Below are 55,797 nucleotides of genomic sequence, written 5' to 3' on the forward strand. Positions count from 1 at the left end.
AGCGCTGTTCGCGCGGCCGGGCCGCTGCGCCGCTTCGCGGCGGACCCTCCTCGAGGTCGGGTCGTGCGGGGCTGGGAATGCGGTCATGGCGGACTCGAGTGGTGCCGGGTGGCTGGGGGGTGCGGTAGGTGGCCGCTCCGAGTAGTACCGAGCAAGCTGAAGATGTGCAGGTCGGTGGCAAGTCCCTCAGCGGGCGGACAGGTCGTGGAGCAGTGTTCTGAGGTCGTGGCCTTCGGGTGTTTCGTACCAGCGCAGGTGTCCTAGAAGCCAGTCGTGGTAGGCGATTTCGGCGTTGCGGGGGTCCTGGGGAATCGTGAGGAAGTAATCGATCTCGGAGAGTTCGTAGCCGATGTGTGCCAGTGGGAGGAGATCCGGTAACAGCCGGCTCTCCGCCTGGCTCAACGGGCGGACGGAGTGGTAGCCCTCGAACAGGGCCGTGATCTGGTCTGTACGAACGTTGGCGGGGCCGCCGTCTCGGAGGGAGATCCAGTCCACGGCGGTACGTTCCACGGCGGTGGCGAGGTCGAAGACGGCGGTGGTGCGGTCGGACAGGCCGAAATCGATCACCGAGGTCACCTCGTGGTTGCGCCAGAGGAGATTGGTCGGGTGCCAATCACCGTGCGTCCACACGGGTTCGACGGTGGTGAGGTCGGCGCGGAGGTCGGGGACTTCCGTGCGCCAGTCGCGGGCGGCGAGGAAGGCTGCGAGGGCGGGCCGACGGGCGGTGTGCCATTCGAAGGCGCTGATGACGTCGCTGTGCATGGTGGCGAGCAACGGGCGGGCGGGGCGGGCGGGGGCATCGAAACCCTCGGCCGCCGAATGCAATCGGGCCAGCATCGTGCCTGCTCCGGCGGCATCCTCGATGTCGCGGAACGGTGTCCAGGAAAAGTCTGCGCGATACCGATCCTCTCCCTCCCCCACCCGATGAACCTCATAGACGAACTCACCCGAACCACCGCGTACAGGCCTGGAGCCATCAAGCTCCCCGCCGAACCGGCGCTCTCCGGCCTCGTCGCGCCGACCAGCCACCCGCAACGCGGACCCGGCGACGGCGTGAACCTCCGGTACCGGAATCCCGCGTGCTCGCAGGTGCGCCATGAACCGGTGCTCCTCGGCCAGAGCACCCAGGTCGCGCAGCGCGCTCGGCAACCGTTTGACGACGAATCGCTCGCCACTGCCGGTACGCACCCCGACGGTTGCGGAAAGCGGTCGCGCACTGCGCCATTCGATCGACGCCCCACCGAAGCCCCAGGTAGCTGCTACGGCCGAGGAGGCTTCGTCTTCGGTGAGCGCGGGCCAGGTCGGCGCGGCAAGGGGCTCGTCGCCCATTCCGAAAACGCGCTCATCATCCATCGCTCGGGCTCCGTCCGGTCGGCCGAAACCTCGGGGAAACGCTCGGGCGACGGGTTCGACATCGCGGGATGGCCGCCAGGTAGCCGAAGGCGAAAGCGTCACCGGCGCCGACACGCTGGGGCCGTCGCTGCCGGAGCACCCCGCCGCGCCGCCGAATCACCGTCGCCGACCGACGACCACGACGACACCGGTGGCGGCACCGGCCGCGAGGAACGAGAACAGCGATGCCGACGTCCACCAGGTCGGATGCACGCCGAGCGCGTCCTGGATCCCGGTCCACCGGTCGGCCCACCAAGACACCGAGCCGGGGTTGCACAGCTGGTACACCACGAAGCCGATCGCCCAGGGCAGCAGCATGATCGGGCGGGCGGGCGAGTTGTCGGACAGGTCCCAGCCGGTTCGGCCGCGCCCGAAGAAGTAGTCGACCACGAGTACGGCGGTGAGTGGCACGAACACCGAGCCGATGAGCAGTAGGAAGTTCGCGTAAGAGCTGAAATCGCGTACGTTCAGGGCGAATACGGTGGCGAGCACGCCGACGACGGCGGCCAGGATGCGGCGATCCACGCGCGGCAGCAGGTTCTGCAACGACATGGCCGTGGAATACACGTTGGCGAAGGACTGGTCGGTCTCGCGCAGTACGAGCACCGCGAAGAACACCCAGCCCGCGGTGATCCCGAGGAACGAGTCGAACAGCTGGTTCGGGTCGCCGCCCACGTGCAGCAGGGCGACGATACCCAGCAGGTAGCACCAGATCTGGGCCACCGAATACCCGATCACGGTGGCACCGCCCGCCACCTTCACCGACCGGGAATGCCGGGTGTAGTCGGCGGCCAAGGGCACGAACGAGACGGCGACGGCGAGCGCGGTGTCGACGGCGGGGAAGAACCCGGCCCACGAGGTCTGCCCCAGGTCGGGCAGCGGCTGACGCAGCATCTGCACGGTGAAATACAGCATGGCGATACCGACCGCCACCGTCACGTACCGGCGCAGGATGCCGACCACGTGCATCGGCCAGATCGCCATCACCGTGCTCAGTACACCGGCCGCGATCACCGCCACCGCGTGCGGCACCCGGTCGCTGGTGAGTGCCGCGATGCCCGCCGCGATCACCGTGAGCTCGTACACACCCCAGCCGATGCACTGCACCACATTGGCCACCGTCGGCAGCCCGGACAGTTTGGTGCCGAACAGCCCACGGAAATTGGCCATCGCGGGCGCACCGGTTCCGGCGCCGACCGCACCGGCGGCGGCCACCATCGACGTGCCGACGATCGTGCCGACCACGGTCGCCAGCACCGCCCCGAGCAGCGGCAACCGGTCGTACCCGGGCGGTTGCAGCACATAGATGGCGCCGGTGAACCCGATCAGGCTCACCCCGAGATTGGTCCAGAAGGCGGCCTGGTCGGTGAACCCGAACGTGCGCGGCGGCTCGGTGGTGAGCAGCAGCGGCGCCTCCTGGGCGCGGGGCGAGGAGTCAGTAGTCATAGCAAGAGCCATGCTATGGCCGGGCGGGCGATCCCCTAAGCTTCGCCGTGTGAGCCTGCCCTCCCCCACTGCTGACAATCGTGCCGTCGTCACCGGCGCGTCCTCCGGTATCGGCACCGCCCTGGCCGCCGAGCTGGCCGGGCGCGGCTATTCGCTGATCCTGGTCGCCCGGCGCGGAGAGATCCTGACCGAACTGGCGCAGCGGCTGACGCTGGCGCACGGCATCACCGCCGAGGTCCGCGCCGTCGACCTCGCCGACCGCACCCAGCGCGCGAGCCTGGTCGACGAGTTGTCGGTGCGCGATATCGCCATCCTGTGCAACAACGCGGGCATCGCCACCTTCGGCCCTGTCGCCGAACTCGACTTCGCCTACGAACGCGCGCAGATGGAACTCAACGCCACCGCCGTGCACGACCTGACCCTGGCTGTGCTGCCGGGCATGATCGAGCGCAAGGCGGGCGGCATCCTGATCAGCGGCTCGGCGGCGGGCAATATGCCCATCCCGAACAACGCCACCTACGCCGCGTCGAAGGCGTTCGCCAACACGTTCTCCGAGTCGTTGCGCGGCGAGCTCAAGGGCAGCGGCGTCAATGTCACTCTGCTGGCGCCCGGTCCCGTGCGCACGGAAACGCCTGCGCCGGAAGAGGAGTCGATCGTCGACAAGATGGTCCCCGACTTCCTGTGGGTGTCGAGCGAATACACGGCCAAGGTGTCGATCGACGCCTTGGCCCGCAACAAGATGCGTATCGTCCCCGGCCTCATCAGCAAGGGCATGAGCGTGGCGGGCAACTATGGTCCGCGCGCGATGACGGCCCCGATCGCGGGCGCGTTCTACAAGAAGCTCGGCGGCTGACGGGTCACTTGACGGGCAGCAGGGCCTTCGCGGCGGCCGTGATGATGGCGTCGGCGACCGCGTTCAGGGCGGGCGAATCCAGTTTCCACTGCTGCCAGTAGAGCGGCACATCGATGCGGGCCTGGCCGTTGATGTTCACCAAAGTGCCTTCGGCCCGGTCGGTTTCGGTCTGCAGGTCGGGCAGCATGCCCCAGCCCATGCCGAGCCGGACCGCCTCACGGAACGCGGTCGAGGACGGCACGAAATGCGTCGGCGGATCGGCGGGTCGCTGATTGGCGCCGCGCAGGTGCCGGGCTTGCAGGTCGTCGTTGCGGTCGAACTGGATCATCGGCACGTGGGTGTAGGAGCCGGGTCGCGCGCCGTCGGGGAACCAGTACTGCCCGAAGTCCGGCGTGGCTAGCGCCTGATAGCGCATGGCACCGAGCGGTTGCACCCGGCAGCCCTGCACCGGGGTGGCCGTGGCGGTGATCGCCGCCATCACCGTGCCGTCGCGCAGCAACCGGGTGGTGTGTTCCTCGTCCTCTCGGTGCAGTTCGAGACAGGCGATGCCGGAGATCCGCGACACGGCAGGCAACACCCACGTCTCGAGCGAGTCGGCGTTCACCGCGATCGGAATGCGGGCGGGTCGCCCGGCCGGCCGGTCCGGTTCGCCGAGTTCGCGCGCGGTATCGGCGGCGAGCACGTGCACCTGCCTGGCCAGTCGCAGCACGGCGAGCCCCGATTCGGTGGCCCGCACCGGTTTCGACCGCTGCACGAGAATGCGGCCCGCCGCGTCCTCCAGTGCCTTTATCCGCTGGCTGACGGCCGACGGCGTGAGGTTCAATCGGCGGGCCGCCGCGTCGAAGGTGCCTTCGGTGAGCACGGCGTCGAGCGCGCGTAGCTGGTCCAGCTGCAGATCCACATCAGCGATTCTAATGGTTCTGCAGAATTATTAGCTGGACTGAATATGCAGAGCTTTCTAGCGTCAGGGATATGACGACATCGTCGGCCGCAGTGGCCGCACTCTCCGGGTTGGGTTTCGGGCTCTCGCTCATCGTCGCGATCGGCGCGCAGAACGCGTTCGTCCTGCGACAGGGCGTGCGCGGCCGACACATCCTCCCGGTGGTCGCGGTGTGCGCGCTCTCGGATGTGGTGCTGATCGCGGCCGGGGTGGCCGGGTTCGGCACCGTCGTCGAGTCGTTTCCGGCGGTCGTCACCATCGCGCGGTGGGCAGGGGCAGCCTTCCTGGTCTGCTATGCCCTGTTCGCCGCCCGGCGCGCGTTCGGGTCGTCGGCACTGCAGGCCGACCTCACGGGCACCTCGGCGGCACTGGGCGCCTCGGTGCTCACCTGTCTCGCGCTCACCTGGCTCAACCCGCACGTCTACCTGGACACGCTCGTCCTGTTCGGCTCGTTCGCCAGCACCTGGGCGCCCTCGGAGCGCTGGTTCCTCGCGGCCGGAGCCATGCTGGCCAGCGTGCTGTGGTTCTTCGGCCTCGGCTACGGCGCGAGTCGACTCGGCCCGCTGTTCGCGAAACCCCTCGCCTGGCGCATCCTCGACTCACTGATCGCGGTGGTGATGCTCGCACTCGCGATCGGTCTCGTCCTCGGCTGACTCAGGACTGCGACGACCAGGGCGTCACCGGCGGCTTGACCCACAGCAGCTTCTCGTCGGCGTGGGCGCGGCGTGCGGCCTCGTGATCGGGGTTGCGCGCGGCCCAGCCGTCCTTCTGATCGAGCAGTTCCCCGACCACCCGCCACGTCTCGCCGGTGCTGGGTGGGTTGGTCTCGGCGGCACGGGCGAGCTTGCGCAGCGTCGGCGCGGGCAGGGCGCGCAGTTCGGCGCTGCTGATGTCGCGAGCCCAAAGGTAGGCCGCCAAGCGGCGGGCCTTGGCGACGCGGCTCGCTGTCGCCGCGTCGGAATGCGCGTGATCGGGTGCCTGATCGGCGCTGTCTGGCACGAGGGCATTCTAACGGCGAACGCCCGCGCCCCGGTCTTCCCCAACCGGTGCGCGGGCGTTGCTGTGTTCGCAGTGCGTATCAGTACGCGCTGTTGACGTTGTCCATCGAGCCGTAGCGGTCGGCGGCGTAGTTGCAGGCCGCGACGATGTTGGCCACGGGGTGCCACACGTCGAAGGGGGTGCCCTCCACGTGGTAAGCGGCGAAGGTCGGGTCGATCACCTGGAGCAGGCCCTTGGAGGGGATGCCCGCGGCGGCGTTGGAGTCCCACAGGTTGATGGCCTGGGGGTTACCGGTCGACTCGCGCATGATGTTGCGCATGATGCCCTCGTAGCTGCCGGGGATGCCCTTGGCGGCCATGATGTCGAGGGCCTCACGGATCCAGCCGTCGAGGTTGTTCGGGTACACCGGCGCCGCGGGGGCGGGCGCGGGCATCGGGGCGGGCGCCGGCTCGGGAGCCGGGGCCGGGGCGGGCAGCACCTCGGGGGCCGGGGCGGGCACGGCCTCCACGGCGGGGGCGGGGGCGGCACCGACGGCCGGGATGGCCTCGGCCTGCTCGACGACCATGGCGGCACGCTGCGGGACGCTGTCGTCGGCGAAGGACACCGCCGAGGACGCGGCAACGGCCACCAGACCGACCGCGGCGACTGCCACGGTGAACGCCTCGCGGCGGTGGCCGATCATGGAGTTGAGTTTGTCTTTGACGATCATGTTCTTCTCTGTTCCTTCATCTCTGTCTGGCGACCGCAGGGCCCCGGTGGGGCGCGGTGGACCGCGCAGCGCGCGCAGCGGCGCACGCCGGTCAGGCGATGTGTTGTTTCTGTCGGTATGGGAATGTGCGACGCTGTGGTGACGGAGACGCTCGATGGCTGTCCCGCTCGTCGCACGGTGCTCCACAGCTGGCTGCGGGGAGACCACGCGCTGTTCGGTATCCGGGTTCCCGGTGGCTAACCAAACCGCAGGTCTGTTTGTGACCTGATGACAGAATGGTCACGGTAGGTTAACGCGAGATGAACGAAATCTGAACGGCAGGTGCTGGCGATCTTGGTCGCTTCTACCGGTGGTTGCAGAATCGTTATGTATGCAGGGGGTTTAGAACCACGACGACCGTGGTAAGGGTCACAGAAAAAGTTTGCCCGAATCAGGTTTCCTGGCTGTTCGCGGTGGCAAAACGGACGCGCGAGGCCCCGAAGGTAACGATCGATGACGGGGCTGGCAGACCGCAAAAAGACCGCATCCCGGCAGTGGTAACTGCCGGGATGCGGTCTACTGTGCGCCATCAGGGACTCGAACCCCGAACCCGCTGATTAAGAGTCAGCTGCTCTGCCAATTGAGCTAATGGCGCTTGGCTTTGCCCCGCTGCGCGGTGCGTTTGCTCCGCTCTGCGGTGCGGAAGAAACATTAACAGGCCCGAGGGCGAAAAGTGAAATCGGGCGCTGACCAGCACCGATGCCGGACGGTTCGCAGTGTTAACAGATCGGGCCCCGGCACGTATCTAACGATTGCCCACTCGGGTCGTGTCGCCGCGCTTTCGACGTTGGTGGCGACCGGGCGGGCTGGCAGAATGGCGGGGCGTCGGTATGGAAACGGGGTTGGACATGGGTAAGAAGCGGGGGAAACCTCGGTCATTGCGGATGATCGTTCCGGTGGCACTGTTGGCGGTTTTCGCCCTCGGTGCTTCCGCGTGCTCGTCGGCCGAGGGTGCCGGGGTCGAGGTGGCGATCGACCGTAACCCGATCACCGAACTCATCAAGCCGAAACTGGTCTCCGAGATCAAGGACGGCCAGGTCGGCGTCTCGCCGGGGATGCCGCTGAAGTTCCAGGTGCAGGACGGCAAGTTCACCGAGGTGAAGCTGACCAACCAGCAGGGCACGCAGGTGTCGGGTCAGCTCGCGCCCGACGGGCGTTCGTGGGCCACCACCGAGGTGCTCGGTTACGGCAAGACCTATCAGCTCTCGGCCGCCGCGATCGGCCTGGGCGGAACGAACTCCTCCACCCTGAGCTTCACCACGAGCTCGCCGAACAACCAGACCAAGCCGTACCTGATGCCCGGCGAGGGCGAGGTGGTCGGTATCGGCCAGCCGGTGGCGATCCAGTTCGACGAGAACATCCCGGACCGCCGCGCCGCACAGGACGCCATCAAGATCACCACCGAACCGCCCGTCGAAGGCGCGTTCTACTGGGTGAACAACCGCGAAGTCCGTTGGCGCCCAGAGCATTTCTGGAAGCCGGGTACGCGGGTGAACGTGGAGGTGAACGTCTACGGCAAGGACCTGGGCAAGGGTCTGTACGGCCAGGACAACCTCACCTCGCACTTCACCATCGGTGACGCGGTGATCTTCACCGCCGACGACAACACCCATCAGGTGACGGTCGAGCGCAACGGCGAGGTCATCATGACCATGCCTACCTCGATGGGCAAGGATTCCACGCCCACCGACAACGGCATCTACATCGTCGCCGACAAGCACGAGAAGATCATCATGGACTCGTCCACCTACGGTGTCGCGGTGAACTCCGCCGACGGCTACCGCACGCCGGTGGACTACGCCACGCGAATCTCCTACAGCGGCATCTTCTTCCACTCGGCGCCGTGGTCGGTGGGTCAGCAGGGTTACTCGAACGCCAGCCACGGCTGCCTGAATCTGAGTCCCGCCAACGCCCGCTGGGTGTACGAGAACGCCAAGCGCGGCGACATCACGATCATCAAGAACACGGTCGGCGGGACGCTGTCGGGCGTCGACGGGCTCGGTGACTGGAACATTCCGTGGGCGGAGTGGAAGGCGGGCAACGCCGACGTCTCCTGACCCCATACAGCCGAAAAAGGCCGCCGGATGTCTCCGGCGGCCTTTTTCGTGTCCTGATCAGACCGGGGTGGGCAGATCTGCGCAGTCCATCATGGCCTCGCCCGCCACGGCCATGGCGCTGCCGAGGGCCCCGCAGAGGATGCGTCCACCGAACAGCAGGCGGTCGAGATTGGGCAGGCCTGCCGAGCCGGTGCCGGAGGACCCGGTGGTCTCGAGGCCGCCGGTCGATCCGCTCTGCGCCGATCCCGTTTCGGGCGGTCCCGGCAGTTCCATGCCGCCCGAGGGGGTGGCCGTGAAGTCGGTGAGTGGCAGGCCGGGGGTCTGCGCCGCCGAGGTGCCTGCGACGGGGCCGAGCACGGTGGCGGCCGCGAGGGCCACGACCACGGTGGAACGCTTCATCAAGGGTCTTTCCGGTCGAACGAGGATATGACGGCCCACACTTTTGGGCAGCCGTCCAGAGTGTAGCGGTTCAAACGTGACCTGCGTCATGAAGCGGATGCGGGCTCCGACAACGAAGAAGGCCCCGATCCTGAGGATCGGGGCCTTCTCTTCGGGGTGACCGACGGGACTCGAACCCGCGACAGCCAGGATCACAACCTGGTGCTCTACCAACTGAACTACGGTCACCATCACCGGCTTGCACCGGCGCGGTAAATACTAGCTTGTACCGGCCCCGATGCCCTAATCCGCTGGTCGGGACCCTGTTCCGGTGACGTCGACGGCCTCGGTGACCGCCGTCGCGATGCTTGCGATGTCGGCCGAGGACGGGCCGGGCGGCGCCACGAACGCGGTGCGCCGGTAGTACTCCAGCTCGCGGATGGATTCCTTGATGTCGGCAAGCGCGCGGTGCGCGAGCCCCTTCTCCGGCTGACCGAAGTAGATGCGCGGGTACCAGCGGCGGCACAGCTCCTTGATCGAGCTCACGTCGACCATCCGGTAGTGCAGGTGCGCGTCCAGCTCGGGCATATCGCGCGCGATGAAGCCGCGATCGGTGGCGATGGAGTTGCCGCACAGCGGCACCGTGCGCGCGGCGGGCGCGTACTGGCGCACGTACTCGAGCACCTGCTCCTGGGCCTGCTCGAGGGTGACGGTCGAGCGCCGGACCTCCTCGGTGAGACCGGATTTCGCGTGCATGTCGGCGACGACGGGTGGCATGCAGGCCAGGGCGGCGTCATCGGCGTGGATGACGATGTCGACACCGTCACCGAGAATGTTCAGGTCGCTGTCGGTTACGAGCGCGGCGATCTCGATCAGCTTGTCGCTGTCGAGACGGAGCCCCGTCATCTCGCAATCCATCCAGACCAAGAGTTTGTCGGACACCCGAGCCACCCTAATGGGGTATCGGCGCGCCTCGCCGACAGGTGTGTCGCGCGGGCGCGGCGGAGGTGTTTGCCGACGACACCCGCCGAAGGCCACCACAGGGGTGACCGGCACGGATACAGTTTGCCTGAGATTTTCCGTTCATGTTCTTGCGATCGAGACGGAGGACGCGATGACCACCCCTCAGGAGAAGGCGGCAGCGGCTCGCCTGGCAGCCGAAGAGGCGGCGCGCGTCGCCGCCGAGGCAGCCGCCGCGGCGGAGGCCGCCGAGCGGGAGGCGGCGCAATCGGCTTCGGCGGCAACGTCACCCGACGCCTCGGCCGGGTCGGGTGCCGCCGCACAGATCGCGGCCGGCTACGCCTTCGATGGTCAGGCCCTGGAGCTGGGCACCGTTGTCGTCGACGGAACGACCGATCCCGTTGCACGCGTGCGCATTCCGCTGCGCATGATGAACCGCCACGGGCTCGTCGCGGGAGCGACCGGCACGGGCAAGACCAAAACCCTGCAGGGCATCGCCGAACAGCTCTCGCGGGCGGGCGTTCCCGTGGTGCTCGCCGATGTGAAGGGCGATCTGTCGGGTCTACGCGACCCCGGTGCCGACAACGACAAGATCCGCGCTCGCGCCGCCGAGACCGGCGTGAGCGACTGGGCGCCGAGCGGTTTCCCCACCGAGTTCGTCTCGCTCGGCACCGAGGGCATCGGCGTGCCGATCCGCGCCACGATCACCTCCTTCGGCCCGATCCTGCTCAGCAAGGTCCTCGGCCTCAACGACACCCAGGAGTCGACCCTCGGGCTGATCTTCCACTGGGCCGATCAGCGGGGCCTCGCCCTGCTCGACCTGAAGGACCTGCGCGCGGTCATCACCCACCTGACCAGCCCCGAAGGCAAGGAAGACCTCAAGGGCATCGGCGGGGTATCCAGCCAGACCGCCGGGGTGATCCTGCGTTCGCTGGTGAATCTCGAGGCCGAGGGCGGCGACACGTTCTTCGGCGAGCCCGAACTCGATCCCGCCGATCTGGCCCGGGTCGTCGACGGCCAGGGTGTCATCACACTGGTCGAACTGGGTCAGCAGGCGGCGCGGCCCGCGCTGTTCTCGACGTTCCTGATGTGGGTGCTCGCCGAACTGTTCCAGACGCTGCCCGAAGTGGGTGACGTCGACAAACCCAAGCTCGTCTTCGTCTTCGACGAGGCGCATCTGCTCTTCGCCGACGCCTCCAAGGCATTCCTGCAGCAGATCGAGCAGACCGTGAAACTGATCCGCTCCAAGGGCGTCGGCGTGTTCTTCTGCACCCAGCTGCCCACCGACGTCCCGAACGCGGTGCTGTCGCAGCTCGGTGCCCGCGTCCAGCACGCGCTGCGCGCCTTCACCCCCGACGATCAGAAGGCGCTGGCGAAAACGGTTCGCACGTATCCGAAGTCGGAGGTCTACGACCTCGAGGAAGCACTCACCAGCCTCGGTACCGGTGAGGCGATCGTCACAGTGTTGTCGGAGAAGGGTGCGCCGACCCCGGTCGCCTGGACCAAGATCGTGCCGCCGCGGTCGCTGATGGACACCATCGGTGACGACGCCATCCGCTCCGCCGCCCGGTCGAGCTCGTTGCAGGGCAAGTACGGGCAGAGCATCGACCGCGAATCGGCCTACGAGATGCTGCTGGCAAGCGTGGCTGCCGCACCCGCCCCGGAAACAGCCCCGCCACCTGCCGGACCGGGCGCGGATTCGGCGGCCGAACGGATCATGAAGAACCCGGCCGTGAAGAGCTTCCTGCGCTCGGCGGCCAGTGCGGCGGGCCGCGAGATCAGCCGCAGCTTGTTCGGCACCCGGCGGCGCCGGTAGTCAGCTCTGCTCGACCGCCGAGGCGACCTTGTCCGAGAGTGACCGCAATGCCGTGCCTTCCTGGCGGGTCATGTTGTCCACGAACAACTTTCGCACCAGCTCGACATGTTCGGGCGCGGCGGCGCGCAAGACGTCGCGCCCGTGGTCGGTCAGCGTGACCACGATGCCTCGTGCGTCGTCGGCGGCCGGGGCCCGGTCGACCAGCCCGCGCGCCGCCATCCTGGCCAGCTGCTTGGACAGCCGCGACTTGTCCCAGCACACCTCGGCGGCCAGATCCCTGGCGCGTAGACAGCCCTCCGGCGCGGCCGAGAGCGGAACCATCAGCTCGTAGTCGGCCATCGACAGCCCGTGCCCGGCCAGCCCGGCCGACAGCGCCGCGTCCAGCCGCTGCCGCATCCGGATGAAGGCCTGCCAGGTCTGCTGCTCTTGCTCGGACAACCATCGGGTCACGGGAATGATCCTAGAACCACATTGGTTGACATGGAAACCAAATAGGTTCCACTCCAGGAGGCGCTTCCCATGCCCGCGATCACCGTCGACGACATCATGGTGCTGCCCCGGCTCCCCCGCCCGGACGTCACCGAAACCCAGCGGCCGGTACGTCAGATCGTCACCGCCCACCGTCAGCGCGAGGGGGCGGGTTTCGAGGTGACGCGCCCGTTCCCCAGCGTCGACCTGCGCGCGGCCGACCCCTTCATCCTGCTCGACCAGATGGGCCCCGTGGCCTACGAGCCCTACGAGGCCAAGGGCGCGCCGTGGCATCCGCATCGCGGCTTCGAAACCGTCACCTACATGCTCGACGGCACCATGGTCCACCACGACTCCCAGGGTGGCGGCGGCGTGATCGGCGAGGGCGACACCCAGTGGATGACGGCGGGCTCGGGCATGCTGCACGACGAACTGCCCGAGGAGAAACTGGTGATCTCGGGCGGCCGGTTCCACGGCATCCAGCTGTGGGTGAACCTGCCACGCGCCCAGAAGTTCGCCACCCCGCGCTACCAGGACCTGCGCGGCAGCGAGCTCACCCTGGTCAGCTCGCACGACGGCGGCGCCCTGGTGCGGCTCATCGCGGGCGAGGTCGGCGGTTTCGCCGGACCGGGCTCCACCTACACCCCGATCGCCTACGCGCACGCCTCGATCAGCCCCGGCGCGCAGCTGGAAACACCATGGCCGCAGGACTTCACGGCCATGGCCTACGTGCTGTCGGGCAGCGGCACGGCGGGCACCGACCGTCGGCCGATCCACACCGGCCAGCTCGTGATGTTCGGTAAGGGCGAGGCCATCACCCTCACTGCCGACACCGCACAGGACTTCGGCGACCTCGAAGTGCTGTTGCTCGGTGGAAAACCGTTGCGCGAGCCCGTGATCCAGTACGGACCGTTCGTCATGAACACCCGCGCGGAGATCATCGAGGCACTCGAAGACTTCCAGGCCGGACGGATGGGCACCGTGCCCGCCGAGCACCTCACCGGGCGCAGGCTCGGCGAGTAACAGGCGAGGCACACGCGGTGCGGTTGACAAGCGGGGGCCCCGTCATGAAGGTTGACTTCGCCGCCCGAGGCGTGTGTCCGGGCCAACATCCGAACCGCAGCAGACATAGAGGAATTCATGAACGTTCGTCGGCTCACTGTCAGCCTCGCCGCCGTAGGCCTCGGCCTGCTCGTCGCCCCCGCCGCTCAGGCGAATCCGTTGGTGACGGGCTCCGCGGGCACCGGCTCGTCCAGCTTCGACTCCCTGCTCGGCGCCACCGGCTCGGCCAACCTGGTCCAATCCGGTTCCGCCGGCGGTGCGTTCCGCAGCTGCGACGAGGCGATGGCCGCCGGTCGCGCCCCCCTGTTCCGCGGCGAGGCGGGCTACTCCCCCCACCTCGACCCGGACGGCGACGGCCTGGCCTGCCCCACGCAGTGACATGGAGCGCTGGCGCGCTCGAGTCGGCGGCCCCTGTGGTCCCGTCGATCAGGCACCGGTGCTTGCTCCTTCGTCGCCTACGCACCGGCACCTGATCGACGGGACGGCCGCCGACCGCCGCTTCGCGGCGTCCCCTCCCTAAGGGTCGGGGAGTTGTGGGTGCGTTTGAATACAGAAACACCCGATGTGGCTTGTGCCGCATCGGGTGTTCTTGTTTGTGGACCGCTCAGCGGCGGAAGAGTTTGACCAGGACCAGGCCCGCTACGAGGGCACCCGCGCCGATCAGCGTGTATTTGACCTTGGGCTCGTTGAACTTGGCGACCACGATCGCCTTCGTGTCGTCGGCGATCCGCTGCGGATCGGCGCGCACCGCCAGTTCGTCGAGCGTGGTCGCCAACCGGGCGCGCGCGATCTCGATCTCGCGTTCGATCCGGTCGGTGTCGTCCTTGGCCACCGTCACCTCCAGGTATGTGTCTGTGCTCGCCCGAGTCTATCCATGCCGTCAGCGGACCCGGTCGGTTACCGTGCGGTGGTGACCGACAACCATCGCCTCTCCCCCGGAGACACCGCACCCGATTTCACGCTGCCCGACGCCGACGGCAAGGACGTGTCACTGTCGGACTACCGTGGCCGCAAGGTGATCGTCTACTTCTACCCGGCCGCCTCGACCCCCGGCTGCACCAAGCAGGCCTGCGATTTCCGCGACAATCTCGCCGAGCTGAACGAGGCCGGGATCACCGTCCTCGGCATCTCCCCGGACAAGCCGGCCAAACTGGCCAAGTTCCGCGACGCCGAGGGCCTCACCTTCCCGCTGCTGTCCGACCCCGAGCGCACCGTCCTGCAGCAGTGGGGCGCGTTCGGCGAGAAGAAGATGTACGGCAAGACCGTCACCGGCGTCATCCGCTCGACCTTCCTCGTCGACGCCGACGGCAAGATCGAGGTGGCCCAGTACAACGTGCGCGCCACCGGCCACGTGGCCAAACTGCGCCGCGACCTGTCGGTGTAGCTACTCGGCGAAGGTGCGGATGAACACCTCGAAACCGTCGAGCATCCGCGCCAGCCCGAATTCGAAATCGGCTCGGGCCCAGTCGATGTCGATCTCGTCTTCGTCGCCGTCGAACGCCGCGCCCGACATGGCCGCCGTCACCGCGGGGAACCGCCGCGGGTCGAGCACGCGCGCCATCACCGAGGCGAAATCGGCACCTTCGACGGTCTGCAGATCGCGCAGCATGCGGCGTTTGCCGATGACGTAGACCGACACGTTCATCACCAGTTGCAGCTTCGCCGGCTCCGGCACGTCGGTCCCGGCGAGCGTGCCGAGCGCCACCTCGAGCCAAGCCATGTTGTTCGGGCCCATCGGCGGCCGGGCCAGCGGAATGTCGATCCACCACGGATGCCTGCCGATCCGGTCGAACTCGGCGAAAGCCCATTGTTCGAGACCTGCGCGCCAGGAGGTTCCGGCGGGGATGTCCGGTGGCGCGCCGACCACGCGATCCATCAGCAGGTCGAGCAAGGTGTCCTTGCTGTCGACATAGCGGTACAGCGACATGGCGGTGAAGCCGAGCTGCTTGGCCACCCTGCTCATCGACAGCGCGGCGACGCCTTCCGCGTCGGCGACCTCGATCGCGGCATCGATGATCTGGTCGATGGTGAGCGCCCGTTTCGGTCCGCGACCGGCCGGCTGGGCCAGCCCCCACATCAGTTCCACCGCTCTGGGTAACGCCGCTTCGCCGGTCGTCATCGACTCGTCCGCCTCCTTCGCTCTGCCACGACTGTAACCGGCGGCCCACTTGTGCCCGACAACTGTTTAGCCTATAAACAATATAGGCCATAAACAGTGGCATCGATCGGAGAAAACACCATGACACCCGAACCACCCGCACTCTCGGTGCGGCAGCTGCACAAGTCATTCGGCACCCACGTCGTCCTCGACGACCTCGACCTCGAGGTCCGTGCGGGCACCGTCTTCGCCCTGCTCGGCCCCAACGGCGCAGGCAAGACCACCCTGGTCCGCATCCTCGCCACCCTCACCCGGCCGGATCGCGGCGAACTGCGCGTCCTCGGCCACGACCCGGTCACCGAGGCCGACGACGTGCGCGCGCTGATCGGCGTCACGGGCCAGTTCGCGGCCGTCGACGGAGTGCTCACCGGCCACGAGAACCTGCGCCTCACCGGCAAGTTGCTGCATCTGGACAAGCCTGAAATCGCCCGCCGCAGTGCCGCATTGCTCGACCGGTTCGATCTCGTCGACGCCGCGGCCAAGCCGGTCGACACCTATTCGGGCGGCATGCGACGCCGACTCGACCTGGCCATGAGCCTGATGGGCCGCCCGCGGCTGGTCTTCCTCGACGAGCCGACCACCGGCCTCGACCCACGCAGCCGCCGTGATCTGTGGAACGCCATCCGCGAACTCGCCGCCGAGGGCACCACCGTCTTCCTCACCACGCAATACCTGGAGGAGGCCGACCAGCTCGCCGACCGCATCGCCGTCCTCGACGGCGGGCGCATCGTCGCCGACGGCACCCCGGAGGAACTCAAGCGGCTCGTCCCCGGCGGACACCTGCGGTTCCGGTTCGCCGATCACACCCTGCTCACCGCGGCGGCGAAGGCGGTGCCGAGCGCACAGGTCGACCCCGAACAACTGAGCATGCAGGTGTCCTCGACGGGCAGCGCAGTGGAGATCAAACTGCTGCTCGACCGGTTCGCCGAACTCGGCATCGCCATCGAGCAGCTCACCGTGCACACACCCGACCTCGACGATGTGTTCTTCGCGTTGACCGGCCGGACGGCGGTGGCGGCATGAGCGCCCTGACCACCGTGCAGGATTCGGTCACCATGCTCGACCGCAATATCCGCCACACCCTGCGCAGCCCGGACACCATGATCATGACCATCGCCCTGCCGGTGATGATCCTGCTGATGTTCGTCTACGTCTTCGGCGGCGCGATGCGGGTCGACGGCGCCTACATCGACTATGTGGTGCCCGGAATCATACTGCTGTGTGCGGGATTCGGGGCATCGACCACGGCGGTGGCGCTGTCGACCGATCTGGCCGAGGGCATCGTCGACCGGTTCCGGGCCATGGCGATCGCCCGCTCGGCGGTCCTCACCGGACATGTCGTGGAGAGCGTGCTGCGCAACCTGGTCACCTCGGCCGTCGTGATCGGCGTGGCCGTGGTGCTCGGCTTCCGGCCGACCACCGATCCGGTGCGCTGGCTCGGCGTGGCAGGCGTGCTCGCGATGTTCGTGTTCGCGCTGTCGTGGTTGTCGGCGGCGCTGGGAATGGTGGCCCGCAACCCGGAGGCGGCCAACGGGTTCACGTTCTTCTTCATGTTCCTGCCGTATGTGAGCAGTGCGTTCGTGCCGACCTCGACCATGCCGACCTGGTTGCACACCTTCGCCGAGAACCAGCCGGTGACGCCGGTGATCGAGACGATGCGCGGGCTGCTGATGGGCACGCCCATCGGTGACAGCGGCTTGCTCGCGGTGCTGTGGTGCGGCGGCATCGCGGTGGCCGGGTATCTGGCCGCGCGGTGGATGTTCCAGCGCCGCACCAGTTCCTGAGCGGAAACGGCACGGGCCGCGCGATCATCTCGCGCGGCCCGTGTGCCGTATCAGTCGGCCGACTGTGACATCCCGCCCGGCGGCGTCATCGCCTGGGCGGGTTGCATGCTGAGCGGGATACCGGTGCCCGGCACCGTCTGCGCGGCGACCGGGATCTCCGGGGCGATCGGCTGTACCGGTTCCAGCGGAAGCGGCTCGTCCTCGCCCGCGTCGCCGTAGAGCTGAGTCGGGTAGTCGAGCGGGAACACCCCGGGGTTCACCAGTTGCGGGTTCGGTGACACCTTCTCGTAGGGCCAGACGTCGGTCGGCGGTGTCGGGTCGACCGCGAGGCCGCTGCCACCTCCGAGCCCACCGGCGGATCCGGTGTCGGCGGCCTCCTGGACAGCGGGGGCCGGATGTGCGGGGGCGGCACCGGGTTCCGAGGACGCGGCGGTGTTGTCGACCGTCGGCGCGCCACCGTCCATCAGCGCGTAGGAACCACCGACCACCAGCCCGCCCGCCAGCACACTCGCCGCCGCGGCGGCCACCGCGGTGCCGCGGCGGGACCGCGCGGGCCCGGTGATCGGCACCACCTTCGTGTCACCGAGCGCGACCAGTGCGGCACCGGCCGCGGGCGCGTAGCCGGCCAGCCGGCACGGCAGCACCGGCACCCCGAAGCCCGCGGCTGCCTCGCGCACGGCGGGCGCGTCGGCCGACGAGCCGATGAGCACCACCGCGCCGGGCCGCACCGATGCCGCATCCAGCTGGTCGCCCGCCGCCGCCACCCCGGCACGCAGCGCCTCGGGCGTGGACGGGCCGGTCTGCGAGCACGCGGCGAGCACGCGGTGCCTGCCCGGATCGAGCAGGGTCATCGCCTGGTAGCCCGGCACCGCCTCGTAGACGAGCAGGGTGTCGAATTCGTCGAGCCAGGTCATCACGCCACCGACGAACAGGTGCGCCGACTTGGCCGACACCAGCGACGCCGAGCTCCACGGCGTGGTCGCCAGATGGGTGACGATGGCGCGGCGATCGGCGGCGTCGCGGTATCCGACTGCCGCACCGGCGATCTCGTAGTCGTCGCCGAGTTCGGAGGCGAGGGCGTCGAGGGCCACCCGTACCGCTTCGGCCGTCTCCGGTCTGCTGTCACCGGCGGTACGGACGGTGCGCCGCAGCACCATCCGATCGGTGAGGGTGCTGCCCGTCTCGGCGAGCGCGACCGCGTGCACGGCTCCACGCTCGGTGCTCACGCCGAGGGTTACCACTGATACTGCTGCCACCAGTCTTGCCTTCCCCTGTAGCGAAACGATGCCCCTGTGCGACGCGGTGCGGTACGAACCGCGAATCAGCGTGCGGATGCACGCACGCTCATCTGATGATTCGTCACCGGTCACGGGTCGGATGGGTGGGAATCACACCGGTTCCTGACACGCTTCGGGTATGCGGATGTCGTATAGGTCCCTCTAGCGCTAGCCTGGATGGGTGGAAGTACATGCGCAGGCCCGGTCCAAGCAGCACCGCCCGGACCCCGCGCTGGAATTGCAGGACGATCCACAGGAATTGATGCCGCGCAAGCGGCCCACCCAGGAGCGCAGCAAGCGCAAGTTCGACGCATTGCTGCAGGCTTCGCGAGAACTGCTGGTCGAGGTGGGTTTCGAATCGTTCACCTGTGAAGAGGTCGCCCAGCGCGCCGAGGTGCCGATCGGCACGCTCTATCAGTTCTTCGCCAACAAGTACGTGATCGTCTGTGAGCTGAATCGGCAAGACCTCGTCGCGGTTTCGCGCGAGCTGGCCGATTTCCACGGCGAGGTGCCGTCGCTGGACTGGTTGCGGCACATGAACCAGTTCGTCGATCACCTGGCGAATCTGTGGACCACCGATCCGTCGCGGCGCGAGGTGTGGCTGGCGATGCAGTCCACCCCGTCCACCCGGGCGACCGGCGCGTTGCACGAGAAGGAGTTCGCCGAGGTCGTGTCGCAGATGCTGCGGCCGCTCACCCCGCGCACTCCCCGCGCCCGGCGCACGATGATGGCCGAGGTGCTGGTGCACGTCGTCTATTCGATGCTCAACTTCTCGGTGCAGGACGAGCAGTCCAACGCCGATGCCGTCGCCGAACTCAAGCGGCTGATGGTGGCGTACCTGCTGGTCGCCGAAAAAGAGTCCAGGCACGCGAAAGGACCCGGGTCGGAGGAGTGACCTCGACCCGGGCCCGGAACGTCTGCGGCGCTAGGAGTTTCCTACCCGTCCTTCGATGAGGTCGGCTAGTTCACCTGGATCTTCGAGAACCACCATGGCCGCGGCAGTGTCGCCGTCGTGGGTCAGCGACAGGTGCACGCGCACGCGCGGCAAGAATTCCGCGGCCAGGCCGTGCAGTTTGATACTCGGCCTGCCCCACGCGTCGTTGACCACTTCGATCAGCGGATACGGGTTGTCCCCGATCTGCGGGCTGCGCGCGAAACGCGACGACGCCCAGGCTTTGAGCACCGCCTCCTTCGCGGCCCAGCGGGCGGCGAAGCTGCGGGCCGGGTCGGTCTGCTTGCTCTGGCAGTAGCGGCGTTCACCGGCGGTGAACGTCTCCCTGAGCATGGCCGACCCGGGCCGCTGCAGCTGTTCGGCGAACTCGGAAATGGTGACCAGGTCCAAGCCGATACCGAGAATCGTCACGAAGCGGCAGCCTACGACGCTTCGCTGGGTTGCGGGGCGGAACCGAGCAGCCCGGTCTCGCAACCGATTCCGTTGGCCCGGTACAGCCCCTGGTCGAGGCGCGCCGTCGGCGAGAGCAGCATGTCGGCCTCGAGCTGCCGGACCTGCTTGGCCGGGGTGCCGTCGGCGCCGAGGCGACGATCGGCCGGCTTCTCGTACAGTGCCGCGCCGCCGCACATGGCCTCGGCGAAACGCTGCCTGCCCGCCAGCTGACGCGCCTGCGCCCGCTCCTGGTACTCCGCCCGCGCGCCCGGTTCGATCGCGGCGAGGAAGGCCTGCGGATGCACCACCGCGAGCAGACCCGACACGTGTCCGAAGCCGAGCGAGGTCACCAGACCCGCCTTGAGCGCGAACTTCTCGCCGAAGCGCAGCGGTTCGCGAGCCCACACCAGATGCGGATAGGCCTGCATCTTCTCGTCGACACAGTCCAGGCTCCGGTTCGGCGGCACCACACCGTTTTCCAGCACCTGGCACAGGCCGATGAGCTGGAAGGCCGCCGCGCCGCCCTTGGCGTGGCCGGTGAGGCTCTTCTGCGACACCACGAACAGCGGTGCGCCCTCGCTGCGGCCCAGTGCGCCCGCGAGCCGCTCGTGCAGCTCGGACTCGTTGGGATCGTTGGCGGCGGTGGAGGTGTCGTGCTTGGAGATCACCGCGATGTCGTCCGGGGTGACGCCGAGTTTGCGCAACTCGGCGGCCAGCCGCGAACCGCTGCCGCCACGCCCCGCACCCAGCGCACCGAGACCCGGTGCCGGGATGGAGGTGTGCACGCCGTCGGCGAACGACTGCGCGAAGGCGAGTACGCCAAGCACCGGCAGGCCCATCTCGACGGCCACGTCACCGCGGGCCAGCAGCACGGTGCCGCCACCCTGGGATTCGACGAAGCCGCCGCGACGGCGGTCGTTGGCGCGGGAGAAGTACCGGTCGCTGATGCCCTTGGCGCGCATGGCCGCCGAGTCGGCGGTGGCCGACATGTCACCGAAGCCGACGATGCCCTCGATACCGAGATCGTCGTAACCACCGGCGACCACGACCTCGGCCTTGCCGAGCCGGATCTTGTCGACGCCCTCCTCCACCGACACCGCCGCCGTGGCGCACGCCGCGACCGGGTGCACCATCGCGCCGTAGCTGCCGACGTAGGACTGCACCACGTGCGCGAGTGCGACGTTGGGCAGTGCCTCCTGCAGGATGTCGTTCGGGCGCGGCTCGCCGAGCAGGTTGTCGACGTAGAGCGAGCGCATCGACGACATGCCGCCCATGCCGGTGCCCTGGGTGTTGGCCACCAGGCTCGGGTGCACCCAGCTCATCAGCTCGTCGGGGCTGAAGCCCGCCGAGACGAACGCGTCGACGGTGCAGACGATGTTCCAGAGCGCCACCCGGTCGATCGAGGCCGCCATGTCGGCGGAGATGCCCCAGATGGTCGGGTCCCAGCCGGTGGGTATCTGACCGCCGACCACGCGCGACAGCTTCGCCTTGCGCGGGACCCGGATCTCGGTGCCCGCCTTGCGGGTGACGGTCCAGTCGCTGGAGTCGGCGACCGGGGTGATCACCGTGTGCTCGGGATCGGCCGTGTGGAACGCGCGGGCCTCGGCCTCGCTCGCCACCGTGAACGACAGGTCCTGGTCGAGGAACACCGAGGTGAGCAGCGGGGCGGCGTTGTCGAGCATGGCGCCGTCGTCTTCGTAGCGGCGCACACCGCAGCGTTCCACGACGGTGTCGTGGTAGCGCTCGGCCACCTCTTCCTCGGGCACGAAGTCCCCGGATTCGGTGTCGTACCAGCCCGGCTTCGGCTCGTTCTCCCAGCGGATCAGACCGGTGGTCCAGGCCAGCTCGAGCACGCCCGCGGCCGACAGCTCGTCCTCGACCTCCATCTCGAAACGCGTGCGCGCGGAGCCGTACGGGCCGAGCTCGCCCGCGCCGACGATGACGACCATCTCGCTGAGATCGGCGGTCACCTCGCCCCATTCGGGCACCGGCAGCGCCGAGCTCATGGTCGGCGGTGCGGGCAGCGCGGCGATGGTCGCGGCGGTGGCCGCTTCCTCCTCGGCCGCGGCCGCGGCTTCCTGTGCCTGCTTGGCCAGCGCGGGCAGGTCGAGCTTGGCGCGGGCCAGGCCGCCGGTGAGGTCGATCTGCTGCGGGCCGGTGACCGTCACCTGACGGGCCCGTGAGGTGCACCACTTCAGCAGTTCGTCGGCCATCTCGGTGGTCGACCAGGTGTGCACGCCCGCCGCCTCGACGGCCTCGACCATCGGGTCGTTGTGCCCCATCAGCCCGGTGCCGCGCACCCAGCCGATCAGCGCGTGCACCAGGGTGACCCGTGCGGCCCACGACTTCTCGGCCCGCCACTTGGCGACCACGGCGTCGAGCGCGGCCTTGGACTCGCCGTAGGCACCGTCGCCACCGAAGAGGCCACGGTTGGGCGAACCCGGAAGCACCACATGCAGTTTCGCGTCGACGTCATGATCGGCGCCGAGGGCGGACAAGCCGCCGATCAGCCGCTCCACCGACCACAGCAGCACGCGCATCTCCATCTCGGCACGCGCACCGACGTCGGCGAGATCACCCGCGACGCGCGGCGCCGCGAACGGCAGCAGCAGCGTCGGAGTCATGGCGTCCTTGACCTTGATCTTGGCGCCACCGGCGTTGTCGACCTGCTCGGACCCGACCCACTCGATGAGCGCGTCCAGATCCTGGTAGGAGGCCATGTTCGCGGGGACGACCCACAGCGCCGCGCCGTGGCGGGCGTTGTCGCGATACAGCGAACGGTAGAACCGCAGCCGTTCGTCGTTCAGGCTCGAGGTGGTCACCACCACGGTGGCACCGCCGGCGAGCAGCTTGCCGGTGACGGCGGCGGCGATGGAACCCTTGCTGGCACCGGTGATCACGGCGACGTCGTCGGACCACAGCCCCGGTTCGCTGGTGTCGAGGGCGACCTGCGCGATCTGCGCGTACACCCCGGCCAGCACCGAGCGGGCCTCGTACATGGCCCGCTGACGCCACCAGTTCGCCTGTGCGGCAACCGCTTCCCCGGCACCGTAGTAGCCGTCGATCGACAGCTGGGCGGTCTCGGCGTCGTTGCCGAGCCACATCTTGGCGAGATCCTCGCGGGCGGTGGCCCAGCGGTCGTCGATGAGGACGGCCTTGCGAGCGTCGAACGCGGGAGCGACCAGACGCGGCCAATCCGAACCCAGTTCGGCCGACACCAGGTCGACGAGGGTATCGGGGGTGGCTTCGGGTGCGCTCACCTGCTCGCTGAGGCCGAGCTGCTCGAGCACCACGCGAGCCGCCGTGGCGAGCACGCCGTCGCGACCGGTGATCTGCTCGGTGAACTCACCCAGCGCGGCCGCGTCGACGGTGCCGCCCGACGCGCCACCGGCCGAGGGCAGCGAGACCGCGACCCCGCGCCGGGCGGCGACGGCCTGCACGGCCGCGTCGATGGCGGCATCGACGGAGGCAGCGTCGGTGAGGGCGCCACCGACGAGTCCGCCGAGGTCCCCGCCGCGCACGCTGGCACCTTCGCGGGTGCCGAGCGAGACCTCGGCGGTGACGTGGCTGGCCCAGCCGTCACCGAGTTCCCAGACCTTCTTGACCCGGTCGGCGATGGCGGCGGGCCGCTTGCCCGACGGCCCGAAGACCTTGCGCAGGTGGTCGCCGATGGCGTCGGTGAGCACGGTGCCGAACGGCTTGTAGGTGCGGGCCAGGCGTTCGACGGTGGCCGCGAGCGCGCCCATGTCGGCGTCGGCGGCACCGTCGATGGCACCGAGCGAGAGCTCCGCGCCGAGGTCGACCAGCAGCTGGTTGCGGCGCGAGGACACACCGTCGCAGAGGCCCTCGATGGTGTCGACCGGGCCGATCTGATCCAGGCGCAGCTTGGTCCACAGCGCGATGAGCACGCGGGTGGCATCGGCGGCGGTGAAGGCGATGTCGTCGGGGCGCGGTCCGCCGGTCGCCACCGGTGCGGCGGCCACGGGAGCGGCTGCGGCGGCGGGGGTTTCGGCGACCGGGGTCTCCTCGATGTCGTCCTCGACGGGCGCGGGATCGGTGTCGGTGGAGTAGACGACCGCGGCGTCGCGCTCGACATTGACCACCTCGACCGTCGCCCCACCGAACGCGGGCAGCTTCAGCGTCTGGCTCGCCAGGTTCGCCACGGTCGGAGTGGCACCGAGACCGATCTCGACGAAACGCTCCACGCCGAGACCACCATGGGCGGTGTCGGTGAACAGCAGGTCCTGGGTCTCGATCCAGCGGACCGGGCTGGCGAACTGCCAGGCCAGCAGCTCGATCAGCACCACGCGGCACAGCTCGGCGTCGCGTTCGGCCCAGCTGTCGAAGTCGGCGAGCACCGCTTGCAGCGGCTCCGACGGCACGAGTTCGGCAATCTCGGTAAGGAATTCACGCTCCAGCGAGAACGGCCGCGGCACCAGGTTCGGGATGTAGCGCCCGACGAGCACCTCCGGGTGCACCTCGGTGGGCAGCAGCTGCTCGAGCTTGTGCCGGAACTCCGGCACGCCGTCGCGCAGCACCGAGGAGTGGAACGGCACGTCGATACCGGGGACCAGGATGAACGCCCGCTTGCCACCGAACTCGGCGCGGCGACGGTCGATCTCGGTCTCCAGTGCCTCGAGCCCGGCCACGGTGCCCGCAATGGCGTACTGCGAGCCGCGCAGGTTCAGGTTCACGACCTCGAGGAACTCGCCGGTCGCTTCGCCGATGCCGGTGACGAAGTCGATGACCTCGTCGTCGGGCAGGCCGATCTGCGACGGGCGGATGGCGGCCATCCGGTAGTCGCTGCGGCCCTGCGCGTCACGCGGGACCAGCTCGTGCATGGCCGAACCGCGCTGGAACACCACCTCGAGCACGGCTTCCAGCGGCAGCACACCGGCCACGGCGGCGAGTGCGTTGTACTCACCGACCGAGTGCCCGGCCAGCATGGCGCCTTCGACGAAGGCACCGGCCTCGCGCAGCTCGGCGACCTGGGCGACACCGAGGGTCGCCATGGCGACCTGGGTGAACTGGGTCAGGTGCAGCACACCGTCGGGGTGACGGTGTTCGACACCGCGCGCCTTGAGGTAGGTGGGGTTGTCGCGCACCACCGCCAGGATCGAGAAACCGAGTGCTTCGCGGGTGTGCGCGTCGGCACGCTCCCACACCTGCTTGGCCGCCTTCGAGCGGGTCAGTGCGTCCAGGCCCATCCCCTTGCGCTGGATGCCCTGCCCGGGGAAGGCGTACACGGTCTTCGGGGCGGCGGTGCGCCCGGTCGCGGTCATGACCAGGTCACCCTCGACGCGGCAGGAGACCTCGACGATCTCGGCGCCCGCGTCCACCGCGATCCGCTCCACCCGCACGTCCACGGTCGCGCCGGGGCGCACCATGCCGAGGAACCGGGTGGTCCATGCCGTGAGAGTGCGTGCGGGAACGGAGCTTTCGGGATCCACCGCCACCACGGCGTGCTGGGCGGCGGCCGAGAGCCACATGCCGTGCACGATCGGGCTGCCGAGGCCGGCCAGCTTGGCGGCGGCCTCACTGGTGTGGATCGGGTTGTGGTCGCCCGAGACGGCGGCGAAGGCGTGCATGGCGCGCGGCGCGGCCATGCTCACATCGCGACGGCGGCGACGCGGGGTGTCGGTGGCCGCGCCGGACACGGACCCGGCGGCCCGCGGCGGGTCGGTGAGTTCACCGGCGCCGTTGCGGCCACGGATGGCGAACCGTTCGACCAATCGGGCCAGCGGGGTGGCGTCGAGGCCCTGATCGAGGATGACGCCGATGCTCACGGCCACCTCGACCACGCGGCCCATATCGGTGTCGACCACTTCGCCGCCGTCGGCGCGGACGACGAGAATCGCTGTCTCCGAGGGCAGTTCGGCGAGCAGTTCGATCTGGTGATCCAGGTGGACCAGGTCGAGCATGCCCTCGATCACCGAACCGCCGGCGGGCGTGCGGGCCGCGCCGAGCACCGCGAAGACTGCGGGCCAGCAGGCGCCGACGAGCACGTCGGGTGCGGTGCGGCCGAGGGTGCTGAGCGTCTCGGGCAGACCCGAGCCGGTGACGCCCGCGTGGTCGGCGATCAGATCCGGTTGCCAGGCCAGGTTCAGATGTGCCACACCGGATTTCACGTCGGGCAGCGATGCACCGGCGGCCACGCCGAGCAGGGCGGACATGGCGGTTTCGGCATCGGCTTCGGTGATGACCGGCGCCCCGCCGGAGTACACGCTCGTCGGGACGGTGATCCGGATCCGCACAGCGTCCTTGCCGAGCAGCGGAACAACCAGCTCGACGTAGCTGAATTCGGCTTCCGGGCCGGTCGTTTCGGTCAGGGTGGCACCGGTGCCGGTATGCACCGCGCTGCCCTGCTCGACCACCCACTCCGACAGCGCGCCGAGGCGATGCACCGGGTTGACGGTGGTGCGCCCGGCCCACTGCACATCGGGGGCCGCCAGCACCGTGTCGATCGGGCCCGCGACCACACCGGCCACCCGGCGCGCGTCCACCGGCGCCGGGGTGACACCCGAGCGGACCAGGCTGAACGCGGCGTCCTGCTCGAAGCGGTCGAGCAGTTCGCCCACCGGCTCGTCGACCCGGGTGATACCCGCGACGGCGACGGTGCCGGGGATGACGCACACCTGGTCGGCCGAGTAGCGCGGGTCATGGGCCTGCCACAGCGAATCCGAGCGCCACCAGCGGCGCACATCGGCGTCGATGACGGGCACGAAGTTCACCGGCTTGCCCGGCGTCTTGCACAGCGACACGAAGAACGGCACGTCGGCCGGATGCAGCACGGTCTCGGCGACGGCCGGGTACTGCTTCTTCAGCGCGCACAGCGCCTGCACGGGGTGCTCGAAGTCGGCGTCGTCGGCGAAGAGGGTTTCGATCTCGCCGCGGTCGGCCGGGTGCAGCCGGGCCTCGGTGCGGCGCATCATCTCCGCGAACCGGTCGCGCCAGCTGATGTCGAGCCAGTCCGAGCGCGTGGCGTCGCGAATGGCGTCACCGATATCGCTGCCGCAATCGAAGGAGATCGGAACATCGCTGGAAACGGCCAAGGAGACATAGCGTTCCAGCCACTGCTGGTAGGTCATGGTCGCCACGTCGCCGAAGTACGGCTTGGCGGTGGCGTCGAGCGCGGCGATGATCTCGTCGCGGCGCGCGGCCACGGCGTCGGCGTCACCGGCGACCTCGTCGAGCAGGCGGCCGGTGCGCGAGGCGGCGTTGTCGATCTCGTGGATGTCGGCACCGAGCTGGCTACGGCCCGAGGCCATGCCGCCGCTCGCGGTGCCCGCGCCGACCCAGTCGGGGGTGCCAGGGGTGTCGACGAGCAGCTGCTTCACCTCGGGGGCGGTGGTTGCCTCGAGGGTGGCCATGGCCGCGGTGCCGACCAGCACGCCGTCGAGCGGCATCACGGGGTAGCCGTGGTTGCTGGCCCAGGTACCCGTGAGGTAGTCGGTGGCGCGCTCGGGGGTGCCGATGCCGCCGCCGACGCAGACGACCACGTTGGCGCGGGCGCGCAACTCGGCGTAGGTGGCCAGCAGCAGGTCGTCCAGGTCTTCCCAGGAGTGGTGCCCGCCCGCCTTGCCACCTTCGATGTGCATGATCACCGGGTAGTCCGGCACCTCGTCGGCGATCCGCAGCACCGCCCGGATCTGGGCGACGGTGCCCGGCTTGAAGGCGACGTGGCTGATACCCACCTCGGTGAGCTCGGCGATCAGCGCGACGGCTTCGTCGAGTTCGGGGATACCCGCGGTGACGATCACGCCGTCCAGCGGCGCACCGGCCGCGCGCGCCTTCTGCACGAGCCGCTTGCCGCCGAGCTGCAGCTTCCACAGGTACGGGTCGAGGAACAGCGAGTTGAACTGCACCGCGCGGCCCGGCTGCAGCAGCTGACGCAGTTCGGTCATCCGGTCGGCGAAGATCTGTTCGGTGACCTGTCCACCACCGGCCAGCTCCGCCCAGTGCCCCGCATTGGCCGCCGCCGCAACGATTTTCGCGTCGACAGTGGTCGGCGTCATGCCGGCGAGCAGGATCGGTGAACGGCCGGTGAGGCGGGTGAACGCGGTCTCCACGACGATGCGGCCGTTGGGCAGGCGTACCGGCTTGGGCGCGAACGCCGACCACGGCACCGACGGTTCGGGCGCCGCACCCGGGGTGAGCAGGCTGCGCTGACCCGCGCGCGTGGCCGCCGCGACGACACCGACACCGGTGCCCTTGAGCGAACCACCGGTGAGGCGCGAGAGCAGGTCGCCGGGGCCGAGGTCGAGGATCCACTGGGTGCCCGCCTCGACGGCGGAGTCGACGATGGCGACCCAGTCGATCGGGTCGACCAGGATCTGCTGGGCGAGGGAGGCGGCGAGGTCTACGTCGAGCTCGCACTGACGGGCCCAGCCCGCGACCACGTCGACGGTCTCGGCCAGTGCCGGATGATGGAAGGCGACATCGACGGTCACGTCTTCGAAGACGGGCGAGAACACCGCGCCACCACGGATCTTCGCTTCGCGCTCACGGTTCTGTTCCTCGTGCAGCTGCGCGCAGCGCGCCCGCACCCGGTCGATCTGCGCGGGCGCGCCCGACAGCACGACCCGCCTGCGCCCGTTGCGGATCGACACCACCGCGGCCTGCGCCGGGTCGACCCCTTCGCCCACCTCGGCGACGATCGCGCGCAACTGCTCCGGATCGACATTCGACACCGCCACCATCGGCGAGCGCTCCCCCACCGGCATCAGCCCGCGCCTGCGCGCGATCAGACCGGCGGCCGCACCGACGAGCTGGGCAATCGCCAGCAGCTCCGCGTCGCGCGCGCCACCGGCCCGCACCGCTTCGGCGGCGAAGAGCCCCTGGGAGTGCCCGATGACGGCGACCGGCGCGTGCTCGGCCGGGTCGAGACCCTGCAGCCGCAGCGCGCGAATCGCCGCGAGCTGGGTGAGCAGCACGCCGGGCATCGATACGGCCGCCGACCGCAGTACCGCGTCGGCCGGCGCCGAGGACGGCTCCTCCGGCTCGTCGAGTTCGCTCTCGAGCACCCAGCCCATGGGGTCGAACCCGCCGGGACGAACCATCAGCAACTGGGTGGCAACCGGATCGACCAGCGCCGCGGCCTCGCCGACCAGCGCCGTCAGTTCGGATTCCAGCGCGCTGTCGCGCCCGATCTCCTCGAGCTCACGCAACCACTGCGCGCCCTGCCCACCGAAGGCCAACGCGTATCCCGCGCCACCGCGCAACTGCTCGAGCAGCGACACCCGGACACCCGTTGCCCGGCCACGACCTTCGGCTTTCGCGGTCGACCCCGTGCCCATCTCGGTGCTCTCGTTGATCGTCAAGTCGCTCGACTTCCTTCTCCTGGCGCTCCGCCCACCGACGGCACGCACACGTATCCGGCAGCCCCTCGGGCCTGTTAGAAGCCACGATCGCACAAAATCATGAGGAAAGCCTCACGTTTCCCGCCCCCACGGCAGCTACCACCCAGTATTTCCGTACGACCGTACAAGTTTATTCTGAAACATGACCCCGCCTCATGTTTGAACGCGCAGGTGAGGCCCTACTGTCCGTTTGCAAAACATGAGTGCCCCTCATATTGACCTTTATCGAATCGTTATAATCCCAGGTCGTGTTACCCACCAGTACGCCACGCCGCCCCAACGCTTGGGAGAGCCCGATTCGCCCGGTAGAGTTTGGACGGTCGTACACATCCAGCGCGAGTGGCGAAATTGGCAGACGCGCCAGATTTAGGTTCTGGTGTCCACGGACGTAGGGGTTCAAGTCCCCTCTCGCGCACACATTCCTGGCCTTCGGGTCAGATCGCGGCTGATCGGACGGCGCCGAGTGGGCTCCGCGCGTGTCTAGAACCCGGCGCGTGCGAGAAACGTCTCGGCGTCCTGCACGGTGACCAAGTGGCTCACCTTCAGCCACAGGCCGGTGCGGCGGTCGAGGTACTCCATGAGGTTTCCGAGACCCACCGTCCGCGTTGCATGAACCACCGCCCCTGCTCGCTCGGGCGCGGCAGCCTCGAGTTGGGAGGGGACCTCGGGCGACGGCGTCGCCGGTCCGGCCGGTGGCGGTACGCCGCAGTTCACTGTTCGAGCAGCCGGAGTATCTCCGCCGTGCCTTCTGTAGGACGCATTGCGGCGAGCTCCCGAGGGGTTTTTCCGCTCGCGAGGCCTGCCTGCGGGCCCATCCGAACATCGACCCGCGCTCCGGCCTGCAAGAGAGCTCGGATGCACTCGAGTGAACCGCCGTAGGCTGCTGCGCACAGCGGCGGCCACTCGGTCGGAAGATCCGGATTCATGCCATGGTCGAGCAGTAGCCTCACCGTCTCGGTATGCCCCTTGTCCGCGGCCTTCGAAAGAGCCTTCGGCTCCACCTCGATTCTCTCGGCCAGCAGGTACGCGAGGATCTCGGGTCTGCCCCACTCCGCGGCCCAGCCGGAAAGAGTGCCTCCCGGCGCGGTGGCGCTCGCCAGGTCGACGCCGGCCTCGTGAGCGCGTCGCACCTCGTCGATGTCGCGACGAATGACAGCCATTACGAGATCGAACTCTTCCGCTCCGAGCACCACATCAGTATCCCCGCAGCGAAACCCCCGGTGCGACTGGGCTTTTCACCACAGCGGCACCGGGAGTCCCGAAGCAGGGGCAGCTACCGACCTACCTTCTCAGGGCAGGACCTGCGGAACGACCTCCGGATTCACATGGCCCACAACGCCACCGATGATGGCACCGATGGCCGCGTGGGGAAGCACACCGAGGAGGAGGCAGATCGGGTAGCCCACACCCAAGACGATCGCGGACGGGATGCAGTTGACCAGCGTGGCCAGCGCACCGAGACCAGCACCGGCGAGAGCACCGTTGACCACCGGGTCGGAGTTCTCGGCCTTCGGATTGGTTGCGACTTCTTCCACCTGGTTCTCGATCACGTCCGAAACAACGGGGGCGGTTGCCTCGGAAATCGCGGGAGCTGCCACCTCCGAAACCAAGCCTTCGTCCGAAAGCTCGGCGGCCTGCGGAATCGAAGGCTCGGCATCCTGCGAAATCACTGCGCCGGCCGGGACGGCGGATCCGAACGAAAACTCGGCAACAGCCGTCGCGAAGTTGTCCCCCGGGACGGCCAGCACGGTGGCCGACCGAGCCTGCTGGTCGGCGGCGGCGTCCGCCGACGCGACGCCGCTACCGGCGAAGGCGACCGCCACAACTACGGGCAGTGCACCGAGGAGAATGTTGCGGGTTGAACGCATGAACATTGACTACTCCCTCTCGACCTTTTGCCCCCCAAAGCTGGACCAAGCGAATGTCGACCGGGCTATTAGTAATAGCCGAAAGGTATTAAATCAATCTTTGTGATCTATTTCACATCTGCGCCGATTGACCAATCCATTCTTTGGTTCAGATCCGCGATCGATATGCGAATCACCTTTCGCGCACAGATTTGAAACACGCATGCCGCGTTCGGAATTCGGCGTGATTGCCCGGCTCACGGTCGGCGGCGTCGTGGTCTCGCCGGGATGAACGGCCGCCCTGGAGATGGCCGTCCGAAAGTCATCGCTGATTCTCGGCGGCCGACAAGGTTCGAGCTGAGTTTCGCGCTGAGTAAAAGCGCTGTCCGCCACTTGGATAAAGAACGAGGTAGTAGCCACCTCGCTCACGGGCTGTGCGGTTGTTGCGCTCACTCAGGCGGAGCTGTGCGTCGACATAGTGGGCGAACGTGGCCGCGATCTGAATGTCCTCGTCGGGACTTCCATCCGTCCATCGCAGAACCGGTCCGTCGAATCCCCCGATTGCACGCACGTAATCGAACGTATAGCCCTGATGGGTGAGAACGATGGCGGCGTCGGGCGGTAGTGTCCACCTGCCGCCCACGTCTTCGACGATCTCCCGTGCGTCGTCACACAGCCGATCGAAGCATCGGATACCCCCGCGATCGCTCCCCCGGAAGAGGTCACCGCACGCCTCACCCATTTGCAGCAGGTACTGACGAAACACCTCAGGGAACCGCCCGCCGATCCGCTTCTCGACAGCCTCGAGCTCGGCGTCGGTACAGCCCTCGAAGGTGGTGAGCCGTGCCCGATGCTGGTCGATCAACTCTTGTGGTGTGTCGACGAAGACATACTCCGGCGTGCGCGTGAGCGTGATCAGTCGCGACTTCCATTCTTCGACAATGGCTTCGGCGGTCAGCTCCCCGGGCATAGACCAGATCGTCGCACGGCCGTTCGCTGCTGCACCAGCGAAAATCTGCGGCTCTGCTGGCGGTGTCACCGCTGTTGTTCAGCATCGACGTGTGGGCTGGTGTCGCCGCGTCAACAACGCACGTCGACGCGGTCAGCGCAGCAGTGCACGCAGATAGCGGCGGCGGTAGTGGCGCTGGGCGACGAGCAGGATCGGAAAGATCGTCCGCCAGAATCCGGTCGGCGCGGGTCGGGTGAGCGACCTCAGTGTGAATTCCACGGTCCCGTCAGGTCGTCGATGCACCACGAACGCCTCCTCACCACACACCGGATGCCCCGGCAGGGTGCCATAAGCGAACCCACACCTGTCCTCGGTATCGACCACCGCCACCACCCGCACGGGTTCATGGACCGACAGCGGCCCCCAGCCCACGCTCACCCGATACTCCGCGCCGGCAGCGACGGTCCCATCCGGGACGACCCGAAACCCACTGCGCCGCTTCACACCCCAGCACAACACCGCCTGCCTCGCCGCTTCCCACACCTGCTCACCGTCCCCGATCACCACGCAGGTCTCGAATCGCTGAAACCCGTCGGGACCTTCGGCCCACATGCGCTCGGCGGGGCAGGTCGAGCCTGCGGGTGCGTAGGTCAGATCGTGCATGCCTAGGACGGTACTTTTCCGCGACAACGGCGGCGGTCAGCTCCGGGGACAGGGACCAGATCGTCGCACGGCCGATTAGCATCGACGTGTGGGTTTGGTGTTCGAGGGGCGCGGGTCCGATTCGCCGTGGATTTCCACGGTATGGACCTGTCGTAGCGAGCACGTGGCGGAGATGACCTCCGTGGCGACCGAGACGTGGGGATTGGTCTTCTGGGACCAGGACGGTGTGCGCGGAGCCGCGGTGACGGGGCCGGAGAGCCGGGCGGGAACGGCGCCGGTACCCGAGGGCGCCAGTTTTCTCGGTGTCCAGTTCGCCGTCGGCACCTCGTTGCGTACCGTCGCGACATCGTCGCTGGTAGACGGTGGAGTCATGCTGCCGGACATCACCGACCGCGGCTTCTGGCTCGACGGAGCACGCTGGGAGACACCACACCCGGACGACGCCGAGGCGCTCGTCGGACGGCTGGTCGCGGCGGGGGTGGTCGGTCGCGACCAACTGGTCGTCGAGGCACTGCGTGGTGCACAGCCCGCTGTCGGTGAGCGGACACTCGAACGCCGATTCCGCACCTCTACCGGCCTCACGCAGGGGGCGGTCCGCCAGATCGAACGCGTCCGCACCGCGGCTCAGCTGCTGAGTGCGGGTGAGACGGCGGCCGATGTCGTGGCCAAGCTCGAGTACTACGACGAACCCCACCTCGCCCGCGCGCTGCGACGCTATGTCGGGCGCACAGCGCGGCAATTACGCGAAGGTGCGGGCGGGGCGATCGCGCTCGGTCAGCGCACCACGTCGTAGACGAGTTTCGCCACACCGTTGCGGTAGGTGTCCGAATCCCGCAGCCGCAGTTGCTGTTTCGGTCGGTCCGAGTGACTGAAGAGGTTCTTGCCCGCGCCGAGCAGGACCGGGAAGACCAACAGGTTGTAGCGGTCGATCAGGTCGGCGTCACCGAGACTCCGTGCCAGTTCGGCACTGCCGTGGATGAAGATGGCCGCACCGTCGGACTGCTTCAGCTTCTCCACGTCCGCGACGGTCCGCAGGATCGTGATGTCACCCCAGCCGTCGATCAGATCGTCCTCGGACAGTGTCGAGGACACCACATACTTGGGCAGATCCTTGTACGCGGCGTGGTCTTCGGAATCCCGCCAGATCGGCGCGAACGCCTCATAGCTGCGACGCCCGAACATCAGCGCCGAGGTCTCCGCGAGCTCCTCCCCCTTGAGCGAATACGCCTCCGGCACGAACTCGGTCTGCATGACCCACCCACCACTGCGATGCCCTTCAACGGTGCCACCGGGCGAATCGACCACTCCGTCGAGCGACATGAATCCCGTGTAAACCAGCTCGCGTGTCATGCGATTCCTCCTGAAGATCGTGCGTCGGACTGCACTCACCCTAAGTCGAGGCACCAACGCCCGTCTTGGACGAAACCGACACGATCACCCCGGCCGGAGATCAGGCGGACCGAGCTCTCCACTGCCTCGGTGAACGCCGTGATCCGGGCCGCCTCGACTCGGTGTCCGCCGGGCACGGCCGATCCGGCCGGAAGCACCCTCCCGGCCGGATCACCCAGCGCATCACACCAATTCGGGTACGCGCAGGTGCGCGAAGCCGAGCCGGAACTCCGCTACATCGAGGACGTCGGCGCTCAGGCTGCGCGAGGCCGCGGCCCTCATCCGGTCCGTGTGTTCGCGGCTGCTGTCCAACTCCTCGACACTCGACCAGACGGTGGAGCCGACCGCGCGCCCGGTTTCCCGGTCGACGAACAAGCTGGCGCTGCGGAACCCTTCGAGCTCCTCGAACGCAGGCAGCAGTCTGTTCTTGAATGTGTCGATCAGCAGGTCCATCCCGGCCGGATCCACCTGCAACCAGGTGCATCGGGTGCACGCGCGCGGGCCTGCCAGATGTTCGCGGTGCATGACGGCAACATCCCATTCATCGATCTTCTCCAGCCGCCCACTCATCGCCTGGGCCAGACCGTCCCGCAACGGCTGGGCACGCGATTGGCTCGACTGCAGCGCTTCCTCCGAATCCCACGCGGTCGTGGCGATGCAACGTCCCGTCGCCCTGTTCACCATCAGCGACAGGCCGACCCATCCGTCGAGCTCGGGCAACTGCGGCATCACGTTGTTACGGAGGTACGCGATCCCGCTGTCGATCGAAGACGGCTGAGCCGCGATAGTGCTCGAACGTGCGTACACAGGCAACCTCCTGCTTCTCCAAGAGTGGCGCCCCCGGTGGACACCACCGGACATACCCACTGTCCTCCGCGCCGGCCGTCCGCACAATGCCGTGCACCAACACCTCGCCCGACCTCGGAATTTCGGCGAAATAGTCAGGCGACAAGTATTGACAGCAGGAGAAATCGGAGCAGACTGGAGACATACCGGAGCACCGGAAAATGGCTACGCTGCTGACAGAGACGTCCGTCGACAGCGGTGAGTTGTTTTCCAGGATCCGGCTAAGCCCCCGGCAAGCCAGTCGAATTCCGGAGCTGTCAGCGACGACTGATAACCCACGGTTCGATGGAGACTACCGGGGACTGTTCTGTGTGGGGGTATCTCTCAATCGAGGAAGTAGGCGAGAGCCTTCTCCTCGGAATCCAGGATCTCGTGCACAGCCACGCCGAGTTCTACCGCCAGCTCGATCGATCCGGTCAACGCAACCTGGATGTCGGGCGAGAAGGCCCGTTCGAGCAACCCGAGATAGTCCGACATGCCCCGATCCAGCTGCGCCAGTACCTCCTGGTACTCGGCGGCCAGCTGCTCGTCGAGGACGCGCTGCTCGTCGAGGTAGCGCTCGATCAGCGCCGCCTCACGCTTCGACAGCGACGACGCGACGGCCTTGTACATCACCGTGCCGATCGTGGTGCCGATGACAGCTCCGAGAACCGGAATCGGGATGGTCGCCTGGCCGACGAACGACGACAGCGCGCGCACAGCGGCTTCCAAGGCCACGAGCTCGGCGTTCTCGATGAACGCCAGTTCGTCGATCTCGTCGCGACGCAGCTTGTTCGCTTGCTCTGCGATACCGAAAGAAGCGGTGACTATCGAGCTCGCGACGGCGGCGGAGGTAGCGGTGAAATTCGTGAGCGCATAGATACTCAGACCTCGGACACCACCCTTGCCGAAACCCATGCCGGCCCCGCCCGCGATATCAGCCCAGTCCTGCGCACTGAACTCAGTGAGCCGCTTGCCTTCTCGGCGCCTGGCGACCACGGCCAGCACGAACGCGGTCCCGCCCGCAAGTGTGGCGGCGGTCAGGCCCGCCGTCGCGCCTTCTCGCAGAGTGGGCAGGCTCTGCTGGTAGGCAACGTCGCGTGCGGACTGGTCTGCGGCGAGAAGCGATTCTTTCTCTGCCGCCATAGTCGAGGTGTAGGCATCGCGCTGCACCTCGCTGTATTCGAGCGTCGAGGGTTCGAGCGAATCGAGGCCGACCGATCTGTCCTGGAAGAACGACTGAACCCGCTGCCAGTCTCTGAACGACGGTCCCTCTCCACTGCGTGACAGCTCTCGGCTCGCCTCCTCGGGCGACAACGAATGCAGCCGCTGCACCACCTCGAAGAAATCACGGGGGATCTGATATTTTCCGCCGTTGCGCACGTAGTCGGGATACTTCTGAAGGTGTTCGGCGATCGCACCCAGTGCGAAGCGACCGCCTGCCGCGACGAATTTCTGCTGAATCTCCACGGTGCCGCGCATCAGGTCGACGGGTCCGTTGTCGTTCACCCACCGATAAATGGGCTCCTGACCCATGATCTGCTGCCGAGCGTTGCCGATGCCGACCTCCGCGACCTCGGCGATGAAGCCGTGCATCCCGTGCCGGCCACCCCGGTTGGCGGCGACCACCTCGAGATCGATCTTCCTGAGGGCCTCATCGACGCTGTTTAGCGCGTCCCGAAGATTTACATCCTGCCGGTTCAGCGCGCCGAGAAAGTTATCGATACGAAGCTGATTGAGATAGCTCACCCAGGAAGCGACGGCCTGCTCCTGGACACTCGTCACGAGCTCGGCCGTTTCACTCACTGTCGGCGTCCTGTTCGACGCGTCGGCTCAGCATGGCAGCGCACGACTTCGTATTGTTCACCAAGGCGGCGAGTTCCATCCGTTCGGCGGACGAGAGCGCGCGGAAATCGGAGCGAAAGTGCGCCAGCGATTCTCCGTAGCCTTTCACCAGCCCTTCACGAAGCAAGGTCGTCCGTTGCAGGAGGTCGTCGATCTGAGCGTCCATGCCTTTGACGAGGACGGTGTTTCGCTTGATAGCTGTCAGCGCTTCCTGCTTCGCCTCTCTGTTCTCGAACTTCTTCTTCGCGAACAGGGCGATCGACGCGAGCAGGGTTGCGCCCGCGATGGTCCAGCCGATCGGGCCGGCGAGCGCGAGCAGTGTGGTGCCCGCAGCCGTGCCTCCCCCACCGGCGGCCAGCGCGCCGCCACCGAGCCACGCCAGCGCTGCCTGACTGGCCGCCGCCCCGGAAAGCGTCGAGATCGCGGTGCCGGTCGACGCTGTGCCGAAGGTGGTGGCAACCCAGATCGCCGCGGACGGCGCGAGTCCCGCCACTGCGGTTCCCGCAGCGAATCCCGCACCGGCGCCTGCAGCCGACAGTCGCGCCGCTTCCAGCTCCTTCTGCGCGAAGTCCTCAGCATCGAGGAAGCTCTTCCGGTGCACTTCGATCTCGTCGAAGTCGGTGTCGAACGACTTCGGGGTGTTGGCGATGCTGTTCACCAACTGCTCGACCAGCTCGATCAGATCCGTCGAACGTTCACGCTGACGCAGTAGCGACAGACCCCTGTCGGCCATGGAGGTGAAGACGTCGTTGTATTCGGCCACAGCCATTTCGTAGGGGTCTGCCTTCGTGGCGGTCAGCTTTTCGACGCGACCCCTGGCAGCCTCCTTGACGCTGCCGACCTGCCCGACGAACCGTGTCGACGCGGTTCGCGCAACCTTGCCGAGACCGTCGACGGTCCTGTCGAAGCCCTCCTTGGTGTTGCCCACGTTGAGCTGGTCGACCATCGCGTCCTCCGAAATCGGTGTGCCTTACCCACTTTGGGAGAATATAGACATGGTGTGACAAGTTGCACAGAAACCGAGGCAACCCAACGTGGGGGTGGGTCATCGGTGGGCTGGGGCCCGGTGCGGGCGGACTACGCTGAGCCTCATGGGTCGGGGTAATCGGACATATCGGGTTGTCGATGGGCAGCGGATCGAGGGCACTTGGCGGCCGATCTTCATCCGCAACGGTGGCAGCTATTTCCTCACCGACCTGAAGATTTACGCCGACGGTGCGATCGACTGCTGGGGCATGGTCGATCTCGACGGGCTGCGCGACAAACTCGCGAGCGGGTGGATCGCGACCACCATCGAGGCGGGTGCCCGTGCGTCGGCGCACGACCTGGCCGGTTGGCAGTTTCTCGATCCGCAGGTGTGGATCAACCCGGACGACTTCGTTGTTCAGGTCGCCGACGCGATCGACCGGCTCAACGATCGACCTGATTCGACCGGTCGTTGTCGTCGGCTGATCGCCGATTACCTGAGCAGCCGCGACGAGGCCGACCGCCGTGCGCTGGCCGAGGCGTACCTGAAGATCCCGGAGTCGGACCGGCGTTACGCACTCAGCGACATGGACAACAAGGACCGTCCCCTACGGGTGATCTGCACGCCCGTGGATGAGCCGATGATCGGCGGCGGTGAATTCGTCACCGAGAAGATGCGGGAGGCAGCGTTCGCCTATTTCATGGAACGCGAACAGTCCGGAGCCAAGTGGGCGAAACAGCGAGTGACGGACGAACCGGAAGGTGGCCGATCCGGCCCGATCACGTTGAGCCATGTCGTGTACCCACAAGGCTGGCCGGAAGACGCCGGGCTTTCGGTGCTGCGCAACGAGTTTCCCGCGCCGATCAGTTACGCCGGCAAGCTGTATCCAACAGTCGTGCACGCGTATTGGGCGCTGTCCACGCAAGAACCGGACATCGCTGAACAGATCCGGCAGACCGAGCGCCCCTTCGACGCCAAAAAGATTGCCGGGTCAGGCACACGACACTCCGGATGGTCGGTGAGGCGAGCCGCCGTCATGGCCGTGCTTCTTCGCGCGAAGTTCGCTCGATACCCCGAACTGGCTGAGCAGCTCATCGCCACCGGTGACAGCCCCATCTACTATCAGGAATTCGACGCCCCGTACTGGGGGACGGAGGGTTCGGACGGAGCCAACTGGATTGGCCGACTCCTGGAACTGGTCCGCGCGGAATTGGCCTGCGCGGGTGTCAAAGTCGCCGAACCCTGCTGAGCCCCGAGGACCGCGCGGAATCAGCCACTAGGACAGTAGGACCGACATTGTTTCGACCTGATCCTGAACACGAGGCCGCCGCCCCGTACACGCGGGCCTTCCTGACGGTCTACGACGCCTGGGTGATCCGGCTGAGCAACAGATTTGCCTGGCAATGCGACTCCGGCGTCATGCTCGAGCTCTATAACCAGAACCTCGGCAGGCGGCACCTCGAGATCGGCCCCGGCAGCGGTTGGTATCTCGCGAATACCTCTGCCGCGCCCAACCCGGGGCACATCACGCTGATGGACTTGAATCCGACTCCACTGTCGTTCACCGCTCGCCGCATCAACAGGCCCGATCGGGTGGTGGAGTCGGTCTGCGGAAGTGTCCTGAATCCGGTCCCGGTCGAGGCCGGAACGGGATACGACTCGGTCGGAATCAACTTCGTCCTGCACTGCGTACCAGGCGATTTCACCGTAAAGGGAGTGGCATTCAGCCACCTCGCCGCTGTCCTCACCGACGACGGCGTACTGTTCGGCTCCACCATCCTCGGCCGGCACAAGGCATCACGCACGTTATTCGGCCGGGCACTCACCGCCGTTTACAGCCGAGTAGGCGCGTTCAACAACCGCCACGACGACCGCGGCGAACTCGAGACCTCCCTTAGCGAAGCGTTCGGCGAGTGCAGCATCACCGACGTCGGTGCCGTCACGCTGTTCACAGCTCGACGACCACGTCGCCGGCCATCATCGCCAAGCTGACATCACCATCGCTGCAATCGGTCACCGGATGCGGGCGCGTCAGCGCAGGTGTCAGTTGAGCGTCAGGTCCGTGTCAGCGAGGGCCGACAGAGTGTGTTCATCGAACAAAGCGGTCCTCCTCCGAAGGAGCTGGACCACAACGGATTACGAGGAGCACATCATGAACGCCACCAGCACCCTGACCGACCAGGACAAGGCCACCCTGCGCACCGCCGCGTACGGGGCCGTCGCGTTGATCGCTGCCGCGGGCGCTCCGCACAAGGCTGTTTCGCACGGCACCATCGCTCTCACCTCCGCGACGGGACTCGTCGGTCATGTCCTGTCGGCGAAGTCGCGTGATATCCGGCTGCCGGGCAAGACTGTCGCCGACCTTGCCGACACCGTGCTGCCCAGCCTCACCGCCGCCATGGCTGCGCTTGCCGCTCACCCCGCCGAGGCAGCCAACTTCCGTGACACCGTGCTCATCTCGATCGAGCCGGCCCTTCACGCCGCCAAGGGTGCTCCGCTCCCGGCGGTGACCGCGATGGCCGCCAAGATCGCGGGCGCGCTCGAGGTCTGAGCATCGACCGGTTCCGAGACACCATCGGCAGTCGCGGACCGGAGGCCCGAACCGAATACCGAATACACCTGCGGCGCCCCTGATTTCACGATCCGGGGCGCCGCTGTGCTGCCTACGAACCCGACGACAGGGCCGAAGGCCCATCACGGTCGATTTCCGCACCCAGGAAATTCGCGCTCATCGGAAACGTTTGCACCAACTCGGGTTTCGGCGGGCCGGGGTAGGTGTAGCCGTAGGTCCCATCCGCCTGCAGCTCCCAGCGGGGCGGTTCCGGTGTGCCCAGCTTCGTGACGGTGGGACACCAGGCAGGCAGGTCGGCGGACTGGCGCGGCGGAATCCAGACGCTGCGCCGGGCGCTCGCACCTTCGGTGCACAGGACGAGGGCGTCGACGCGGTAGGGGTCGTCGGTGTTGTTGGTGCAGGTGAAGCGGTGGCAGTCGACCCCCGGCACCACCTGCTGCGCCGTCGCGGCCGGGGCCGCCGCGACCAGGGCGGCGAATGCTCCGCCGAGCACAGCGACCGTAAACCGTTGCTTCATGGGACAACTCCTCCACTTCCCTGCCTCGCCGATCCGAGGCGCACACGGCACACCCTAGTTACGGCACTACGAGTTTCGCAATGTGTCGACCGCAACGATGCGCTCCGCGGTGGGAGCGTGATCAGGGTCGGCGAGCCACTGACTGGCCACACCCACCAGCAGCGCGAAGTAGTGAGACCCGACCGCATCGATGACATCGGCATCAGCGGTGTCGAGGTCGAGCCCGCCGAAGGCGCGGGCGAGGATGCGGCGAGCCGCGCGCTGCCCGGTGGCGATCATCGCCCTGATCTCCTCGTCGTGACGGGCGGCCGACACCGACTCGAAGTTGACGTACCACAGCGCCCGGTGCTCGTTGATCGACGCGATGATGCGTTCCCACCTGGCCGCGTTGCCCGCCGGACCGGGTGGATCCACGCCGTCGAGTGCCGCGAAGAGAACGTCACCCCATTCCCGGTTGAGGTCGTGCAACGTCTCGGTGAGCAGGCGCTCCTTGGAGCCGAAGTGATAGTTGATCGACGCCTGATTGGCTCCCGACGCCTTGACCAGCTCGCGGACGGTCGTGTTCGCGTAGCCCAGCGAGAGCAGACAGTCACGTGCCGCCTGCCGGAGCTTGTCTCGATTGCTCATGTCCCGATAGTATATATAAACGTTCGTTTACAACGATCGTTTAGTACAGCCGTTCACATGGAGGAATCCCATGCACGCCACTACTTCGGCCCCGCCAGTGCTGTCACTGCGCGGGCTGCGTCGCGAATATCCCGGTGAGAGCGGGTCGGTCCACGCGCTGCGCGGTGTCGACCTCGACCTCGCGCCCGGTTCGTTCACGGCAGTCATGGGTCCCTCGGGCTCGGGCAAAACCACGCTCCTGCACTGCGCGGCCGGATTACAGCCACCCACCTCGGGCCGCATCACCTTCGGCGGCCAGGCGCTGGACGCCCTCGACGAGACCGAGCTGGCGAAACTGCGTCGCCGCCGGATCGGTTTCGTCTTCCAGTCGTTCAACCTGCTGCCCGCACTGTCGACCATCGACAATGTGGAGCTGCCGCTGCGCCTGGACGGGCGACGCCCCGACCGCGACCGCACCCGCGCGCTCCTGGCCCACGTCGGGCTCGGCGAGCGCGCCGATCACCGGCCCGACCAGCTCTCCGGGGGCCAACGCCAGCGCGTCGCGATCGCCCGTGCCCTGATCACCGACCCCGAGCTGGTGTTCGCCGACGAGCCGACCGGCGCACTCGACATCCGTAGCGCCCGTGACGTTCTCACCCTGCTGCGCCGCCTGGCCGACCAGGGGCAGACCATCATCATGGTCACCCACGACCCGGTCGCCGCGTCGTACTCCGACGAGGTCCTGTTCCTCGCCGACGGCACCCTCGTCGACCGCCTCTCGCGACCGACGGCGGGCGATGTCGCGAACCGGATGGCCGTGCTGGTCGAATCCGCCGAACGCGGCTCGAACGCGTGGTCGCGATGATGCGCCTGGCCGCGCGCTCGTTCGCGCATCACCGAACCTCCGCCGTCGCCACCGGGCTCGTCGCAGCCGCCGGAACCGCGCTGGTCACCGCCATGGCCGGTCTGTTGGGCACCGGACTTTCCGCCGCCGAGGGCGACCGCGATTTTCTCGTGCGGTTCCCGCTCATCCTCGGCGGCTGGGTACTGGCGATCGTCCTGTTCGCCATGATCTCGACGATCGCGGTGGCACTGCACGGCAGGACGAACGAGATCGCGGGCATCCGTCTCATCGGCGCCACGCCGTCGCAGATACGCCGGATGGTCGCCGGTGAGACCGCCATCGTGGCGAGCATCGCCGCGGTGCCGGGCCTGCTCGGCGGACAACTCCTCGGCGCGGGCCTGCTCGCGGGAATCCGCAGCGCGGACCTGGTCGACGATGCCACCGGCTATTCACCAGGCGCGGCGCTGCCCTCGATCGCGACCGTGCTCATGCTTGGTGCGGCCGTCGCCGCCGCCTGGCTCGGTAGCCGCACCATCGCCGCCCGCAGCCCCATCGAAGATCCCACTCCGGCACGGATGCGCGGCAGTGCGACGCGCATCCGGCGGATCGCGGCAGGTGCGGCGCTCGCGGCCGGTCTGGGATCGTCGACGGCCGTGCTCGCGGTCGATGCGGACGACATCCTGACCACCGCCCTCACCGGTCCGGCTTGTGTCCTCGCGGCAGTCGGGTCCGGCCTGCTCGCACCGGAGCTGATCCGTGCGGCGCACCGCGTGATCGCCAAGGCCCCGGTCCTGCGGTCCGGCCCCGCCGGGCACCTCATCTCACGCAACCTCGCCACCGCACCGGAACGGATACGTCCCGCGGTCACTTTCCTGACTCTGTTCATCGGGGTCGCCGCGGGCACCCTGTCCATGCAGAGCATCGAGAACCGTCACGGCGCCGCAGGCAGCGACGGGGAACTGATGGCGACCATCAACTACCTGGTGGTATTCCTCATCGCCGCGTTCATGGCAATCGCCTTGTCCAACAACCTGATCGCCTCCATCGCCCGCCGTCACCCGGAGTTCGCCACCATGCACCTCATCGGCGCGACGGCGAGCCAGTCACAACGGATGCTCGTCGGCGAGGCCGCAGCAGCCGTCATCATCAGCGCTGTCACCGGTGCGTTCGGAGCGTTCGTCACCACCGTCCCGTTCGCGGTCGTGAAGACCGGTGATCCGCTCGCCGCGTTCGCACCATTGCCCTATGCGCTCGCCGTCGTGCTCGGTGCGGGCACGACGGTCGGGGTGACCGCGGTGGCAGGCCGTCGGGCGGTTCGAGCAGCTGCGGCGTAACAGGACCGTCGGCCGACCGGATAGCCGTCAACCGGTCGGCCCGACGTGTGCTGAGCGCAATCGACCGGATTTCGTTCTCGGACAGATGGTTCCGCTACCGCGCGGCCCATTCGCGGAAAGCGGCGACGAACTCCTCGGGTGCGTCCGACTCCACATAAGTTCCCGCGCCCTCGACGATCACGGTCTTGTGATCGACGAATGTCGCTTCGAGTCGCTCACGCTCCTGAGCGCGGAAGGCGATGTCGGCGTCACCCCACACGATCAGCGTCGGCAGGTGAGCGATGGCGGCGAGTCCGGCCTCGACTTCGGCGAAGAATGCCCGGCTGGCCAGGACACGGCCGGGCAGCACGGCGCAAGCCTGACGGCGCTCCACCGTATCCAATGCCTTGCTGTAGTGCGACATTTCGGCTGCTGTCGGCTTGCGCCTCCGGTGTCCCGTGGGAATGAAGGTGTTGACCAGCAGATTGAACCGGCGGATCAGGAAGCGGCTCAGCGGCCCGCCGGCGAGGCGGGCGAAAGCCTCGAAGTGGAGAATGCCGTTGACCGGCCAGGCCCAGGTGTTGGCGAGTACCAGCCGATCGAAGACGGCCGGTCGACGCTGCACGACAGCCAGCCCGATCGTGCCACCCCAGTCCTGCCCGGCCAGGGTGACGCCGTCGAGGCCGAGCTGGTCGACGAAGGCGGTGACCACGTCGGCGTGTTCTTCCGGCAGGTAGCCGTAGCCGGGTTTCGCCGTCGACAACCCGAAGCCGGGGTAGTCCAGGGCGATGCATCGATAGTCGCCGCGCAGCTCACGGATCACGTCGCGCCAGAGGAACGACCAGGTCGGGTTGCCGTGCAGCAACAGCAGTGTCGGGCCGGATCCCTCGTCGACGTAATGCACGGTGTGCCCGTCGATCTCGACGAATCGGCTCTCGAACGGGAACAGTTCGTCGTCGACCCAACCGGGCCGCACGCTCTTGGTTGTGTCGGCCATGGTGGTCTCCTCAGAACTCGGCATCAGAGTATGCTTGAGGATCTCACGTGCACTTTAGAATTTCAAGCGATAGTAGGTGATGATGCGCAGCTACGGTCAGTACTGCGGGCTCGCCCGAGCCATCGAAGTTGTCGGCGACCGATGGAATCTGCTCATAGTCCGGGAACTCCTCCTCGCCCCGGCCCGCTACCGCGACCTTCTGGCGGGCCTTCCCGGCATCGCGACGAATCTGCTGGCGGACCGGCTCCGCGACCTCGAGGCTTCGGGTGTGGTCGAGCGGCGGTTGACCGGCGAGGGCAGCATCGTCGAATACGCCCTCACACCGTGGGGTGCCGAGCTGCGCGAGCCGATCGAAGGCTTGATCCGCTGGTCGACGCCGCTGATGAGCCGCGGCCCGGCCGAGGGTGACTCGTTCCGCCCCGGGTGGCTCGCGCTCGCGCTCCCCGCCTTGCTCAACGCACGGGTCGAGCTTCGCCGTGCGGTGACGATCGGCCTCGAGATCGATGCGGAGTTCTTCCAGCTGCGCGGTACCCGGTCGGGCTTCGAGGTCGGGCGACACGACGGCCGCGAACTCGACGCAGGGCTACGCGCCGATCCCGGATGCCTTCTCGGCCTCGCTGCGGGCGCGCTGACGCTGGATGAAGCGCGCGCCCTCCAGTTGGTCGAGATCCATGGCGACGAGTCGGTCGTCGACAACGTTTTCGGCGGCTGACCGGGCGCATCCTGGGCGGCTGTCACCGCTACCGTTTGCGCATTGATTCGATATACGTCAATATCGATGTATGTCGAAGTCGGAGCTGAACCTGATGACCGAGGCCGCGTGCTGCGCGGAACCGGTCGTTCGCGATCCCTTGACCCACACCGAGGCGGCCGAGCTCGCCGCGGTGTTCAAGGCGTTGTCGGATCCGGTGCGGCTTCGGTTGCTGTCACTGGTCGCGAGTCGCGCCGGTGGTGAGGCGTGCGTGTGCGACATCTCCGACGGTGTCGAGGTGAGCCAGCCGACCATCTCCCATCACCTCAAGGTGCTGCGCGAGGCCGGGCTGCTCACCAGTGAGCGGCGTGCCTCGTGGGTGTACTACCGCGTGGTGCCCGAAGCGTTCGCCCGCATTTCCAGCGCGCTGAGCACCGAGGATGTGCACGCGTGAGCACGGCGACCACCGCCGAGCAGCCGCCCGTCGTCGGCAAGCTGTCGACCCTCGACCGGTTCCTGCCGCTGTGGATCGGTGCGGCGATGCTGGCCGGAATCCTGTTGGGGCGCATGATTCCCGGCCTCGGCGACGCTCTCGGTGCGGTGGAGATCGACGGTGTTTCGCTGCCGATCGCCATCGGTCTGCTGATCATGATGTACCCGGTACTGGCCAAGGTGCGCTACGACCGGCTCGACACCGTCACCGGCGACCGCAAACTCCTCATCGGCTCCCTGGTGCTGAACTGGGTGCTCGGCCCCGCCCTCATGTTCGCCCTGGCCTGGATCTTCCTGCCCGACCTGCCCGAATACCGAACCGGCCTGATTATCGTCGGCTTGGCCCGCTGCATCGCCATGGTCATCATCTGGAACGACCTGGCCTGCGGTGATCGCGAGGCCGCCGCCGTGCTGGTCGCCCTGAACTCGGTGTTCCAGGTGTTCATGTTCGCCGTGCTCGGCTGGTTCTACCTGTCGGTGCTGCCCGGCTGGCTCGGCCTGGAACAGACCACCATCGACACCTCCCCCTGGGAGATCGCGAAATCGGTCCTGATCTTCCTCGGCATCCCCCTGTTGGCCGGGTACCTGAGCAGGCGCATCGGTGAACGGACCAAGGGCCGCGACTGGTACGAGTCGACATTCCTGCCCAAGATCGGTCCGTGGGCGCTGTACGGACTGCTGTTCACGATCGTGATCCTGTTCGCGCTCCAGGGCAGCCAGATCACCTCCCACCCATGGGACGTGGCACGAATCGCGCTGCCGCTGCTGGTGTACTTCGCCGTGATGTGGGGTGGTGGCTACGCACTCGGTGCCGTCATGGGTCTGGGCTACGCGCGCACCACCACCCTCGCGTTCACTGCCGCGGGCAACAATTTCGAACTGGCCATCGCCGTGGCGATCGCCACCTACGGCGCCACCTCCGGCGAGGCTCTTGCCGGTGTTGTCGGGCCGTTGATCGAGGTCCCCGTTCTTGTAGCCCTGGTGTACGTCTCGCTGGCGCTGCGCAACCGATTCGCCGGTGCTACCCCGGCTTTCACTTCCGAGGACATGAAATGAGCGGCAAACCGTCGGTGCTCTTCGTCTGCGTCCACAACGCCGGCCGATCCCAGATGGCACAGGGGTTCCTCACCCACCTCGCGGGCGATGCGATCGAGGTCCGTTCCGCGGGCAGCGCCCCCGGCGACACCCTGAATCCCGCCGCCGTCGAAGCCATGGCCGAACTCGGCATCGACATCACCGCCCAGTCCCCCAAAGTCCTCACCCCCGAAGCAGTCGAGACGTCCACAGTCGTCATCACCATGGGCTGCGGCGACGCCTGCCCCTACTTCCCCGGCATCGACTACCGGGACTGGAAGTTGGACGATCCGGCAGGCAAGGGCGTCGAATCGGTGCGCCCGATCCGCGACGAGATCAAGAAACGCATCGAGGATTTGATCGCCGAATTGCTGCCGACCCGCCTCTGAACCGGAAGTGTGGTCACCGTCGACATGGTGAAGTATCCAAGTGGAGAAACCTGCAGGTCTCGATGCACACTTCGCACGGCGGGCACGCGCCACTCAGTGGAAGCCGACAGCCCCGGACGGATTGACGGAGCGCGAGTACCTACTCCAGTTCGCCGCGCGCCCAGGCATGTTCATCGGTTTCACCACGGTTCGTGGCGTGACGTGCTTCCTGAACGGCTACGACTACGCGGCTCGCCGGACCGGAGGTCGAGGTCTGGACGGCTTTCGCGAGTGGCTTCTCGCCAACCACCTTCGTCGCGAGAGTAGCCTCTGCTGGTCGGGTTTGGTTACGCAGATTGCGCTGCCCGCGCGCGACGACGAAACAGATCTCAGGCCTGAGCAGGAACTCCGCGTCGTCGAGGTCTTGTTCCACCTGCTCGATCAATTCCTGGCTGAACGTGCGGACGTCGTCTGAATCCGATTTCCGTCCACCAGTCGGCGGAGGCCGTCGATGAACTGGTGGTCGGCGCAGGGGTCGATGTGGATTTCTTCGCCGTGTCGGGTGTAGAGGTATCTTCCGTCGTTTCGGACGTCGAACCAGCTCACGTACCTCGAGGCGGATCTGCTGGTGTGGGTGATCTTCACGTGGCCGCTGCCGGTGCGGGGTGCCGCCAAAAGGTCGCGCATGCGGGTGGACTCGCGGGTGGGAGTTGTGGACCAAGAGTCTTGCGGGCCTCGGTCTCGAAGGCGATCCAGTCTTTCGACCATTCGGGAGGTGGTTCCGGCGGGGGTGCTGCCCGCTACCGCGGCGACCATTCGGGTGACGATGTTGACCGAACCCACCTGGATGGACACATCGCCGCCGTATTCGTCTGTGGCGCCGGGGTGTTGGACGACGGCGACGCCGATGTCGGTGACGACCGCACCGAAAGCGCGGATCGGTGACTCACGGCGGCCGACCACCTCGACCGTGATTTGCGGTTCGAAAATCGTTCGGAGTACCGGGAGTAGGTCGACGTCGTCGCGTACGGGGATGCGCGCGCGGCAGGAGGCCTCGATCGTCTCCCACTCCGAGCGGTACCGCACCGAACTCAGCAAACGCAGCGGTGGCGGGAATCTATCGGCACCGAATTCGCTACAGACATAGATGAATTCGTCCGGGGTGAAGCGCCACTTCATCGAGACCGCTCGTCGGGTGTGGTCCAGTCGCCCTGGCTAGGAGACGAGGCGGCCTCGTCATTTTCGTTGTGGCGCAGAGTTTCCCACTCGCCCTCACGGGCCGGTCCGGAGTCGATGCCGAAGACCGCAGGGACAGTGGGTTCGCGTGGACCGAGCAACTCATCGGCGTTGCGCTGGTTGACCAACCACTCCGGTGTCTTGCGCTCGTCATCGTCCTGGCGGCGACCAGCGCCCATCCCGGGCATGCCCGCCATGCCGGGGTACCCGCGCCCACCCGCGCCACCACTGCCCGAACCGCCTGGTCCGGCCCCGACCACAGCAGCAATGGGGCTACCGGGCAGCGCACGGCCCGATCCAGGAACGGCCGCACCCGGCTGACCTCCCGGCGAGCCGGAACCGCCAGGTGAGTGGCTCGAACCTGGGCCTCCCCCGGCACTATTCGGTGAGCCGGGCGTGGTCGTGGTTGCCCCGGGGGCTGTCGAGGCAGCGGTTGTGCTGCCCTCATCTGTGCTCGATGGCGAACCTTGATCGCCGGAGGATCCGTCGTCGTCTCCCGACGACCCCGCCTCGTCGGCTGAGTACTCACCCGAATCCGATTCGTCGCCAACACCCGGCGCCTGGTCACCCGCCGCTGCCTCGTCGCCGGCGCCGGCCTGATCCCCTGAGCCCGGAGACTGATCCTCGGTGCTGATGGGCGAACCGCTGGTCGGATTCGAATTCCCTGGAGCCCCAGGAATACTCGCACCGTCTCCCGGCTCCGTCGGCGCACCGAAGGTCGGCACACCCTGACCTGCCGGATCATAATTCGGCACATAGTGATTCGTCATCGCCCACACAGCCTCGAGGTGGCTGTCACTGGCCGACTGCGCCGAGCTGGTCAGGACGGCCGGATTCTCCAGCCCCAGAATGAACGGCGCCGCTGGCTTGTCACCAGAGGGCGGCGGCGGAACGGCCGCCTTCACCGCCTCCGCGGCCAACGCGGCCGACTCGATCCGCCACCCCACACCATTGACGATGTCCTGCATCGCCGTCATCTCACCGACGAACCGGTCGAGAGCCGCCAACATCGCGTCCGCCGAGGCACCCTCCCACCCACTGGCCACCGACTTGCGAACCTTCAGCCCCAAATTCATTGTCGCGAACTGCATCCCGGTACCGATCAGCTTCCATGCTTCCGCGGCCGCGTGCATGGATCCGGGTTGCATCTGCTCGGCGTGGTCGAAGATCTCCTGGTGGGAGATGCCCTGGAAGTTCTCCATGTTGCGGATGTAGGCGGGGTCGTGTGCACCATTTGCCGCCGATTGGGCAAGGCCTGTAGCCCACTTCCGGGTCGTCCCGGCAAGTTCACTGGCCTGCAGGACTTCGGGTGCCAAACCGGTAATGCCGGTGACGATCGCCGGGCCGGACAGAGCTGGGTTCTCACCAGTCATCAGTTGTCCTTACCGATCGTAGATTCCAGCACGGTCGCGATCTCGAGGATGTTCTCGCAGGGCTGCATGTTCTTGACGAGACCGTCTGTCGTGATGGTCACTGTGATACCCAGGTATCCCACCTTTGTCTGTACATCCACCGAACAATCGTTCGCACCGCCCTTGCGCACTTCGAGGGCGGGACGTCCATTGATGATCAGTTCCTCGGTGCGACCGCTGTACTTCGAGCGCACCTCGTCGAGGGAGACGTTGCCGGATTCGAGAGCGAGCGATGCATCGCCGCCCTTCTTGAAATTGCATATCAGGAAGGAGTACTCGGCAATCATGTCGTTCCCACGTCGACGCGACTGTGGATCGAAACCGATTTCCTGAATCGAAGAATCAGGAATCCACGTGCAAGGGTCGACGACAACCTTCGGCCTCTTGCCGGCTCTGGTGTACTTGTTGTCTTGGGACGGAGGTTGCAGATGTGCGGCAGTCAGCGTCGGCCGAGCGGGACCCGAAGTCTCGGCCTGTGTAGGGGCCGGGGATGGCGAGCCGACACTATTTTCGCCGTCTTCGCCGCCCGCCGAACATCCGGCCAGGACCATGGCACCGATCACCAAGGCAATAGTGCGGCGACTTCCGCCGAACGATGCGTTCACGCGTCGACCTTCCCTTCGAGAACACGTTGGGCAGCAGCGTTGGCCGCATCGACTTCCGCCAGCAATCCGGCTGCACGGAGCACAGCGGCAACCATCGAGCGAGCGACATATTCGGCCTGCACGAAAGCGTCGAACCCCTGGTTCGCTTTGGCCTCGAATCCGGCCTGCAGCTCTTGCGCTGACTCGAACCCACCGAACCCGGACAGTCGAGCTTGCGCGCGAATCTGCTCCTGGAACGCATGCAGCCTGTCTGCGTACCAAGCGAAATGCGCAGCGCACTCATGTGCGGCGGCTTCGGTCAGGACGAAAGTTCCCGCCTCGGCGGCAGCGAACAGCTCCTTGGCCTGCGCAGCATCAGCCATTGAACCTTCCCATCGTTTCAGCGCTCATGATGTGGGCCGTATCGGCGAGGAGAATTTGTCGGCCGGCAGATGGCAGTCGGTAGTGGACGAAATAGTGGTTCGTTCAACCGTTTCGCTCGGTCCCGCGGAGTCGAAGAGCGACACCCGACCGGTACCTGTCGGGTCGACGACAGAGATCGTTGATTGGCCTTTATCCGGCTCCGTTCGTGGCCTGAACACGACCTGAAAGCCCATCGGCTGAACTGCCGACCGAATTCGATCAGCCAACTCCGGCCATTGCTGCTCGGAAAAAGACGACCTGGCGGAGAAGTGGTACTTCGATGTGATCTGGCCATAAGTCCGATCGAATGGCTTCGGACAGCCCCTCGTCGAATCCGTGGCCGCAGCGTAAGGCGACCAAACGACAGAAGGCGAGATTGCCACCGCCGCGTCACTCATCATCTGCGCCACGGCGGTGAACTGCTGGGTCTTCTCCTCCGCGCTCGCTCGGCCCCGAAGCACTTCAGCGGCCGCGGCCGTCTCCTCTTGGCTTGTCGGCGGGACGTTCAAGTCTTCGGTCAAGGAGACCCATACCCACGGCCCAATGGTCACGGCGAGGACGAAAGCCGCGACGATGGGGACGGATATCGCCAGCACGACAGCGTTCTTCCGGTTAGCGGACCCCGTCCGCTTGTGCGGCGACCGGTTCTGTTGCTCACTCATCGGCGGGCACTGCCCGGGTTGATCGCGTTCTCAGGCAGCCCCGCGACGACAGCCGCCAGGTTGTAACCGCTGCGATGCAACTCGTTGGTCGTTCCGTCGACGCGACCATATTCCGGGTGGCCGTATGCGCCGGTATAGGTCTTGCCGTCTACTACGACGGCTTCGGTGCTGAGATGAGTGACCCATGGCATGTTGACCGGGCTCCGGCCGAACGCATTGAAATTTCCGACCTGCTCCCCCTTTTCGGTCATCTCGTAGACATGGCCTGGTTCGAGACCGAGATCCGCCGCCGATTCCACAGCGTCGTTCAATCCGCTGAGCACAGCGATGGAGGGACCCTTCGCGCCGGCGAATTCACCACCGATACCTGGCGATCCGTAGAACACCACATCGTCCACGGCTCCGCCCTGTTGTTGCAGCGCGTGACTGGTCGCCAACGATCCGTACGAATGGCCAAGGGCCGTGATATGCGGATCGGTATTCTGATTGGCCACCTCGATGCCCTTGTAGAAGTTCGACAACGGTTGCGCGGCCTCCTGTGCTCTGTCCTCGAAAAGCACCGTGGGATAGCTGAGTCCCTTCTGCGGCGGGTCGTAACCCATCCATGCGATCGTGGATACTTTGTTGTCCGCCGCGCCCGCGCTACCCAATTGCAACTGCGCTTGACTCTGCAAAGCCGCAGCTTCGTTCACCATGCCGGGCAGGGACTCTCGCACATTCGAGGTCAGTCCTGGCGTGGTCACCGACACATGGTCGGCGGTGTCAGGGTTGCCGACCGCCACCGCTGCGCGTACTTGTCGACCGCTGGTGGTGTCGAGTCCGAGAAGCATGCGGGGTTGTGTAGCCGTGCCTTCTGCAAGAGTTCTTTCGATGGCACGAACGTCAGCCAATCGCGCCTGCTTGTCTTGCAACTCCTGTGCGGCACCGGTGGCTTTCGGATTGCCCTGCACAACGGCGGCCAGACGGGTGACTTCCCCTTCGAGGCGAGTCTTTTCCGAGGAGAGATGCGCCTGGTTTGCCTTGTCCCGAACCTCCGCGGGAAGTCCGTCCAAGTTCCCGATGGTCGCGGGCTGGGTTGTGATCGCCTCGGCCTGCTGTTCGGGAGTCAGCGACTCCCAGTACTTCCGATTGTCCTCGGGCGTACCACCTTTCGGCGGCGCCGGGAACGTCACCGGAGTCTTCAGCGTGCTGCTGTTCTGGAAGTGAGAATCGTCGGGCAAGCCAGTGAACGCGAGTTTGATCGCGTTGGTGGCGGTGGTGTCGACGTCGGCGGCGTTCGCCAGTGCCTTCTTCAACACGGCCGTGCACGCATCCGCGTCGGTGGTCAGGGCGGCAATTGCCGTGCTGTATTTCTCCTGGTCTCCCCCGACTGCCGAATACAGCGCACGCTTGCTGACCTCGGTGATCTCGCAGGTTCCGTCGGGCTTGACCGCAAAGTTCTTGGGCGCCGCCTCGGCGGTGGCCTTCGCGTTCGCCACCAGGGTTTTCGCGACTTGGTAGTTCGATGCGCTGAACGTCGCCGTCGTGCGGCCTTTGTCCAACGCTGTCAGCACGGCCATCGACTGGGTACGCACGATTTCGAAACGGGCGCGCATCGCCTCTCCGGACGACCCCTTCCACGTTTCTCGTGAACTGTCGACCGCCCGCCACTGCTCGTCCATCTTCGTGCGCAGCTCACTGGCCTGCCTGCCCCACTCGGTGGCGAGTGCGGTCAATTGTTCCGGCTGCCAGCTCAGTACCTGCGCGACGGTGAGGGCCTTGGTCATTTGATGCCGCCTTCGAGGCCGGTGAAGCCGCCCGCGTTGGCTTGGTCCTGCTGCTTGAAGGCGATGATGGCGGCGACTGTCGCGCCGCCAAGTTCGGCCAGTGCCGTTCCCGCCGATTGCATCGACTTGTCGGCGGCGCGGGCCGCGTCCTGGCAGGCGCCCGCGATGTCACCGCCGGCGAACGCGGCGAGCAGGCCGTCGGGTAGCGCACCGCCCTTGCCGATCAGTCGAGTTTCCTGGCCTGCTGTTCCCAGGCCGTCGGCCAGGGCCCGAGCGGCGGCGGGATCCAGGTCGAGATCGTCGTAGGCGCCCACAGCTGTCCCCCTTCTCGACGGGACCTCTGGAACCCACCCCCGAGGTGCCGTCTCCGAGCCATCTATAGATGGCATAAGTCGGTCGCGCACATGATGCCATCTATAGATGGTCGACGCGAGTGCCATGCCTCGGAAACCTCTGTGAGGTGCCCGAATCCGCCGTTGAGAAGCAGCTCATGGCGATTCTGGGGCAGCACCTGGCGAGCCTGCGCGAAGCCAGGGGCCTGACGCAGGAAGCGGTCGCGAATGCCGCGGGCATCAGCCGCCAGTACTACCAATTGCTCGAGAACGGCTGGGGTGTGCGCAAGACCAAGGCACCGGCGAATCCGCGGTTGTCGACGCTGATCGCGTTGAGCAAGGCACTCGGCACGACGGTCCCCGACCTCGTCGACGTGATGTTCGGCCGAAACGCGGGCTGACGCTATCCTGGCTCCCCGACACGTGGAGGGGAGACACATCGTGGGCGATATCGATCCGTTGGCCGGGAATGTCAGCCATCTGCAGGACTCGCTTGCCGCGTCCGTAGCTCCTGCCGACAGCAGCCTCGTTCGGCTCGAGGTGGGCCAGGACGGCACCATTCAGAGCGTCCAGCTCTCCGCCGCCGCCCGGGCGATGACACCTGACGCACTCGTGGCGGAGGTCGTGCGCGTGCACACCGCGGCTGTGGAGGAATCGCAGCGGGCGATCTCGGCGGCCATCGCCGCGCTGGAAGCCGATCCCCGGTTGGCCGCGCTCACCGAACGCAAGACCGACGCTCTCAGCCGGGCGCTGCCGACACAGACTCACCCACCGACCTCAGCCGCCCCCGTTTCGCGCCCATCGACTGGCGACACCCCGGTTTCGCTTCCTGCCAACGCGATACCGCCCTCGTCGGACCACAACACTGCAGGCCCGAGCCGACCGACTCCGGTGTCGCCACCGCAGACCCCCGTCGCGCCGGTACCGCGTCCAGCCGTTTCCCCGAGGCAACAGCCAACCCAACAGGCTCCCTGGCCGTCACCTTCCAGCGAGCAACCTCCGGCGCGAAGCCGTCAGCCGACGCCCGAGGAGGAAGAGGAGATGGACCGCTACTACGGCCGAAAGAGCTGGCTCGAGTACTGAAAGGTGCAGGTGGCGAGGCTTATTCGTGGGGCTGTTCGCCTGTCACGATGTGGTCGGCCAGGTTGAGGCCCTCGCGGACCAGGCGGGCGAGGTGGCCGTCGCGGATGCGGTAGACGATGCGTCTGCCTTCGCGGCGGGTTTCGACCATTCCGGTGAAGCGCAGTTTCGCCAGGTGCTGGCTGACGGCGGTGCGGGATGCACCGCAGGCCTCGGTCAGTGCGCTGACATCCTGTTCGCCCTGGGCGAGGAGGAACAGGATGTGTAGCCGGGTGGCGTCGGCGAGCATGCGGAAGGCTGCCGTGGCGGCCTCGAGGTGGGCTTGGTCGGGTTGGACGGCGTGGACGAGGCTCGGTTCCGATATCGGACGGAGCTCACCGGTCATCGCCGTCACCTTTCTGCCGTCACCACCGCCGGGGTGGAGGTGGTCTTCGCGGGCCACACGCGGGTGGCCGTGGTCGCCGCAAGTGTAGCCAGCAACGTCAGGGTGAGCGCCGCCGTGAGCTGTCCGGCGAGCGCACCGCCCCAGCCCGCGATGGGGTAGGTGAGCAGGAAACAGGCGTGGGAGAGGGAGAACTGTGCGGTGAACACTGCGGGACGGGTGGCCTCGTCGGATTGTGCTCGCAACAGCCGAGCGGACGGTGTGTTGATCATCGAGGTGCCCGCTCCGAGCACCAGCCAGCCGACGACGAGGGCCACCCAGCCTGGCCATGCGATCAGTACGGCGGCGAGTACCAACCCCAACGGCACGATCGCGGCGCCGGTGAGCATCAGATCGCGGTCGGAAACCCGTTCGAGCACGCGCAGCACCAGCAGCGCCACCATCATCGATCCGGCGCCGTAACACCCGAGCGTCAGCGCCACCGCCGCCGAGCTGCCGCCGAGCAGATCACGAACGTAGACAACGGTATTCACCACGACAAGTGCGGTCGCCGCACCGACGACCATGTTCAGCGCCAGCAGTCCGCGCAGGACCGGATCGCCGGTCATGACGCGCGCGCCGAGGGTGATGCGGGTGAACAGCGGCGCCGACCGGTCGACCGGGACGAGCCGCGGCAACGGTGTGCCGAGGACCATGATCGCCGAGACCACGAAGCCCACGGCCGTGCCGACGAACAGCAGGTTGTAGCTGAGCACCGTCAGCAAGGCCGCGGCCAGCATCGGGCTGAGCAGGGATTCCAGGTCGTAGGCCAGCCGTGACAGCGACAGTCCCCGGGTGTAGTCCCGTTCGTCCTCCAGGACCGACGGGATGACGGATTGGA

Annotated in this window: 56 protein-coding genes and 3 tRNA genes (1 of these 59 only partly in view); 24 read left to right on the plus strand and 35 right to left on the minus strand. The window is 67.2% G+C overall.

The genetic code is table 11. The features are described 5' to 3' along the window. Window positions 1-186 precede the first annotated feature (186 nt). Both AB0F86_RS28080 and AB0F86_RS28085 read right to left on the minus strand, forming a co-directional pair. Window positions 187-1,353 (minus strand): phosphotransferase, encoded by a 1,167-nt coding sequence (locus tag AB0F86_RS28080; RefSeq protein WP_356986988.1) that lies wholly within the window; start codon window positions 1,351-1,353, stop codon window positions 187-189. Between the two features lie 156 nt (window positions 1,354-1,509). Continuing rightward, on the minus strand, window positions 1,510-2,838 hold the full coding sequence (locus AB0F86_RS28085) for a cytosine permease (RefSeq protein WP_181697873.1): 1,329 nt from the start codon (window positions 2,836-2,838) through the stop codon (window positions 1,510-1,512). Window positions 2,839-2,887: 49 nt separating this feature from the next. Between AB0F86_RS28085 and cmrA the strand changes: the two genes are divergently transcribed. Then, a complete protein-coding gene (gene cmrA, locus AB0F86_RS28090; RefSeq protein WP_067486092.1) occupies window positions 2,888-3,691 on the plus strand; it encodes a mycolate reductase in 804 nt (267 codons plus the stop codon). A gap of 4 nt (window positions 3,692-3,695) precedes the next feature. On the opposite strand, the gene AB0F86_RS28095 is transcribed toward cmrA, so the two are convergent. Further along, on the minus strand, window positions 3,696-4,592 hold the full coding sequence (locus AB0F86_RS28095) for a LysR family transcriptional regulator ArgP (RefSeq protein WP_356986990.1): 897 nt from the start codon (window positions 4,590-4,592) through the stop codon (window positions 3,696-3,698). Between the two features lie 71 nt (window positions 4,593-4,663). Here AB0F86_RS28095 and AB0F86_RS28100 point away from each other — a divergent pair, with 71 nt between their 5' ends. Beyond that, entirely contained in the window at window positions 4,664-5,284 is a 621-nt protein-coding gene (locus AB0F86_RS28100) for a LysE/ArgO family amino acid transporter (protein WP_067486088.1), read from the plus strand. A 1-nt stretch (window position 5,285) separates the two neighbouring features. Here the strand turns inward: AB0F86_RS28100 and AB0F86_RS28105 are convergent, their stop codons facing one another. The 3 genes from AB0F86_RS28105 to AB0F86_RS28115 all read right to left on the minus strand — a co-directional run bounded on the left by AB0F86_RS28105 (window position 5,286) and on the right by AB0F86_RS28115 (window position 6,973). Further along, on the minus strand, window positions 5,286-5,630 hold the full coding sequence (locus AB0F86_RS28105) for a hypothetical protein (RefSeq protein WP_181697871.1): 345 nt from the start codon (window positions 5,628-5,630) through the stop codon (window positions 5,286-5,288). A 79-nt stretch (window positions 5,631-5,709) separates the two neighbouring features. Then, window positions 5,710-6,339, minus strand: a complete 630-nt coding sequence (locus AB0F86_RS28110; RefSeq protein WP_067642507.1) for a transglycosylase SLT domain-containing protein — start codon at window positions 6,337-6,339, stop codon at window positions 5,710-5,712. Window positions 6,340-6,900: 561 nt separating this feature from the next. Next, window positions 6,901-6,973 (minus strand) — tRNA-Lys (locus AB0F86_RS28115). A gap of 253 nt (window positions 6,974-7,226) precedes the next feature. Between AB0F86_RS28115 and AB0F86_RS28120 the strand changes: the two genes are divergently transcribed. Continuing rightward, window positions 7,227-8,435, plus strand: coding sequence for an Ig-like domain-containing protein (locus AB0F86_RS28120; protein WP_181697869.1), 1,209 nt, complete (start codon window positions 7,227-7,229; stop codon window positions 8,433-8,435). A gap of 57 nt (window positions 8,436-8,492) precedes the next feature. Here the strand turns inward: AB0F86_RS28120 and AB0F86_RS28125 are convergent, their stop codons facing one another. The 3 genes from AB0F86_RS28125 to orn all read right to left on the minus strand — a co-directional run bounded on the left by AB0F86_RS28125 (window position 8,493) and on the right by orn (window position 9,755). Then, entirely contained in the window at window positions 8,493-8,834 is a 342-nt protein-coding gene (locus AB0F86_RS28125; protein ID WP_067486076.1) for a hypothetical protein, read from the minus strand. Window positions 8,835-8,989: 155 nt separating this feature from the next. Beyond that, window positions 8,990-9,062: transfer RNA gene (locus tag AB0F86_RS28130), tRNA-His, on the minus strand. Window positions 9,063-9,116: 54 nt separating this feature from the next. Then, window positions 9,117-9,755 carry an oligoribonuclease gene (gene orn, locus AB0F86_RS28135; protein WP_356986992.1) on the minus strand — a complete coding sequence of 213 codons (639 nt, stop codon included), beginning with the start codon at window positions 9,753-9,755 and terminating at the stop codon, window positions 9,117-9,119. A gap of 172 nt (window positions 9,756-9,927) precedes the next feature. Here orn and AB0F86_RS28140 point away from each other — a divergent pair, with 172 nt between their 5' ends. Further along, window positions 9,928-11,589: a helicase HerA-like domain-containing protein gene (locus tag AB0F86_RS28140; protein WP_356986994.1), complete on the plus strand. Its 1,662-nt coding sequence runs from the start codon at window positions 9,928-9,930 to the stop codon at window positions 11,587-11,589. Here AB0F86_RS28140 and AB0F86_RS28145 read toward each other — a convergent pair whose 3' ends face one another. Beyond that, window positions 11,590-12,039, minus strand: a complete 450-nt coding sequence (locus AB0F86_RS28145; RefSeq protein ID WP_356986996.1) for a MarR family transcriptional regulator — start codon at window positions 12,037-12,039, stop codon at window positions 11,590-11,592. A 69-nt stretch (window positions 12,040-12,108) separates the two neighbouring features. On the opposite strand from AB0F86_RS28145, the gene AB0F86_RS28150 reads away from it, so the two are divergent. Beyond that, window positions 12,109-13,080, plus strand: coding sequence for a pirin family protein (locus tag AB0F86_RS28150; protein ID WP_181697866.1), 972 nt, complete (start codon window positions 12,109-12,111; stop codon window positions 13,078-13,080). Window positions 13,081-13,197: 117 nt separating this feature from the next. Continuing rightward, window positions 13,198-13,497, plus strand: coding sequence for an excalibur calcium-binding domain-containing protein (locus AB0F86_RS28155; protein WP_067486070.1), 300 nt, complete (start codon window positions 13,198-13,200; stop codon window positions 13,495-13,497). A 226-nt stretch (window positions 13,498-13,723) separates the two neighbouring features. Here AB0F86_RS28155 and AB0F86_RS28160 read toward each other — a convergent pair whose 3' ends face one another. Next, entirely contained in the window at window positions 13,724-13,951 is a 228-nt protein-coding gene (locus AB0F86_RS28160; RefSeq protein WP_067984714.1) for a DUF3618 domain-containing protein, read from the minus strand. A 78-nt stretch (window positions 13,952-14,029) separates the two neighbouring features. Here AB0F86_RS28160 and bcp point away from each other — a divergent pair, with 78 nt between their 5' ends. Then, window positions 14,030-14,503, plus strand: coding sequence for a thioredoxin-dependent thiol peroxidase (bcp, locus tag AB0F86_RS28165; protein ID WP_225280953.1), 474 nt, complete (start codon window positions 14,030-14,032; stop codon window positions 14,501-14,503). Here the strand turns inward: bcp and AB0F86_RS28170 are convergent, their stop codons facing one another. Continuing rightward, window positions 14,504-15,238 carry a TetR/AcrR family transcriptional regulator gene (locus tag AB0F86_RS28170; protein ID WP_255495188.1) on the minus strand — a complete coding sequence of 245 codons (735 nt, stop codon included), beginning with the start codon at window positions 15,236-15,238 and terminating at the stop codon, window positions 14,504-14,506. A gap of 120 nt (window positions 15,239-15,358) precedes the next feature. On the opposite strand from AB0F86_RS28170, the gene AB0F86_RS28175 reads away from it, so the two are divergent. Both AB0F86_RS28175 and AB0F86_RS28180 read left to right on the plus strand, forming a co-directional pair. Next, window positions 15,359-16,300: an ATP-binding cassette domain-containing protein gene (locus tag AB0F86_RS28175; protein WP_356986999.1), complete on the plus strand. Its 942-nt coding sequence runs from the start codon at window positions 15,359-15,361 to the stop codon at window positions 16,298-16,300. Beyond that, the gene (locus AB0F86_RS28180; RefSeq protein ID WP_225280950.1) at window positions 16,297-17,061 is read left to right on the plus strand and encodes an ABC transporter permease; all 765 of its coding nucleotides are present in this window, start codon (window positions 16,297-16,299) and stop codon (window positions 17,059-17,061) included. Before AB0F86_RS28175 ends, AB0F86_RS28180 begins: the two co-directional genes overlap by 4 nt. 50 nt (window positions 17,062-17,111) lie before the next feature. Here the strand turns inward: AB0F86_RS28180 and AB0F86_RS28185 are convergent, their stop codons facing one another. Then, window positions 17,112-18,317, minus strand: coding sequence for a hypothetical protein (locus tag AB0F86_RS28185; protein ID WP_356987000.1), 1,206 nt, complete (start codon window positions 18,315-18,317; stop codon window positions 17,112-17,114). A gap of 283 nt (window positions 18,318-18,600) precedes the next feature. On the opposite strand from AB0F86_RS28185, the gene AB0F86_RS28190 reads away from it, so the two are divergent. After that, complete coding sequence (locus AB0F86_RS28190) at window positions 18,601-19,233, plus strand: TetR/AcrR family transcriptional regulator (protein WP_084457458.1); 633 nt, start codon at window positions 18,601-18,603, stop codon at window positions 19,231-19,233. Between the two features lie 30 nt (window positions 19,234-19,263). On the opposite strand, the gene AB0F86_RS28195 is transcribed toward AB0F86_RS28190, so the two are convergent. Together AB0F86_RS28195 and AB0F86_RS28200 are read right to left on the minus strand one after the other, a co-directional pair. Continuing rightward, window positions 19,264-19,701 carry a holo-ACP synthase gene (locus AB0F86_RS28195; protein ID WP_067486057.1) on the minus strand — a complete coding sequence of 146 codons (438 nt, stop codon included), beginning with the start codon at window positions 19,699-19,701 and terminating at the stop codon, window positions 19,264-19,266. An 11-nt stretch (window positions 19,702-19,712) separates the two neighbouring features. After that, the gene (locus tag AB0F86_RS28200; protein WP_356987139.1) at window positions 19,713-29,018 is read right to left on the minus strand and encodes a fatty acid synthase subunit beta domain-containing protein; all 9,306 of its coding nucleotides are present in this window, start codon (window positions 29,016-29,018) and stop codon (window positions 19,713-19,715) included. A gap of 396 nt (window positions 29,019-29,414) precedes the next feature. Here AB0F86_RS28200 and AB0F86_RS28205 point away from each other — a divergent pair. Further along, window positions 29,415-29,496: transfer RNA gene (locus AB0F86_RS28205), tRNA-Leu, on the plus strand. Window positions 29,497-29,791: 295 nt separating this feature from the next. Here AB0F86_RS28205 and AB0F86_RS28210 read toward each other — a convergent pair. From AB0F86_RS28210 to AB0F86_RS28225, 4 genes are all read right to left on the minus strand, one after another. After that, complete coding sequence (locus tag AB0F86_RS28210) at window positions 29,792-30,271, minus strand: ankyrin repeat domain-containing protein (RefSeq protein ID WP_356987002.1); 480 nt, start codon at window positions 30,269-30,271, stop codon at window positions 29,792-29,794. Window positions 30,272-30,370: 99 nt separating this feature from the next. Then, window positions 30,371-30,955 (minus strand): hypothetical protein, encoded by a 585-nt coding sequence (locus tag AB0F86_RS28215; RefSeq protein WP_356987004.1) that lies wholly within the window; start codon window positions 30,953-30,955, stop codon window positions 30,371-30,373. Between the two features lie 295 nt (window positions 30,956-31,250). Continuing rightward, window positions 31,251-31,898 carry an SMI1/KNR4 family protein gene (locus AB0F86_RS28220; RefSeq protein WP_356987006.1) on the minus strand — a complete coding sequence of 216 codons (648 nt, stop codon included), beginning with the start codon at window positions 31,896-31,898 and terminating at the stop codon, window positions 31,251-31,253. Between the two features lie 132 nt (window positions 31,899-32,030). Next, window positions 32,031-32,540, minus strand: a complete 510-nt coding sequence (locus tag AB0F86_RS28225; RefSeq protein WP_356987008.1) for a DUF1990 domain-containing protein — start codon at window positions 32,538-32,540, stop codon at window positions 32,031-32,033. Between the two features lie 172 nt (window positions 32,541-32,712). Between AB0F86_RS28225 and AB0F86_RS28230 the strand changes: the two genes are divergently transcribed. Then, window positions 32,713-33,333 carry a helix-turn-helix domain-containing protein gene (locus AB0F86_RS28230; protein WP_356987010.1) on the plus strand — a complete coding sequence of 207 codons (621 nt, stop codon included), beginning with the start codon at window positions 32,713-32,715 and terminating at the stop codon, window positions 33,331-33,333. Here AB0F86_RS28230 and AB0F86_RS28235 read toward each other — a convergent pair. The 4 genes from AB0F86_RS28235 to AB0F86_RS28250 form a co-directional block, all read right to left on the minus strand. Then, on the minus strand, window positions 33,315-33,890 hold the full coding sequence (locus tag AB0F86_RS28235; protein ID WP_356987012.1) for a dihydrofolate reductase family protein: 576 nt from the start codon (window positions 33,888-33,890) through the stop codon (window positions 33,315-33,317). The two genes, AB0F86_RS28230 and AB0F86_RS28235, sit on opposite strands and share 19 nt — an antisense overlap. Before the next feature lie 222 nt (window positions 33,891-34,112). After that, entirely contained in the window at window positions 34,113-34,790 is a 678-nt protein-coding gene (locus tag AB0F86_RS28240; protein WP_255675150.1) for a hypothetical protein, read from the minus strand. A 309-nt stretch (window positions 34,791-35,099) separates the two neighbouring features. After that, complete coding sequence (locus AB0F86_RS28245; RefSeq protein WP_356987014.1) at window positions 35,100-36,560, minus strand: hypothetical protein; 1,461 nt, start codon at window positions 36,558-36,560, stop codon at window positions 35,100-35,102. Beyond that, the gene (locus tag AB0F86_RS28250) at window positions 36,553-37,545 is read right to left on the minus strand and encodes a hypothetical protein (RefSeq protein ID WP_356987015.1); all 993 of its coding nucleotides are present in this window, start codon (window positions 37,543-37,545) and stop codon (window positions 36,553-36,555) included. The genes AB0F86_RS28245 and AB0F86_RS28250 overlap by 8 nt, the downstream gene beginning before the upstream one ends. Window positions 37,546-37,834: 289 nt before the next feature. Here AB0F86_RS28250 and AB0F86_RS28255 point away from each other — a divergent pair, with 289 nt between their 5' ends. The 3 genes from AB0F86_RS28255 to AB0F86_RS28265 all read left to right on the plus strand — a co-directional run bounded on the left by AB0F86_RS28255 (window position 37,835) and on the right by AB0F86_RS28265 (window position 40,117). Continuing rightward, the gene (locus tag AB0F86_RS28255; RefSeq protein WP_356987017.1) at window positions 37,835-38,815 is read left to right on the plus strand and encodes an NADAR family protein; all 981 of its coding nucleotides are present in this window, start codon (window positions 37,835-37,837) and stop codon (window positions 38,813-38,815) included. A 122-nt stretch (window positions 38,816-38,937) separates the two neighbouring features. Continuing rightward, a complete protein-coding gene (locus AB0F86_RS28260; RefSeq protein WP_356987019.1) occupies window positions 38,938-39,558 on the plus strand; it encodes a class I SAM-dependent methyltransferase in 621 nt (206 codons plus the stop codon). A 160-nt stretch (window positions 39,559-39,718) separates the two neighbouring features. Beyond that, the gene (locus AB0F86_RS28265; RefSeq protein ID WP_356987021.1) at window positions 39,719-40,117 is read left to right on the plus strand and encodes a hypothetical protein; all 399 of its coding nucleotides are present in this window, start codon (window positions 39,719-39,721) and stop codon (window positions 40,115-40,117) included. A gap of 112 nt (window positions 40,118-40,229) precedes the next feature. On the opposite strand, the gene AB0F86_RS28270 is transcribed toward AB0F86_RS28265, so the two are convergent. Then, the gene (locus tag AB0F86_RS28270; protein WP_356987023.1) at window positions 40,230-40,655 is read right to left on the minus strand and encodes a hypothetical protein; all 426 of its coding nucleotides are present in this window, start codon (window positions 40,653-40,655) and stop codon (window positions 40,230-40,232) included. 66 nt (window positions 40,656-40,721) lie between these two features. After that, window positions 40,722-41,282 (minus strand): TetR/AcrR family transcriptional regulator, encoded by a 561-nt coding sequence (locus tag AB0F86_RS28275; protein ID WP_356987025.1) that lies wholly within the window; start codon window positions 41,280-41,282, stop codon window positions 40,722-40,724. 70 nt (window positions 41,283-41,352) lie between these two features. Between AB0F86_RS28275 and AB0F86_RS28280 the strand changes: the two genes are divergently transcribed. Then, entirely contained in the window at window positions 41,353-42,126 is a 774-nt protein-coding gene (locus AB0F86_RS28280; RefSeq protein WP_181697816.1) for an ABC transporter ATP-binding protein, read from the plus strand. Further along, the gene (locus AB0F86_RS28285; RefSeq protein WP_356987141.1) at window positions 42,123-43,439 is read left to right on the plus strand and encodes an ABC transporter permease; all 1,317 of its coding nucleotides are present in this window, start codon (window positions 42,123-42,125) and stop codon (window positions 43,437-43,439) included. The genes AB0F86_RS28280 and AB0F86_RS28285 overlap by 4 nt, the downstream gene beginning before the upstream one ends. 94 nt (window positions 43,440-43,533) lie before the next feature. Here the strand turns inward: AB0F86_RS28285 and AB0F86_RS28290 are convergent, their stop codons facing one another. Continuing rightward, complete coding sequence (locus AB0F86_RS28290) at window positions 43,534-44,415, minus strand: alpha/beta fold hydrolase (RefSeq protein ID WP_356987027.1); 882 nt, start codon at window positions 44,413-44,415, stop codon at window positions 43,534-43,536. An 82-nt stretch (window positions 44,416-44,497) separates the two neighbouring features. On the opposite strand from AB0F86_RS28290, the gene AB0F86_RS28295 reads away from it, so the two are divergent. The 5 genes from AB0F86_RS28295 (at window position 44,498) to AB0F86_RS28315 (ending at window position 47,515) form a co-directional block, all read left to right on the plus strand. Continuing rightward, entirely contained in the window at window positions 44,498-45,127 is a 630-nt protein-coding gene (locus AB0F86_RS28295) for a helix-turn-helix domain-containing protein (protein ID WP_356987029.1), read from the plus strand. 70 nt (window positions 45,128-45,197) lie between these two features. Beyond that, window positions 45,198-45,560, plus strand: coding sequence for a metalloregulator ArsR/SmtB family transcription factor (locus AB0F86_RS28300; RefSeq protein WP_181697813.1), 363 nt, complete (start codon window positions 45,198-45,200; stop codon window positions 45,558-45,560). Then, entirely contained in the window at window positions 45,557-46,654 is a 1,098-nt protein-coding gene (gene arsB / locus AB0F86_RS28305; protein ID WP_181697812.1) for an ACR3 family arsenite efflux transporter, read from the plus strand. Before AB0F86_RS28300 ends, arsB begins: the two co-directional genes overlap by 4 nt. Further along, window positions 46,651-47,061, plus strand: a complete 411-nt coding sequence (locus AB0F86_RS28310) for an arsenate reductase ArsC (protein ID WP_225280930.1) — start codon at window positions 46,651-46,653, stop codon at window positions 47,059-47,061. The genes arsB and AB0F86_RS28310 overlap by 4 nt, the downstream gene beginning before the upstream one ends. Before the next feature lie 40 nt (window positions 47,062-47,101). Next, complete coding sequence (locus tag AB0F86_RS28315; protein WP_356987032.1) at window positions 47,102-47,515, plus strand: hypothetical protein; 414 nt, start codon at window positions 47,102-47,104, stop codon at window positions 47,513-47,515. Here the strand turns inward: AB0F86_RS28315 and AB0F86_RS28320 are convergent. From AB0F86_RS28320 to AB0F86_RS28350, 7 genes are read right to left on the minus strand one after another with little or no spacing between them, the layout of a single operon-like run. Further along, a complete protein-coding gene (locus AB0F86_RS28320) occupies window positions 47,482-48,219 on the minus strand; it encodes an ESX secretion-associated protein EspG (protein WP_356987033.1) in 738 nt (245 codons plus the stop codon). The genes AB0F86_RS28315 and AB0F86_RS28320 overlap by 34 nt on opposite strands. Then, window positions 48,216-49,649 (minus strand): PPE domain-containing protein, encoded by a 1,434-nt coding sequence (locus AB0F86_RS28325; RefSeq protein WP_356987035.1) that lies wholly within the window; start codon window positions 49,647-49,649, stop codon window positions 48,216-48,218. The genes AB0F86_RS28320 and AB0F86_RS28325 overlap by 4 nt, the downstream gene beginning before the upstream one ends. Further along, window positions 49,649-50,293, minus strand: a complete 645-nt coding sequence (locus AB0F86_RS28330; protein ID WP_356987038.1) for a DUF3558 domain-containing protein — start codon at window positions 50,291-50,293, stop codon at window positions 49,649-49,651. The genes AB0F86_RS28325 and AB0F86_RS28330 overlap by 1 nt, the downstream gene beginning before the upstream one ends. Then, window positions 50,290-50,655, minus strand: a complete 366-nt coding sequence (locus tag AB0F86_RS28335; protein ID WP_356987039.1) for a hypothetical protein — start codon at window positions 50,653-50,655, stop codon at window positions 50,290-50,292. The genes AB0F86_RS28330 and AB0F86_RS28335 overlap by 4 nt, the downstream gene beginning before the upstream one ends. 24 nt (window positions 50,656-50,679) lie before the next feature. Then, window positions 50,680-51,357 (minus strand): LppA family lipoprotein, encoded by a 678-nt coding sequence (locus AB0F86_RS28340; RefSeq protein ID WP_356987041.1) that lies wholly within the window; start codon window positions 51,355-51,357, stop codon window positions 50,680-50,682. After that, complete coding sequence (locus tag AB0F86_RS28345; RefSeq protein ID WP_356987043.1) at window positions 51,354-53,123, minus strand: alpha/beta hydrolase; 1,770 nt, start codon at window positions 53,121-53,123, stop codon at window positions 51,354-51,356. Before AB0F86_RS28345 ends, AB0F86_RS28340 begins: the two co-directional genes overlap by 4 nt. Next, the gene (locus AB0F86_RS28350) at window positions 53,120-53,437 is read right to left on the minus strand and encodes a hypothetical protein (protein ID WP_356987044.1); all 318 of its coding nucleotides are present in this window, start codon (window positions 53,435-53,437) and stop codon (window positions 53,120-53,122) included. Before AB0F86_RS28350 ends, AB0F86_RS28345 begins: the two co-directional genes overlap by 4 nt. A 176-nt stretch (window positions 53,438-53,613) precedes the next feature. Here AB0F86_RS28350 and AB0F86_RS28355 point away from each other — a divergent pair, with 176 nt between their 5' ends. Together AB0F86_RS28355 and AB0F86_RS28360 are read left to right on the plus strand one after the other, a co-directional pair. After that, entirely contained in the window at window positions 53,614-53,856 is a 243-nt protein-coding gene (locus tag AB0F86_RS28355) for a helix-turn-helix transcriptional regulator (protein ID WP_356987045.1), read from the plus strand. Window positions 53,857-53,896: 40 nt separating this feature from the next. Beyond that, window positions 53,897-54,538, plus strand: coding sequence for a hypothetical protein (locus AB0F86_RS28360; RefSeq protein ID WP_356987047.1), 642 nt, complete (start codon window positions 53,897-53,899; stop codon window positions 54,536-54,538). A gap of 19 nt (window positions 54,539-54,557) precedes the next feature. On the opposite strand, the gene AB0F86_RS28365 is transcribed toward AB0F86_RS28360, so the two are convergent. Further along, entirely contained in the window at window positions 54,558-54,920 is a 363-nt protein-coding gene (locus AB0F86_RS28365; RefSeq protein ID WP_356987049.1) for a metalloregulator ArsR/SmtB family transcription factor, read from the minus strand. A gap of 5 nt (window positions 54,921-54,925) precedes the next feature. After that, window positions 54,926-55,797: the 3' portion of an MFS transporter gene (locus AB0F86_RS28370; RefSeq protein ID WP_356987051.1), read on the minus strand. Its footprint extends 355 nt past the window's final position; 872 of the gene's 1,227 nt are visible here — the last part of the coding sequence; its start codon lies off the right edge, out of view; it ends in the stop codon at window positions 54,926-54,928.

Origin of the sequence: Nocardia sp. NPDC023733, assembly GCF_040639775.1 — a bacterium.
In the GTDB taxonomy this organism is placed as follows: Bacteria; Actinomycetota; Actinomycetes; order Mycobacteriales; family Mycobacteriaceae; genus Nocardia; species Nocardia rosealba.

Excerpts from the sequence above, each read along its gene's own strand:
- AB0F86_RS28365 (WP_356987049.1), bottom strand. The coding sequence starts at position 54,920 with ATGACCGGTGAGCTCCGTCCGATATCGGAACCGAGCCTCGTCCACGCC.
- AB0F86_RS28120 (WP_181697869.1), top strand. The coding sequence starts at position 7,227 with ATGGGTAAGAAGCGGGGGAAACCTCGGTCATTGCGGATGATCGTTCCG.
- AB0F86_RS28300 (WP_181697813.1), top strand. The coding sequence starts at position 45,198 with ATGTCGAAGTCGGAGCTGAACCTGATGACCGAGGCCGCGTGCTGCGCG.
- AB0F86_RS28225 (WP_356987008.1), bottom strand. The coding sequence starts at position 32,540 with ATGCACGATCTGACCTACGCACCCGCAGGCTCGACCTGCCCCGCCGAG.
- AB0F86_RS28085 (WP_181697873.1), bottom strand. The coding sequence starts at position 2,838 with ATGACTACTGACTCCTCGCCCCGCGCCCAGGAGGCGCCGCTGCTGCTC.
- AB0F86_RS28140 (WP_356986994.1), top strand. The coding sequence starts at position 9,928 with ATGACCACCCCTCAGGAGAAGGCGGCAGCGGCTCGCCTGGCAGCCGAA.
- AB0F86_RS28200 (WP_356987139.1), bottom strand. The coding sequence starts at position 29,018 with ATGGGCACGGGGTCGACCGCGAAAGCCGAAGGTCGTGGCCGGGCAACG.
- AB0F86_RS28285 (WP_356987141.1), top strand. The coding sequence starts at position 42,123 with ATGATGCGCCTGGCCGCGCGCTCGTTCGCGCATCACCGAACCTCCGCC.
- AB0F86_RS28125 (WP_067486076.1), bottom strand. The coding sequence starts at position 8,834 with ATGAAGCGTTCCACCGTGGTCGTGGCCCTCGCGGCCGCCACCGTGCTC.
- AB0F86_RS28230 (WP_356987010.1), top strand. The coding sequence starts at position 32,713 with ATGACCTCCGTGGCGACCGAGACGTGGGGATTGGTCTTCTGGGACCAG.
- AB0F86_RS28290 (WP_356987027.1), bottom strand. The coding sequence starts at position 44,415 with ATGGCCGACACAACCAAGAGCGTGCGGCCCGGTTGGGTCGACGACGAA.
- AB0F86_RS28180 (WP_225280950.1), top strand. The coding sequence starts at position 16,297 with ATGAGCGCCCTGACCACCGTGCAGGATTCGGTCACCATGCTCGACCGC.
- AB0F86_RS28345 (WP_356987043.1), bottom strand. The coding sequence starts at position 53,123 with ATGACCAAGGCCCTCACCGTCGCGCAGGTACTGAGCTGGCAGCCGGAA.
- AB0F86_RS28255 (WP_356987017.1), top strand. The coding sequence starts at position 37,835 with ATGGTCGATCTCGACGGGCTGCGCGACAAACTCGCGAGCGGGTGGATC.
- AB0F86_RS28295 (WP_356987029.1), top strand. The coding sequence starts at position 44,498 with ATGCGCAGCTACGGTCAGTACTGCGGGCTCGCCCGAGCCATCGAAGTT.
- AB0F86_RS28150 (WP_181697866.1), top strand. The coding sequence starts at position 12,109 with ATGCCCGCGATCACCGTCGACGACATCATGGTGCTGCCCCGGCTCCCC.
- AB0F86_RS28190 (WP_084457458.1), top strand. The coding sequence starts at position 18,601 with ATGCCGCGCAAGCGGCCCACCCAGGAGCGCAGCAAGCGCAAGTTCGAC.
- AB0F86_RS28280 (WP_181697816.1), top strand. The coding sequence starts at position 41,353 with ATGCACGCCACTACTTCGGCCCCGCCAGTGCTGTCACTGCGCGGGCTG.
- AB0F86_RS28320 (WP_356987033.1), bottom strand. The coding sequence starts at position 48,219 with ATGAAGTGGCGCTTCACCCCGGACGAATTCATCTATGTCTGTAGCGAA.
- AB0F86_RS28275 (WP_356987025.1), bottom strand. The coding sequence starts at position 41,282 with ATGAGCAATCGAGACAAGCTCCGGCAGGCGGCACGTGACTGTCTGCTC.
- AB0F86_RS28265 (WP_356987021.1), top strand. The coding sequence starts at position 39,719 with ATGAACGCCACCAGCACCCTGACCGACCAGGACAAGGCCACCCTGCGC.
- AB0F86_RS28215 (WP_356987004.1), bottom strand. The coding sequence starts at position 30,955 with ATGTTCATGCGTTCAACCCGCAACATTCTCCTCGGTGCACTGCCCGTA.
- AB0F86_RS28355 (WP_356987045.1), top strand. The coding sequence starts at position 53,614 with ATGGCGATTCTGGGGCAGCACCTGGCGAGCCTGCGCGAAGCCAGGGGC.
- AB0F86_RS28240 (WP_255675150.1), bottom strand. The coding sequence starts at position 34,790 with ATGTCCGGTGGTGTCCACCGGGGGCGCCACTCTTGGAGAAGCAGGAGG.
- AB0F86_RS28170 (WP_255495188.1), bottom strand. The coding sequence starts at position 15,238 with ATGACGACCGGCGAAGCGGCGTTACCCAGAGCGGTGGAACTGATGTGG.
- AB0F86_RS28340 (WP_356987041.1), bottom strand. The coding sequence starts at position 51,357 with ATGAGTGAGCAACAGAACCGGTCGCCGCACAAGCGGACGGGGTCCGCT.
- AB0F86_RS28235 (WP_356987012.1), bottom strand. The coding sequence starts at position 33,890 with ATGACACGCGAGCTGGTTTACACGGGATTCATGTCGCTCGACGGAGTG.
- AB0F86_RS28220 (WP_356987006.1), bottom strand. The coding sequence starts at position 31,898 with ATGCCCGGGGAGCTGACCGCCGAAGCCATTGTCGAAGAATGGAAGTCG.
- AB0F86_RS28110 (WP_067642507.1), bottom strand. The coding sequence starts at position 6,339 with ATGATCGTCAAAGACAAACTCAACTCCATGATCGGCCACCGCCGCGAG.
- AB0F86_RS28310 (WP_225280930.1), top strand. The coding sequence starts at position 46,651 with ATGAGCGGCAAACCGTCGGTGCTCTTCGTCTGCGTCCACAACGCCGGC.
- AB0F86_RS28175 (WP_356986999.1), top strand. The coding sequence starts at position 15,359 with ATGACACCCGAACCACCCGCACTCTCGGTGCGGCAGCTGCACAAGTCA.
- AB0F86_RS28080 (WP_356986988.1), bottom strand. The coding sequence starts at position 1,353 with ATGGATGATGAGCGCGTTTTCGGAATGGGCGACGAGCCCCTTGCCGCG.
- AB0F86_RS28155 (WP_067486070.1), top strand. The coding sequence starts at position 13,198 with ATGAACGTTCGTCGGCTCACTGTCAGCCTCGCCGCCGTAGGCCTCGGC.
- AB0F86_RS28100 (WP_067486088.1), top strand. The coding sequence starts at position 4,664 with ATGACGACATCGTCGGCCGCAGTGGCCGCACTCTCCGGGTTGGGTTTC.
- AB0F86_RS28250 (WP_356987015.1), bottom strand. The coding sequence starts at position 37,545 with ATGGTCGACCAGCTCAACGTGGGCAACACCAAGGAGGGCTTCGACAGG.
- AB0F86_RS28335 (WP_356987039.1), bottom strand. The coding sequence starts at position 50,655 with ATGGCTGATGCTGCGCAGGCCAAGGAGCTGTTCGCTGCCGCCGAGGCG.
- AB0F86_RS28270 (WP_356987023.1), bottom strand. The coding sequence starts at position 40,655 with ATGAAGCAACGGTTTACGGTCGCTGTGCTCGGCGGAGCATTCGCCGCC.
- AB0F86_RS28325 (WP_356987035.1), bottom strand. The coding sequence starts at position 49,649 with ATGACTGGTGAGAACCCAGCTCTGTCCGGCCCGGCGATCGTCACCGGC.